This window comes from Exiguobacterium sp. s16, assembly GCF_018618115.1.
Taxonomy (GTDB): domain Bacteria; phylum Bacillota; class Bacilli; order Exiguobacteriales; family Exiguobacteriaceae; genus Exiguobacterium; species Exiguobacterium mexicanum_A.
This window is the reverse complement of the sequence record NZ_JACSLM010000008.1, coordinates 1-57,671: the sequence shown is the minus strand read 5'-3', so window position 1 is coordinate 57,671 and position 57,671 is coordinate 1. Positions and strand designations below refer to the sequence as shown.

At 46.7% G+C, this 57,671-nt stretch carries 55 protein-coding genes (1 of these 55 running past the window's edge); 18 read left to right on the top strand and 37 right to left on the bottom strand.

Going from position 1 to position 57,671, the window contains the following annotated elements; translation table 11 throughout:
• From manA to KNP86_RS12910, 8 genes are all read right to left on the bottom strand, one after another.
• Positions 1-209, bottom strand: the beginning of a protein-coding gene (gene manA / locus KNP86_RS12940) for a mannose-6-phosphate isomerase, class I (RefSeq protein ID WP_214754793.1). 733 nt of this gene lie to the left of the window's left edge; only the first 209 of its 942 coding nucleotides appear in the window; it begins with the start codon at positions 207-209; the stop codon falls past the left edge of the window.
• 121 nt (positions 210-330) lie between these two features.
• A complete protein-coding gene (locus KNP86_RS15735) occupies positions 331-789 on the bottom strand; it encodes a PTS sugar transporter subunit IIA (protein WP_029594822.1) in 459 nt (152 codons plus the stop codon).
• Between the two features lie 12 nt (positions 790-801).
• Positions 802-2,220: a PTS fructose transporter subunit IIC gene (locus tag KNP86_RS12935; protein WP_285800909.1), complete on the bottom strand. Its 1,419-nt coding sequence runs from the start codon at positions 2,218-2,220 to the stop codon at positions 802-804.
• A 98-nt stretch (positions 2,221-2,318) separates the two neighbouring features.
• Positions 2,319-4,109, bottom strand: coding sequence for a BglG family transcription antiterminator (locus KNP86_RS12930; RefSeq protein WP_214754791.1), 1,791 nt, complete (start codon positions 4,107-4,109; stop codon positions 2,319-2,321).
• Positions 4,110-4,217: 108 nt separating this feature from the next.
• Positions 4,218-5,309, bottom strand: a complete 1,092-nt coding sequence (locus KNP86_RS12925; RefSeq protein ID WP_214754789.1) for a glycerate kinase — start codon at positions 5,307-5,309, stop codon at positions 4,218-4,220.
• 1 nt (position 5,310) lies between these two features.
• On the bottom strand, positions 5,311-6,954 hold the full coding sequence (locus KNP86_RS12920; protein ID WP_214754787.1) for an alpha-amylase family glycosyl hydrolase: 1,644 nt from the start codon (positions 6,952-6,954) through the stop codon (positions 5,311-5,313).
• On the bottom strand, positions 6,951-9,536 hold the full coding sequence (locus KNP86_RS12915; protein WP_214754785.1) for a glycoside hydrolase family 38 N-terminal domain-containing protein: 2,586 nt from the start codon (positions 9,534-9,536) through the stop codon (positions 6,951-6,953). The genes KNP86_RS12920 and KNP86_RS12915 overlap by 4 nt, the downstream gene beginning before the upstream one ends.
• 57 nt (positions 9,537-9,593) lie before the next feature.
• Positions 9,594-11,573, bottom strand: a complete 1,980-nt coding sequence (locus tag KNP86_RS12910) for a fructose-specific PTS transporter subunit EIIC (RefSeq protein ID WP_214754783.1) — start codon at positions 11,571-11,573, stop codon at positions 9,594-9,596.
• Positions 11,574-11,696: 123 nt separating this feature from the next.
• On the opposite strand from KNP86_RS12910, the gene KNP86_RS12905 reads away from it, so the two are divergent.
• The gene (locus KNP86_RS12905; protein WP_214754781.1) at positions 11,697-12,434 is read left to right on the top strand and encodes a MurR/RpiR family transcriptional regulator; all 738 of its coding nucleotides are present in this window, start codon (positions 11,697-11,699) and stop codon (positions 12,432-12,434) included.
• Positions 12,435-12,479: 45 nt separating this feature from the next.
• Here KNP86_RS12905 and KNP86_RS12900 read toward each other — a convergent pair whose 3' ends face one another.
• A complete protein-coding gene (locus tag KNP86_RS12900) occupies positions 12,480-13,451 on the bottom strand; it encodes an aldose epimerase family protein (protein ID WP_353048183.1) in 972 nt (323 codons plus the stop codon).
• Between the two features lie 333 nt (positions 13,452-13,784).
• Here KNP86_RS12900 and KNP86_RS12895 point away from each other — a divergent pair, with 333 nt between their 5' ends.
• Together KNP86_RS12895 and KNP86_RS12890 are read left to right on the top strand one after the other, a co-directional pair.
• Positions 13,785-14,237, top strand: coding sequence for a sigma factor (locus tag KNP86_RS12895; RefSeq protein ID WP_214754777.1), 453 nt, complete (start codon positions 13,785-13,787; stop codon positions 14,235-14,237).
• 5 nt (positions 14,238-14,242) lie between these two features.
• Positions 14,243-15,112: a tyrosine-type recombinase/integrase gene (locus tag KNP86_RS12890; RefSeq protein WP_214754775.1), complete on the top strand. Its 870-nt coding sequence runs from the start codon at positions 14,243-14,245 to the stop codon at positions 15,110-15,112.
• A 90-nt stretch (positions 15,113-15,202) separates the two neighbouring features.
• Here the strand turns inward: KNP86_RS12890 and KNP86_RS12885 are convergent, their stop codons facing one another.
• From KNP86_RS12885 to KNP86_RS12800, 18 genes are all read right to left on the bottom strand, one after another.
• Positions 15,203-16,369 (bottom strand): nucleotide sugar dehydrogenase, encoded by a 1,167-nt coding sequence (locus KNP86_RS12885; RefSeq protein ID WP_214754773.1) that lies wholly within the window; start codon positions 16,367-16,369, stop codon positions 15,203-15,205.
• A 21-nt stretch (positions 16,370-16,390) separates the two neighbouring features.
• Complete coding sequence (locus tag KNP86_RS12880; protein ID WP_214754771.1) at positions 16,391-18,115, bottom strand: phospho-sugar mutase; 1,725 nt, start codon at positions 18,113-18,115, stop codon at positions 16,391-16,393.
• A gap of 15 nt (positions 18,116-18,130) precedes the next feature.
• Positions 18,131-19,207, bottom strand: a complete 1,077-nt coding sequence (locus KNP86_RS12875) for a hypothetical protein (protein WP_214754769.1) — start codon at positions 19,205-19,207, stop codon at positions 18,131-18,133.
• Positions 19,208-19,262: 55 nt separating this feature from the next.
• Positions 19,263-20,654: a sugar phosphate nucleotidyltransferase gene (locus KNP86_RS12870; RefSeq protein WP_214754767.1), complete on the bottom strand. Its 1,392-nt coding sequence runs from the start codon at positions 20,652-20,654 to the stop codon at positions 19,263-19,265.
• Positions 20,655-20,680: 26 nt separating this feature from the next.
• The gene (locus KNP86_RS12865) at positions 20,681-21,955 is read right to left on the bottom strand and encodes a glycosyltransferase (protein ID WP_214754765.1); all 1,275 of its coding nucleotides are present in this window, start codon (positions 21,953-21,955) and stop codon (positions 20,681-20,683) included.
• Entirely contained in the window at positions 21,892-22,617 is a 726-nt protein-coding gene (locus KNP86_RS12860) for a WecB/TagA/CpsF family glycosyltransferase (RefSeq protein ID WP_214754763.1), read from the bottom strand. Before KNP86_RS12860 ends, KNP86_RS12865 begins: the two co-directional genes overlap by 64 nt.
• Positions 22,618-22,627: 10 nt before the next feature.
• Positions 22,628-23,533 (bottom strand): glycosyltransferase family 2 protein, encoded by a 906-nt coding sequence (locus KNP86_RS12855; RefSeq protein WP_214754761.1) that lies wholly within the window; start codon positions 23,531-23,533, stop codon positions 22,628-22,630.
• A complete protein-coding gene (locus KNP86_RS12850) occupies positions 23,526-24,410 on the bottom strand; it encodes an alpha-1,2-fucosyltransferase (RefSeq protein WP_214754759.1) in 885 nt (294 codons plus the stop codon). Before KNP86_RS12850 ends, KNP86_RS12855 begins: the two co-directional genes overlap by 8 nt.
• The gene (locus KNP86_RS12845; RefSeq protein WP_214754757.1) at positions 24,404-25,855 is read right to left on the bottom strand and encodes a flippase; all 1,452 of its coding nucleotides are present in this window, start codon (positions 25,853-25,855) and stop codon (positions 24,404-24,406) included. The genes KNP86_RS12850 and KNP86_RS12845 overlap by 7 nt, the downstream gene beginning before the upstream one ends.
• Positions 25,856-25,863: 8 nt before the next feature.
• On the bottom strand, positions 25,864-26,823 hold the full coding sequence (locus KNP86_RS12840) for a glycosyltransferase family 2 protein (protein ID WP_214754755.1): 960 nt from the start codon (positions 26,821-26,823) through the stop codon (positions 25,864-25,866).
• A complete protein-coding gene (locus KNP86_RS12835) occupies positions 26,813-28,015 on the bottom strand; it encodes an O-antigen ligase family protein (RefSeq protein WP_214754753.1) in 1,203 nt (400 codons plus the stop codon). The genes KNP86_RS12840 and KNP86_RS12835 overlap by 11 nt, the downstream gene beginning before the upstream one ends.
• A 72-nt stretch (positions 28,016-28,087) precedes the next feature.
• The gene (gene gmd, locus KNP86_RS12830) at positions 28,088-29,167 is read right to left on the bottom strand and encodes a GDP-mannose 4,6-dehydratase (RefSeq protein WP_214754751.1); all 1,080 of its coding nucleotides are present in this window, start codon (positions 29,165-29,167) and stop codon (positions 28,088-28,090) included.
• 17 nt (positions 29,168-29,184) lie between these two features.
• Positions 29,185-30,129 carry a GDP-L-fucose synthase gene (gene fcl, locus KNP86_RS12825; protein WP_214754749.1) on the bottom strand — a complete coding sequence of 315 codons (945 nt, stop codon included), beginning with the start codon at positions 30,127-30,129 and terminating at the stop codon, positions 29,185-29,187.
• A 19-nt stretch (positions 30,130-30,148) separates the two neighbouring features.
• Positions 30,149-30,850 (bottom strand): sugar transferase, encoded by a 702-nt coding sequence (locus tag KNP86_RS12820; RefSeq protein WP_483298411.1) that lies wholly within the window; start codon positions 30,848-30,850, stop codon positions 30,149-30,151.
• Positions 30,851-30,903: 53 nt separating this feature from the next.
• Positions 30,904-31,800 (bottom strand): UTP--glucose-1-phosphate uridylyltransferase GalU, encoded by an 897-nt coding sequence (galU, locus tag KNP86_RS12815; RefSeq protein WP_214754745.1) that lies wholly within the window; start codon positions 31,798-31,800, stop codon positions 30,904-30,906.
• A 220-nt stretch (positions 31,801-32,020) separates the two neighbouring features.
• Positions 32,021-32,788, bottom strand: a complete 768-nt coding sequence (locus KNP86_RS12810) for a tyrosine-protein phosphatase (protein ID WP_214754743.1) — start codon at positions 32,786-32,788, stop codon at positions 32,021-32,023.
• 14 nt (positions 32,789-32,802) lie between these two features.
• Positions 32,803-33,519 (bottom strand): CpsD/CapB family tyrosine-protein kinase, encoded by a 717-nt coding sequence (locus tag KNP86_RS12805; RefSeq protein WP_214754741.1) that lies wholly within the window; start codon positions 33,517-33,519, stop codon positions 32,803-32,805.
• The gene (locus tag KNP86_RS12800) at positions 33,512-34,231 is read right to left on the bottom strand and encodes a YveK family protein (protein WP_214754739.1); all 720 of its coding nucleotides are present in this window, start codon (positions 34,229-34,231) and stop codon (positions 33,512-33,514) included. Before KNP86_RS12800 ends, KNP86_RS12805 begins: the two co-directional genes overlap by 8 nt.
• A gap of 195 nt (positions 34,232-34,426) precedes the next feature.
• On the opposite strand from KNP86_RS12800, the gene KNP86_RS12795 reads away from it, so the two are divergent.
• Entirely contained in the window at positions 34,427-35,659 is a 1,233-nt protein-coding gene (locus KNP86_RS12795) for a flagellar basal body-associated FliL family protein (protein WP_214754737.1), read from the top strand.
• Between the two features lie 33 nt (positions 35,660-35,692).
• Positions 35,693-36,709: a UDP-glucose 4-epimerase GalE gene (galE, locus tag KNP86_RS12790; RefSeq protein WP_214754735.1), complete on the top strand. Its 1,017-nt coding sequence runs from the start codon at positions 35,693-35,695 to the stop codon at positions 36,707-36,709.
• A gap of 23 nt (positions 36,710-36,732) precedes the next feature.
• On the opposite strand, the gene KNP86_RS12785 is transcribed toward galE, so the two are convergent.
• The 5 genes from KNP86_RS12785 to KNP86_RS12765 all read right to left on the bottom strand — a co-directional run bounded on the left by KNP86_RS12785 (position 36,733) and on the right by KNP86_RS12765 (position 41,386).
• Entirely contained in the window at positions 36,733-37,083 is a 351-nt protein-coding gene (locus KNP86_RS12785) for a hypothetical protein (RefSeq protein WP_214754733.1), read from the bottom strand.
• A 125-nt stretch (positions 37,084-37,208) separates the two neighbouring features.
• Complete coding sequence (locus KNP86_RS12780; protein WP_214754731.1) at positions 37,209-38,408, bottom strand: alpha-amylase family glycosyl hydrolase; 1,200 nt, start codon at positions 38,406-38,408, stop codon at positions 37,209-37,211.
• An 81-nt stretch (positions 38,409-38,489) separates the two neighbouring features.
• Positions 38,490-39,413, bottom strand: a complete 924-nt coding sequence (locus KNP86_RS12775; RefSeq protein WP_214754729.1) for an LCP family glycopolymer transferase — start codon at positions 39,411-39,413, stop codon at positions 38,490-38,492.
• Positions 39,414-39,516: 103 nt separating this feature from the next.
• Positions 39,517-40,371: a YihY/virulence factor BrkB family protein gene (locus KNP86_RS12770; protein ID WP_353048182.1), complete on the bottom strand. Its 855-nt coding sequence runs from the start codon at positions 40,369-40,371 to the stop codon at positions 39,517-39,519.
• Positions 40,372-40,432: 61 nt separating this feature from the next.
• Positions 40,433-41,386: an LCP family glycopolymer transferase gene (locus tag KNP86_RS12765; protein ID WP_214754727.1), complete on the bottom strand. Its 954-nt coding sequence runs from the start codon at positions 41,384-41,386 to the stop codon at positions 40,433-40,435.
• Positions 41,387-41,820: 434 nt separating this feature from the next.
• Here KNP86_RS12765 and KNP86_RS12760 point away from each other — a divergent pair, with 434 nt between their 5' ends.
• The 3 genes from KNP86_RS12760 (at position 41,821) to KNP86_RS12750 (ending at position 43,826) form a co-directional block, all read left to right on the top strand.
• Positions 41,821-42,033, top strand: a complete 213-nt coding sequence (locus tag KNP86_RS12760) for a hypothetical protein (RefSeq protein ID WP_214754726.1) — start codon at positions 41,821-41,823, stop codon at positions 42,031-42,033.
• A 61-nt stretch (positions 42,034-42,094) separates the two neighbouring features.
• The gene (gnd, locus tag KNP86_RS12755) at positions 42,095-42,976 is read left to right on the top strand and encodes a phosphogluconate dehydrogenase (NAD(+)-dependent, decarboxylating) (protein ID WP_214754724.1); all 882 of its coding nucleotides are present in this window, start codon (positions 42,095-42,097) and stop codon (positions 42,974-42,976) included.
• A gap of 316 nt (positions 42,977-43,292) precedes the next feature.
• A complete protein-coding gene (locus KNP86_RS12750; RefSeq protein WP_214754723.1) occupies positions 43,293-43,826 on the top strand; it encodes a hypothetical protein in 534 nt (177 codons plus the stop codon).
• Positions 43,827-43,856: 30 nt separating this feature from the next.
• Here KNP86_RS12750 and KNP86_RS12745 read toward each other — a convergent pair whose 3' ends face one another.
• Entirely contained in the window at positions 43,857-44,471 is a 615-nt protein-coding gene (locus KNP86_RS12745; RefSeq protein ID WP_214754720.1) for a flavodoxin family protein, read from the bottom strand.
• Between the two features lie 119 nt (positions 44,472-44,590).
• Between KNP86_RS12745 and KNP86_RS12740 the strand changes: the two genes are divergently transcribed.
• Together KNP86_RS12740 and KNP86_RS12735 are read left to right on the top strand one after the other, a co-directional pair.
• On the top strand, positions 44,591-45,577 hold the full coding sequence (locus KNP86_RS12740; RefSeq protein ID WP_214754718.1) for a metallophosphoesterase family protein: 987 nt from the start codon (positions 44,591-44,593) through the stop codon (positions 45,575-45,577).
• 186 nt (positions 45,578-45,763) lie between these two features.
• On the top strand, positions 45,764-46,963 hold the full coding sequence (locus KNP86_RS12735) for an MFS transporter (protein WP_214754716.1): 1,200 nt from the start codon (positions 45,764-45,766) through the stop codon (positions 46,961-46,963).
• Between the two features lie 6 nt (positions 46,964-46,969).
• On the opposite strand, the gene KNP86_RS12730 is transcribed toward KNP86_RS12735, so the two are convergent.
• The 3 genes from KNP86_RS12730 to KNP86_RS12720 form a co-directional block, all read right to left on the bottom strand.
• Positions 46,970-48,562 (bottom strand): FMN-binding glutamate synthase family protein, encoded by a 1,593-nt coding sequence (locus KNP86_RS12730; protein WP_214754714.1) that lies wholly within the window; start codon positions 48,560-48,562, stop codon positions 46,970-46,972.
• Between the two features lie 59 nt (positions 48,563-48,621).
• Positions 48,622-49,005 (bottom strand): hypothetical protein, encoded by a 384-nt coding sequence (locus KNP86_RS12725; protein WP_034779079.1) that lies wholly within the window; start codon positions 49,003-49,005, stop codon positions 48,622-48,624.
• A 262-nt stretch (positions 49,006-49,267) separates the two neighbouring features.
• Positions 49,268-50,116: a MurR/RpiR family transcriptional regulator gene (locus KNP86_RS12720; protein ID WP_214754712.1), complete on the bottom strand. Its 849-nt coding sequence runs from the start codon at positions 50,114-50,116 to the stop codon at positions 49,268-49,270.
• A gap of 159 nt (positions 50,117-50,275) precedes the next feature.
• On the opposite strand from KNP86_RS12720, the gene KNP86_RS12715 reads away from it, so the two are divergent.
• The 7 genes from KNP86_RS12715 (at position 50,276) to KNP86_RS12685 (ending at position 56,427) form a co-directional block, all read left to right on the top strand.
• Positions 50,276-51,052, top strand: a complete 777-nt coding sequence (locus KNP86_RS12715; RefSeq protein ID WP_214754710.1) for a hypothetical protein — start codon at positions 50,276-50,278, stop codon at positions 51,050-51,052.
• Positions 51,036-51,629, top strand: a complete 594-nt coding sequence (locus KNP86_RS12710; RefSeq protein WP_214754708.1) for a hypothetical protein — start codon at positions 51,036-51,038, stop codon at positions 51,627-51,629. The genes KNP86_RS12715 and KNP86_RS12710 overlap by 17 nt, the downstream gene beginning before the upstream one ends.
• Positions 51,630-51,787: 158 nt before the next feature.
• Positions 51,788-52,672 carry a phosphogluconate dehydrogenase (NAD(+)-dependent, decarboxylating) gene (gene gnd, locus KNP86_RS12705; protein WP_214754706.1) on the top strand — a complete coding sequence of 295 codons (885 nt, stop codon included), beginning with the start codon at positions 51,788-51,790 and terminating at the stop codon, positions 52,670-52,672.
• Between the two features lie 83 nt (positions 52,673-52,755).
• A complete protein-coding gene (locus KNP86_RS12700; protein WP_214754704.1) occupies positions 52,756-54,099 on the top strand; it encodes a GntT/GntP/DsdX family permease in 1,344 nt (447 codons plus the stop codon).
• A 17-nt stretch (positions 54,100-54,116) separates the two neighbouring features.
• Entirely contained in the window at positions 54,117-55,616 is a 1,500-nt protein-coding gene (gene gntK, locus KNP86_RS12695) for a gluconokinase (RefSeq protein ID WP_353048180.1), read from the top strand.
• A gap of 216 nt (positions 55,617-55,832) precedes the next feature.
• Complete coding sequence (locus KNP86_RS12690) at positions 55,833-56,114, top strand: hypothetical protein (RefSeq protein ID WP_214754700.1); 282 nt, start codon at positions 55,833-55,835, stop codon at positions 56,112-56,114.
• Between the two features lie 55 nt (positions 56,115-56,169).
• A complete protein-coding gene (locus tag KNP86_RS12685; protein ID WP_214754698.1) occupies positions 56,170-56,427 on the top strand; it encodes a hypothetical protein in 258 nt (85 codons plus the stop codon).
• Positions 56,428-56,485: 58 nt separating this feature from the next.
• Here KNP86_RS12685 and KNP86_RS12680 read toward each other — a convergent pair whose 3' ends face one another.
• Positions 56,486-57,007, bottom strand: coding sequence for a dihydrofolate reductase family protein (locus tag KNP86_RS12680; protein WP_214754696.1), 522 nt, complete (start codon positions 57,005-57,007; stop codon positions 56,486-56,488).
• A 75-nt stretch (positions 57,008-57,082) separates the two neighbouring features.
• Between KNP86_RS12680 and KNP86_RS12675 the strand changes: the two genes are divergently transcribed.
• The gene (locus KNP86_RS12675) at positions 57,083-57,580 is read left to right on the top strand and encodes a helix-turn-helix transcriptional regulator (protein WP_251130519.1); all 498 of its coding nucleotides are present in this window, start codon (positions 57,083-57,085) and stop codon (positions 57,578-57,580) included.
• Positions 57,581-57,671: the final 91 nt, after the last annotated feature.

Sequence of the window (57,671 nt, the reverse complement as noted above, 5' to 3'; positions counted from 1 at the left end):
AACAACTCTCGGCGTTCCTTCCATAACTCAGCGAGCGTCTGTCCTCCAAATTCTCCAGACTCGATCACGCTCATTCCATTTGGATGAGCTGAGATACCCCAACATTCTCCGATATTTCCCTCTGGAATATCATATCCGAACGAGGTTTCGAGCTTTCGGCCACCCCACAAGCGCTCCTGAAAGACTGGTTTACATTTTAAAATAGCCATGGTTTTCCTCCTAAAATCGGTACTTCATTTGATTTTATTAATATAACATATTTTTTTGGGATTTGATTCCAATTTAATAAACGACATGTCAATAGGACGCTCATCTTGAGCGCCCTAGATCTTATGCATATACGGTCTCTAGTTGAGCGACGACTTCCTCGACTGTCGTCGCCGCCTTCAATTGATTACGGAACTCATCATCAATGAGACGTCGGCTCAAGAGAGCGAGAATCCGGAGATGTTCATCTCCTTCTGCCGCTTCTGGTACACCAATCATAAAAATCAATTTCGCCGGTTCGCCGTCGAGACTATCCCATTCGATGCCGGCCGGCGCTTTCGCAAACGCAATGACCGGACGATTGACCGCATTTGTTTTTCCATGCGGAATCGCGACTTCAAATCCGATCCCGGTCGAACTGAGCGCTTCCCGTGCTTCGAGCGCTGCCACGTATGCCGCACGATCATTCAAGTATCCCGCTTCGTCTAATTTTTGCGTCAACACCTCGAACGCTTCTTCACGTGATGTCGCCGCCAAGTCCAATTCAATCAATGCTTCTTCCATGTAGTTCATGAGTTTCATCTGTATCTCTCCTTACCCGACTTGTTTGAGTGATTCCGACTGTTTGACTTTACGCTGTGCCCGTTCTTTTAAGAAAATCGTCGTGAACGCTGTGATGAGCGATCCGATGATGACGGAGACGAAGAACATGATGACGTTGTCGACAGCACCGAGTACAGCGACGACCGGTCCGCCATGAGGGACGTTATTCGTCACTCCGACCGTGATAGCGATTGCCGCCCCGACCATCGCACCAATCATGTTCGCTGGAATGACACGAAGCGGATCCCCGGCTGCGAATGGGATGGCCCCTTCTGTGATTCCGACTAGCCCCATCATGAAGGCTGCTTTACCAGCTTCTTGTTCTTCTTTGACGAACAGTTTTTTACGAATGAACGTGGCAATCCCCATACCAAGTGGTGGGATACAAATCGCGACTGCGATGGCACCCATGATGCCCGTCTGTCCTTCGGCAATCATTGAAGCCCCGAACAGGAAGGCAACTTTGTTGACTGGACCACCCATATCAAAGGCGATCATCGCTCCAAGTAAGAGACCTAGGACGATTTTACTCGACCCTTCCATGCCTTGAAGCAAAGTTGTGAGCCCTTCCATCAATCCGGCAATCGGTGCCCCGACAACGAAGATGAACAGCGCTGCGATAGCGACCATACTGATAATCGGGATGACGAGAATCGGCATAATCGGTTGAATCATCTGTGGCACTTTCCACGTCTTAATCCAACGAACGAGATATCCGGCTGCAAAACCTGCTAAAATCCCACCTAAGAAACCAGCGCCTGCCTCGGACCCATAAAAGCTACCGTTCGCAGCGATATAACCACCGACGACACCTGGCGCGAGGGCTGGACGATCCGCAATCGCGTAGGCGATATAACCGGCTAGGATTGGAACCATGAACATGAAGGCCGCTCCACCGACATCTAATACTTTTTGCCAAATCGAACCTTCCGGAATCGCAAGACCGTTCGCAGTCGGCTCACCACCGATAGCTAACGCAAGGGCAATCAACAGACCGCCGACGACGACGAATGGAATCATGTGACTGACACCGTTCATGAGGGCCCGATAGACGATGTTTCCGTCTTTCCCTTTTTTCGTCTCCGATGTTTTAGTTGATGCTTTTTGCACCGGTGCTGTTTTGACTCGTTCAATCAATTCGGCAGGCTGTTTGATGGCATCAGCGACCGGAACGACGACGATACGTTTTCCTGCAAAACGCTCGAGGTCGACCGTCTTATCGGCGGCGATGATGACACCATCCGCCTCCTTGATTTCTTGTTCAGTCAATCCATTTTCAATTCCGATTGACCCGTGTGTCTCGACTTTCACATCATGCCCAAGTTCCGCACCCGTCTTTGACAGCTTTTCAGCCGCCATGTACGTATGCGCAATTCCGACCGGACAAGCCGTAATCGCAACAATCTTCATATCCGTATTCCCCTTTCATGTAAGTGTTTGATTTGTACTGGCTACATCTACACTTTACTTGAATCTGAAAGGGGTTTCAGATGACGTTTTGCCGTTGCCTACGGCAACAACAATTTACGGAATGCCATCTTGTCTTTCGTCTCGATGAGTTTCCGGACGAGCGCCGGATTTTCCGTAAGCGCTGCAATCTCTTCAAACAAGTGACTCGAGAACGTCGCGTCCGAGTCGCGGAACTGAAGGAGAAACACGAGTTGGACCTTCTCTTGCCCCCACTCAATTGGCTCTTTTGACACGAGTACATCGATTCGGTTCGTCGTCGCATGCTCAGGATTTCCGTGTGGAATGGCAACGCTCTGTCCAATCGAAGTCGGTCCGGTTCGTTCCCTCGCATATACGGTTTCTGCATAAATCGGGTCGATATTGACTTGCTCCATCAATAAACTAAGCGCATGTCCACGTGAAAGTACACTGTCAACAAAGACAATATGTTCGATGACCGATGCAATCGTTGCATGCGAGACGCCACCTAGTCCGAACGTTTGTCTCAAATGGGCCACGTCTTGCTCCGTCAATACGGCCGAGACGACGTGCACTGGAACAAGGTCTTGCTTCAAGCTAACGGTCGACAAAATCAAATCAGGAGCGTGAATGGCAACTTGATGATTGACATCACGTGACGATGAAAAGCCGACAATTTCAATTGACTCGTGAAAATGATTCTTGAGTCGTGCCGCAATCAGCTTGCTCGTCCCCATACCGTACGTACAGACGAGCAAGATCCGTTTCTTCTCGACGCGACGTCGTTCTTCAAGCATCGTTTGAAAATGGAGCGTCAAAAAGCCGACTTCAGCCTCGGTCACGTATAAGTCTAGCTCTTCCTCTAAAATCGAAGCATGACGTAACACCGCTGCATACGTCGCTGTAAACCGACGTTTGATTTGATCCAAAAGCGGATTGTCGACATGCGCTTTAATCAGTTGCCGATATACCATCGGTCGAATGTGAGCGAGTAGCGATTGGAATAACTCACGTTGCAAGACCCCTCCATAAATCGTACCGATTACAGCGAGCGCAAATCGATTCGTTGTCCGTGCGAGTTCTGTCGTCACCCGATCTTCTGACGGGATGAACTCTTGGGCGCCGGCGAGGGCAAGCATCATGTAAGCACGTTCGACAGCTGGGATGGATAATCCAAGTGCTCGTTCGATGTCTTCCACAAGTTCACATAACAACGAATAACCATTCGTTGCTTCTGCCATCTCATAACCAATCGGTGACAGGTCAACGTAACTGCGTCGCCGCACACGTTTTAGTGTGACGAGCAACCGGGCCTGAAGTAATTCCGCCGCCGAATCGGCGTATTGCTTCCCGACGCGATGTTCCCATTGGAGCAGGAAGGCCTCAATGAGTTGGACATCTTGACTGTGGGCCCAATTGAATCGAGCGTGGACAAGTTGTTGTGTCAACAGCTCCCGTTTCACCAGCTCTTCGCCTTCTACGCGAAACGTTCGTCGATTGAATGTCAGGCCGTGCCCAGTGAGAAGTCGTTCTACTTCATCCATGTCCTGCTTAACGGTCGCCTCACTCACATAAAACGTTCGTTCTGCAGTTTGGATCGAGTCCAATTCATCAAATAATAGTTGAACGAGTTCATGTTTGATGCGAGAGTCACGATCTTCTGTTTCTGGTGTATCGACATGTCGATTCTCGATTAACCGGACACCTTTCCCACGGCTCGTCTCAATCATGACCCCTGGTAGCTGTTCGAGGAGCCGTAACTCGGTCCGTACCGTCCGTTCCGAACATTTGAGTGACCAGGCGATATCTTTCGTCGACATCCAGTCTTTATGCTTCAGCAAATCTAAAAGTTTACGTTGTCGTTCCGTCATGGTCCATTCCACCTTTGGCATTTTCCCACCAAAAGCATAGCATAATTTTTTCATAGGTTTTTGCGTTTCTTGTACAATAAGGAAAAATTCCGGTATCGCTACCGAAGTTCAAGCCTGTCTCAAACGAACGATCTGTTCTGCGCTTCGTTCGACTTCAGCCCGTGCCACATGAGGCCGCATCGCCTCTTCGAGTGGACGGCATGTGCTTTGAATCGAAAAGACACCGGCAAACTGATCCGCAAAGTCGCCGAGCTCCATCCCGACGCTGCCGGCCAGGGCGACGACGGGGACACCAAGTTCCTGGCCGAGTCTCGCGACACCGGCCGGCACTTTGCCTTTGGCGGACTGGCGGTCAATCCGCCCTTCTCCTGTGATAATCAAATCCGCTCCAAGGCACGCCTGTTCCAGACCGACAGTCTCGGCGACCCAATCGAACCCCGAGATGATGCGTCCGCCAAGCGTGAGCAGGCCGGCCCCAAGGCCTCCTGCCGCTCCACTTCCCGGGATATCGGCGACATCCCCAAGCATACGTCCGAGCAAGGCGAGTTGACGGTCCAAGCACTCAATCTGTTCGGCGGTCGCTCCTTTTTGAGCGGCGAAGACGTGGGCCGCTCCTGACGCCCCGGCGAGTGGGTTCGTGACATCGGTCGCGATGATGAGTGATGTCGACGTCAACCGCGGATCGAGTCCTGACAAGTCGACGTCATCAAACGTCCATAACGGGTTCGTATCATGCGGAATGACACTGCCGTCACACGTGAAGACGGCGCCGAGCGCTTGAAGCATCCCCGTCCCGCCGTCCGTCGTCCCGCTCCCACCGAGGGTGACGACGATTCGTGCGGCCGGCAAAGCGTCTTTGATTTGTTGGCCGACACCGTAACTGCTCACATACGGGACAAACTCAGGATTAGGGGTGAACTTGGTGATGCCGAGCGTCTCCGCACATTCGATGAGCGTGAAGTCGTCGAACCGGGCGTACGTCGATGCGAACGGTCGATGCATCAAGTCTTCCACTGTGATTTGGACTAGCTCATGGGACAACAAGCTCGTCAGCGCCTCGAGCGTCCCTTCGCCTCCATCGGCAATCGGGACGATGACCGCTTCCGCGCCGGCTCGTACCGCTCCGTTCCCAGCCGCTTCTCCGACCTCGCGGGAAGAGAGCGAGCCTTTGAATGAATCAATCGCACAGACCACCCGCATATCACACCTCGACCCAGGCAAAACCGTACGGCTCGAGCGTGATTGGACCCGTCGTGTCCGTGAAGACGTTCTTCCCGCTCAGCTTCAATTCGACCGTCTCAGGACTGACGTTGGCGACGGCGACAAGTGTCGACGTCGCGCCGGTCCGTTTCACCGCGAAGACGCGCACGTCAAGATCGAGGACGTCTTGGTCGGCATAAGGACTGAACGCATCGTATTGACCACGAAGTGAAATCATGCGCTTCAGACCGCTGAACACACCGCGACGGCGCGCATCGGTCTCAAGCTCCGCATGGAGCGTGTCTGCGTCGAGTTTCTCGCGGTTAATGCGGCGATTGATGCCGCTCGATTCGACGGCCGCCTCATCGTTTCGCGAGCCGAACAACGAATGGTAATAGATCGCCGGCACTCCGACGACGGACAGCAGGATACTGTGGGCGGACAACATCTTTTGAAGATGGAGCGGTGTGTCTTGCTCGCCAGCATTCGCGAGCGCATCCATGTAGTTGATGTTCAATTCATATACCGTCTGGCTGCCGTCCGGATTCGATTTATAGGACACGCGTCCATGGTTTCGGACGACTTTGTCGACGAGGAGTTGGCGGTCCGTCTCATCTAAGATTCCTTCGGTCGGGCGCATGCCGATGCCATCGTGTGACGCGAGGAAGTTGAAGTACGTCCCCGTCTCCGATACCGGTTTGATTTGTCGCGCCCAGTTGGAGAGCTTCGTCGCCTCGTTCGTCGTATAGCTGTAGAGTACGAGTGGCGGGAGCGAGAATTGGTACACTTGGTTCGCCTCGTCGTCCCCGTTGCCGAAGTAACTGATGTTCTCTTCGTGCGGCACGTTCGTCTCCGTGATGATTTGCGCTCCCGGCTTGAAATGATCGACGAGTTCACGCCACACTTGAATCAAGGCATGTGTCTCCGGCAAATGGATGCATGTCGTCCCTGATTCTTTCCACAGGAAACCGATGGCATCAAGGCGGATCGATGACGCACCTTTCGCCAAGTAGTCGAGGAGCACGTCCGTCAATTCAAGGAAGGCCGGGATGTGCGCCACGTTCACATCGACTTGGTCTTCACTGAACGTCGTCCATGCCGTCTTGTCGCCGTACGTATGAATCAGCGGTGACGTGCGGGGTCGCACGACACGGCTCGCATCAAACGACGGGTCTTCCGGGATAAAAAATTCTGCGTAGCGTTCGTCACCGGCGACATAGCCTTTGAACCAGTCACTCGATTTCGACAAGTGGTTGGCGACGAAGTCATACATGAGCCGGAAGTCACGAGAGAATGAGGCAATTTCTTGCCACGTCCCGTAGTCCGGGTTGATGGCACGGTAATCCGTGACCGAGAAACCATCATCGGATGTGTACGGGAACATCGGCAACAGATGCACGTCCGTGATGACCCCTTTTGCTTCTCGGTTCAAGAAGTGATGGAGCGTCTGCAGCGAAGCCTCACCTTTCCGTTGAATCGCGTCCCCATACGTGATCAAGTAGACGTTCTTCTCCGTGAGCGGTGCCGTCTCGTCAAACGAGACCTGTTCAAAGCGGTCGACGAGCGCGCGCATCCCTTCCATCGCCTCGTCGGCCCGTTCTTTATACACAAAGCGTAAATGTTGTTCGATCACAGTCCAGTTCATGACGTTTCCTCCTTGATGTGTAACGTGATATATCCGTGTGCCTTGATGACGTCTTGCCCGTCCACTTTAGTCTCGGCGAGCGAGACATGTTGGATCGTCCCTGCCGTCTCGATGTGGAGCGGGACGTCCTCGCTTGACGGGTTGAACAGTCGAACGATCCGTCCGCCGTCCTCACCTCGTTTGATGGCTGATACGAAATGACGCGTCGTCAAGAGGGAGTACGTCGCCGGTATGCGGTCGACGGGCTGCGGGATCTCGAAGCGCTCCAATCGTTCCTCGAACGTGTTGAGCGCTTGTTTATGGTAGCTGGCCCGGTTCGCTTTATACGTCTCGGTCCGTTCGGTCCAGTCCATCGCGTCGAAGCGATCCGCGACGCCGAGCGCGTAGTCGAAACTCATGCGGCCAAGCATTTGCGCGTCCGGTGTCTCGACGACTTTGTTGTTGATGCCGGAAGCGCGACCAGGGCGCCACGCGAGATCGTCTTTCCCGAGCAGGCCGACAGAGCGGAACAATGTGAGCGCGAGACCGTCATCGAGGTGTTCATACTCTTTTAGCCCTTGGGTGATGACGCCGAGTGCGCCATCGCCTTCCGCTACGACATAGTTCTCGAGCGGATAAATCGAGACAGGCTTCTCGGCGTACTTTTCTTCTTTCCAGACAGCGACACGCGGGTTTTGCTTTCGCTCGATTGCCGTGTACGCTTGGTCGGCAAAGGTGCGTTCGAGCTTCCATGGGAACAAGACACGGACTCGATGGTCTTTGACGTCGTTGTCGAGCTCGTGGTTCACGCGGACGAACGCTTCGCCTTGACGCACCTCGAGTTTCGTCACAATCGTCTGCTGCTTCAACTTGTCCGTTCCTCGTGCCTCCAAATCAATAGGGAGCGACCAGGTGTGCTTGACGGTCATCGTCGAAACGAGTTCGCTCTTGGAGACGTCGACCAGTTCAGCCTGCGCTGTCGTGATTGGTGTCTCACCGACGAGCGGTGAGTAATCATACGAGTCACCCGTGTCCGCCGTATCTTCAAACGTGAACAGGTCGACGTCGTGCGTCCCGGTCCCCATCTTCACACGTCCCTCTTCGAACGTGACGGCCAGTCGGTCGTTCGCGATCAGTGCCACGTCCGACTCGCCAAGTGTCGCCTTCGTCTCGTTCACGACCCGGTATGCCGCATACCCTAGGCTCGGTAGTGCGACTTCGGCTGCGAGCACCGTCCGGTAATAGCCTGGCACTTCGACTTCTTTCTCACCGTCTGCCGTGACGACGATCTTCTTGCCGCCGCTCACGTAACCTTGCTCGCGGATAACGGTGTGAACCGTGCCGCCGTCAAGCGTCACGATCCCGACGTTTGAATCCTTCGTAAAGACAACGACGTCTTCAATCAGGGTGCGCTGTTTCGGGACATAGTTGAAGAACAAGACGAGCTCTTCTGTCGGCACATCGACGGCTCGGGCGATCTGCTTCTTCAGCAAGTTAATTAGTCCATCGACGATCCGTTCACATTTTTCGAGTCGTTTTTTGATGTCGTCGTTCGTCGCATCCGAGTTACAGCCACCGATCGAATCGTGGGAATGGACGTCGAACAATTCTTTCCAGACGTGATCGATCCACGCCTTCGGATACCGGAAGCCGAGTGACTCTGCGATGACACCGAGCGGCTCGAGCTGGTCAATCAGTTTCGTCTCCACCGCATAGTTCCCTTGCTTCAAGTCGACGCGCTGCGAGCGGATCGTGTGGTGCATCCGCGACTTCTGTGAGGCGATCAGCTCGCCTTCAATCGTGTTCGGCATCTCGCTCGCAAACGCCGCCTCCATGAACGTCTCGTAGTCAGACAGTTGATACGTCCGTTCTCGATCCATCTCGTTCAAACGACGGACGGTCTCCGGGAAATGCTCGCGGACGAGTACTTGGTCCCCACCCGACGGGAGCAACAGTTCATCCGTCGATTGGTTCATTGACGCGAGCGTCTCGAGGATAGGGTCGAGTCGTTCTGTTTTATATGCGCCCGTTGCCTCTAAGAACTTACCGGGCCCGTAGCCGAAGAAGATGTAATTCGTCTTGACACGGGCACCGTCAGGAGATTGCCAATGAAAGTTTAAATCTCCCTTGATCTCGTCGTGATAAATCCCGCGTTGCAAGACGCTGTAATCAATTCCAAAGTCTTTGAAGAATGAAGGGAGGTACGCGTTTTGTCCGAAGATATCAGGAAGATACCCGATGTTCATCGAGTGCCCCATCGCTTTGGCGATCCGTGTCCCATACAACAAATTCCGGATGATCGACTCTCGATTGACGAGGAGCGTGTCGGTCTGGGTGTACCACGGTCCGACGAAGAGACGGCGCTCGGTGATGAAACGTTTCATGCGGTCCCGCTCTTCCGGACGAATTTTCAAGTACTCCTCGACGATTGATACTTGGCCATCAAATACGTATGAGACGTAGGTCGAATCTGCCTCGAGGACGTCCAACAGACGGTCTAGGTTCTCGACGAGTAAGACGTTCGAATCTTCGATTGTGAAATACCACTCCCGGTCCCAATGCGAGTGCGGGACAATATGGACGTTCGGTTTTCCTGTTTTCATGGTATACCCTCCTAGAAATAAGAAAGAGACTAGGTTTCCCCAGCCTCTATTCACTGTTTAAAAGATCTCTTCCCCACGGCGTTCACGACGTTTGATGAATGCATAGCGGACGAAGATATTGGCGAAAGCGATAAACAATACACCTGATGCTAGGCCGATAAAGTAAGCCCAAAAGTTCTCAACGAGCGGCCAACCCCAAACTGCCGGGAGTGGGTACCACTGGATGGCGCCGAGATAGACGGCCGTACATGCCCCGATGATCGCTCCGATAATGTTAATCGGAATCGTGATAAGCGGGTTACGTAGCATGAACGGGATCGCCCCTTCCGAGATGGCGAGGAAACCGAGCAAGAATGCAGTGTTCCCTGCGACGCGCAAGTTGGCATCAAATACACGACGCCCGACGACGAAACGGTCGATAATCGTGGCGAGGCCGAGTCCCATCGGTGGGATGACGATGGCGAGGACGCGCGGCGTGAGTGGGAAAATCTCATCCGCTGCCATACCAATCGCAATCGCACCGGCTGCTTTGTTTACAGGACCACCAAGGTCGAAGGCGGTCGCTGCAGCGATGATGGCCGAGAGCGTGAGTTCACCGGCACCGGTCATGCTCGTGATGAATGCTGCCATCGCAGCATTCAACTGGCCAAAGACTGGATCGACCACGTATTGGTTCAAAATGAAGACAGCGAGCACGGTGATCCCCGGGATGAGGAACATCGGCTTCATCGCCTGGAAATTTGGAGACAACTTGATCTTTTGGTTTAAGAAACGAGCCAAGTAACCGGCCGAGAGACCGAGGACGAGTGCCCCAAGGAATCCACTCGGAATCCCACCTTCAATGCCCCAGAACGTGTAGTGAAGTCCGTTGGCAAATAGTCCACCAAGAAAACCAGGTACCAGACCGACACGGTCAGCAATCGCATAAGCGACAAACATGGCGAAAATCGCATATAAGAACTTAAAGATCATACTGCCGAATAAATCTAAGAAGTAGAAGAACTGAATCGCACCACCAGCTGTCCCGTTGTCAGGATTTGCGAGATCAGCGATATCAAGCCCGAGTCCGTACATCCATGTCAGCTTGGCAATCCCAAGCATGAGACCTGCGGCGACAAGAAGTGGAATCATATACGAGATTCCCGTCATAACGGCTTGCGCCATCTCTCCAAAGAACCCTTTGACACCTTTTTTCTTCGGTGCCTCATCGGTGACGTCACTCGCGTCACCGGCTACTTTTTGAGTCGTTGATGTTGCTTCAAGGAGAAGTTCTTTCGCCCGACGGAGCGGGTCGGCCACACGCGTCTGGACGTATGGCAGTCCAGCGTAACGCTCTTGGTCTTTCACTTTTGTATCGACCGCAAACACGACAGCGTCCGCTTCTTGAATCACAGCTTTCGTATGCCGGTCCTCGATGCCATTCGCTCCTTGCTTCTCGACGAGGACACGAATCCCAAGTTCACGCCCTGCCTGTTCAAGTGCTTCTGCGGCCATATACGTGTGTGCGATACCGGCCGCACAGGCGGTAACAGCAAGGACGGTTTTCCCTGTCGCTTCTGGCGAAGACGAGGTCGTCTGCTCGACACGGTCTAAGTTTTGCAAGAACTCCTCATTTGTTTTTGCCGCATACAATCCGTCTCGATAAGTGGGTTTCATGAGCCGTGTCGACAATTCCGCGAGCAACGTCAAGTGCGTCGATCCCGCCTCAGCTTCAGGAATAGCGAGTAAGAAAATCAAATCGACTTCGTTGTTCGGATCGATTGATTCCCAATCTGTGAGTGGTGTCTGAAGTCGTGCAATCGCCACTTTCGCTTCCTTGACGAGCGAAGACTTACCATGCGGGATGGCGAGCCCAGCCTCGAGCCCCGTTGCCGAATGGGCCTCGCGCTCAAGGACGACTTGCTTGAATCCTTCTTTGGAGGAGACAATATTTTGTTCATATAGGGCACCGACGAGTCGGTCGATTGCCTCTTCCTTTGACGCGAACGTTGCGTCGAGGAACAAGAGGCGGTCATTGGTCATATGCCGTAATTCCATGTTAATACCCCCGATACCTATTGTTAGTTGAAGCGCTTTCATCTACACTCTATTTTTATCATGGTAACGCTTCCCGTTTTGTACGGATTGTGTATAATTGTACAAGGAATAAGGAGGGATCAGATGGGGAAAGTCATCGCTAAGTTTCATAGTGAAATGGAACAGTTAAGTGAATCAGAGAAACTCGTCTTATATTATTTGGATAACCACATCGATGGTATAGATGCCTTGACATTGGTCAAACTGGCTGAAGCGACGCGGGTTTCTACAACGACGGTCATTCGAATGACACACAAACTCGGACTAGAAGGCTTCTCTGATTTAAAATATAGATTGAAACAAATGAACCAACCGAAAACGATTACTTATTCATCACTTATTCAGGAGTATATCCCCTTTTTAACTGAAACATTCGATCAAATCGATTTGACTCGTTTAAAACGAATGGGCAACATCATCAAACAAGCCCCTTCCATTTTTATCGTATCTGTAGGTTTGACAAAAACGGTCGGAGAGTATGCTTCTCAACGACTGATTCAAGCAAATAAGCCTGCTATGCATGCTTACGAATCTCATTTAATTGACTTGTTGCCAAATCTACTGAAACCGAACGATGTTGTCATCTTCATCTCGATGAGTGGGGAGACACAAACCCTCATTCAATCAGTAAAAAAACTTCGTTTCACCGGGGCGCAACTATTTGCCTTCACTAATGCGGCTGATAGTACGCTATCTCAACTTGTCCATTTCAACTTGAGTACGGCTTTTCCAACAGAATCACGTTCAGGATATGATATTACGCCTCGTTCCCCACTGTTTGTCTTAATTGACGTATTAATCGAAGAATATTTGCGGACCTAATGAAAACGGACCTGACGACGCTACTGCGTCATCAGGTCCATTTCGTTATTCCACCCCAAACCGATAAACCGTCCTCGAGTGATACAACTCCTCGGGTTTCAGTTCGATCGATGTAGCGATGTCTGGATGGTTTGGTGCGTCCGGGAACGCTTGGGCTTCTAAACAAATCGCACTATGCTTCTGCCGTCCCTCGAGCGTGACCGGTGTCTCTTCACTGAGGAAGTTTGCCGTATAGACGACCATGACCGGTTGATTCGTCTCGACGTCCATGACGCGTCCGCTCACCGGGTCATGCAGCCGAGTCACCCCGTCCTTCAAGATGAACGGGTGATCTAGTCCTCCAGCCTTCACAATCGCTTCGTCCTCCGACGAAATCGTCTCACCGACTGGCTTCCCGTCACGGAAGTCGAACGGTGTCGCCTCTACTTCAAGCAATTCACCCGTCGGCAGTGACTCCTCATCAAGCTTCGCGACGTGATTGGCCGGCAACGTCAACACATGGTCATGAATCGTCGGCCGTCCGCCGAGATTGAAATAGTTGTGATGGTTCAAGTTGACCCACGTCCGTTTGTCCGTCTGGGCCGTCATCGTGACGACGAGTTCATTGTCGTCCGTCAACTCGTAGACGACCTTGAACGTGACGTTTCCAGAATACCCCTCTTCCCCATCTGGGCTTACATACGTAAAGTAAATCGCCTGTCCCTCGACGTCCATGTCCCAATGCCGGGACGTGATGCCGTCATCTCCGCCGTGGATATGATGCGGGGCCTCGCTTGGGGTCAAGGCCACACCATCAATCTCCGCGTTGCGAATCCGTCCGGCAATTCGTCCGACGACAGAACCGAGATAAACCGGGTTCTCGAGGTATTGCTCAGGACTGCCATATTTCAAAATGACGGAGTCCATATTCCCGTTACGGTCCGGTGCCGTCAACTCGGTCATGGCACATCCGTATGAAATGGCAGACAAACGCATGCCGTTCTTGTTTTCAATCGTTGCTTCTCTCAACTGGCTCACCTACTTCGATTCGTTTACCTGTTCATTCCCGTAGTCGTCGCTCCGTACTCCACTTTATCGACGTGACTCAAAAATGCGTTCATGAAGACGGTGAAACTCGTGAACCCCCTTATTCTCGACCGCATATTCTCACATTCACCGGATATTCATCGATATCCGAGATGGACTAGCGCCCTTATCACACGTAAGCTTAGGGCTTGATTGAAATATCGGCTTACAATAACAAATGGAGTCGGAAGGCGAACGTACAGCAACAACCAATCGTCGAATATCGATGACTATACTCGAATTAACCTAGGAAAATCAACAGAGCGCTCGGAAACGAATTGACACATGAATCAAATTGATGATCAAATCCACGAATGGGAACCGATGATTCACTATGTCATCCGCCACTTATCGATTCACCCGAACGAACAGGAAGACTGTGCCCAAATCGCAAGAATCGCTCTATGGGAAGCGTTGAATCGCGGCTGCACGTTGTCCAAAACGTATTGCTTCCAGCGAATCCGGGGCGCCATCCTGAATCACCAACAGAAGAACGCCAGACATTTAAAGCACGAGGTCGCGGCCGAACGAATCCCGGAACAATGCATGACGTCCGAGCGCAATCTCTTTGACTGGCTCGACGAACAGCGATTGTTGCTGTCACCCCGCCATTTCGAACTCCTCTGCCACTTGATCGATGGGACCGAACAGACGCTGTCTTATTCCCCGAGTCGTTTGCGGGCATATAAGGCCGATGTCCAACGAGAACTGAAAGAGGCAATCAACTTGAAGGAGTGAATGATATGAAACACGTATTACTGACTGATGCAATTGACATGTACTTGACCGACATGAGAGAACGAAAAGAAGCCCCTGAGACGACGCTAAAAAGCACGCGTAACTCGTTACTGCGTTTCGCCCGCTATGCAGCCGAGCACGGTGCAGTGTACATTCAAGACATCGACGAGACAAACCATGCGATTTCGTATAAGAAACGACTCAGCGGAATGGCCGACAATACGGTGAAATCTTATATCATGCGTATCCGTGGGCTGTTCACGTATGCCATCGAGCAGCAGTGGATGAATCATAATCCGTTCGGTCGAATAGTCACACGTGAGGGTGTCAGTGAACCACCAACGATCATTACACGCGATCAATTGAACACGGTGCTGTACCACGCCCGTAATTACACACTCTATACGATTTATCTCGTCGGGGGGGATGCCGGACTACGGATCAGTGAGATTTTGAATTTAGAGCTCGATCACATCAATTTCGAGGAGCGGTTGTTGACGGTTCGAAAAGGAAAAGGTGATAAAACACGTCATGTCCCGATGACACCACGACTCACCGACGAACTGAAGAAGTATATCGCCACGTACCGACCGAACGTCGGCAAATCGAATCGTATTTTCTTGATGCCGACCGGACGCGTCGTCCAACCTGGTTTTGTAAACTTTGATTTGAAGAACATCGCGCAAGAACAGTTCGGAGTGAAGTTAACTAGTCATATGTTACGTCATAGTTTTGCGACGACACTGTACAATAAGAGTCAAAATATTCTAGGTGTATCCGAACTCCTCGGACATAAATCAATCAATACGACTGAACGCTACCTTCACGTATCCAGAGAACAAAGTCGCAAGCTGATTGACAGTTTGAATGAATAAGTAAGAAGTTATTTAATTTGATAAACTAGTAGACTATACCATTAAGTTTTTAAAGATAGCATGAGGTCCTCGACCTCATGCTGTTATTATTTAATCACGGCTATACAAGTCGCGTGTATAGACCTTGTCCGCTACATCTTCAAGCTCTGGATGTAGGCGGTTTGTGACGATGACGTCAGCTGTCTCTTTGAACGTCTCAAAGTCATTGATGACAGGTGAGTTGTAGAACGATTCTTCTTTTAGAACTGGCTCATAGATGACGACCTCGACACCTTTCGCCTTGATACGCTTCATAATACCTTGAATCGACGATGCCCGGAAATTGTCCGAATCGGTTTTCATTGTTAAACGATAGACCCCGACACGTTTCGGATTTTGCTTCAAGATTGACTCTGCCACAAAATCTTTACGGGTACGGTTAGCTTCTACAATTGCTCCGATGATATTGTTCGGTACGTCCTCGTAGTTAGCGAGAAGCTGTTTCGTATCTTTAGGCAAGCAGTAACCACCGTAACCAAATGATGGATTATTGTAGTGTGAACCGATTCGTGGATCGAGTCCAACACCTTCAATGATTTGCTTCGAATCAAGACCACGAACTTCTGCGTACGTATCGAGTTCGTTGAAAAATGCAACACGCATCGCCAAATAGGTGTTTGAGAACAACTTGATAGCTTCTGCTTCAGTTGAATCAGTTAACAACATTGGAATATCGTCTTTGATGGCAGCGTCTTTTAACAAGTTTGCGAACACTTCAGCGCGCTTGGATTGCTCACCCACAACGATACGTGATGGATAAAGGTTATCATGTAAAGCTTGGCCCTCACGCAAGAATTCTGGCGAGAAGATGATATTTTCCGTATCGAATTTTGTTTTGACCTCGTCTGTATACCCTACTGGGACCGTAGACTTGATGACCATGACAGCGTCTGGATTCAACAACTTTACTTTTTGAATCACTTGTTCAACACTTTGAGTGTTGAAGTAATTACGAATCGGATCATAGTCTGTAGGCGTGGCGATAACAACGTAGTCGGCCTTTTCAATTGCTTCTTTTTCATCTAACGTAGCAACTAAGTTTAACTGTTTTGTGGCTAAAAAATGCTCAATTTCAGGATCTGAAATTGGTGAAAGTTTATAGTTAATTTTTTTTACTTTTTCAGGAATTATGTCTAAAGCATATACCTCATTATGTTGAGATAGAAGCACGGCCATCGACAGCCCTACGTATCCGGTACCAACTACAGCAATTTTCATATTTGTAACCTCCTTTAGATTTTATACAGTAACGGTGAATCGTATCATCATTTCATCTTTTAAGGCCGTCAAACGATTCTGACTCTCTTCAAAAGATGCTTCTTTGACACCAAAATAGAACTTAATTTTAGGCTCGGTACCAGACGGTCGTAGCGTTACCCACGCATCATTTTCTAGTAACAACTTAATGACGTTAGAGGATGGGAGGTCAAGAATTGTATCTTCCCCCGTATGAAGATTTGTCTTAATGCCTGTCAAATAGTCCTCTATCATGACTACTTGAAGACCCCCGAGTGATGTAATCGGTGTATGACGAACATTTTCAATCATATCATTTATTTTTAAAGCGCCCTCTTGTCCCTTTAGTGTCAATGAGATTAAGTCTTCCTGATAAAAGCCATATTGCTCCCAAATTAAATGTAGTCCATCGTACAGAGTCATACCTCGTCTATTGTAATCATCTGCCACTTCAGCAATAAATAATGCTGCTTGAACCGCATCTTTATCTCTAACAAAACCGCCAATCAAATAACCATAACTTTCTTCGTACCCAAAGAGAAACTCATGTGATGTCGTCTGTTCAAACTCATTAATTTTCTCGCCGATAAATTTAAAGCCTGTCAATGTATTAAAAGTTTTGATACTGTAGGAAGCCGCAATCGCACGACCGATTTCGGATGTGACAATTGTTTTAACAACAGCTCCGTTCGACGGTAACGAATTAGACTCACTTTTTTTGCGTAACAAATAATCTAACATTAAAGCACCAGTTTGATTGCCCGTTAAAACATTATATTGTCCCTTGTGATCTCGAACAGCGACGCCTAGGCGATCTGCATCTGGATCAGTTGCCATCAAAATATCTGCTCCATATTTTTCGCCATAGCGAATGGCATATTCAAACGCATCGTGGTCTTCCGGATTAGGCGAGACAACTGTTGAAAATTCAGGATCGGGATGCATTTGTTCTTTAACAACCGTTACGTGATGGTATCCTGCCCGTTTCAGTCCTTCTGGTATAAGATGATGTGCCGTACCGTGTAAGGGTGAAAACACGATTTTTAAATCAGAATCTTTTTCTTTACTCAGCTGGATTGATTTCACCTCAGCCAAGTAGGCTTCATCGACTGTTTCACCGATAAATTCCACAAGTCCTTGAGATAGCAATTCATTGAATTCACTGACCGGCAATGACAATTCGTTTTGAACTTCATCAATTTTTCTAGTAATTTGCTCTGCCATTTGAAGGGGCATTTGCCCCCCGTCGTCACCATAGATTTTAATACCGTTGTATTGTGGGGGATTATGACTCGCTGTTATGACGATTCCAGCGAATGCATCTAGATATCGAACGGCAAAAGATAATTCCGGAGTTGGTCGTAATGCATCAAATAAAAATGCCTTTATTCCGTGGTGACCCAAAACTTGGACGATTTCTTTTGCAAATTCTTCTGATTTATAGCGACAATCATATGCAATGACCACTCCACGGTCTTTTGCTCGATCACCCTGTTCATTTATGTAGTGAGCGAGACCAGTGATGGCGCGACGTACCGTATAGATGTTAAGACGATTTGTCCCAACTCCGATCTCCCCTCGCATGCCGCCTGTTCCAAATTCAAGATGTTTATAGAAATGATCATTTATTGCGTCGTTATCCTTTAACAACTCGTTCAATTCTTTTTTCAGATTCATAGGTAATTTCGGGAACTGACTCCATTTTTCTACTAAAGAATTTACGTTCATTTTATTACTCCTTTATCAATCACTTACTAAAAATTTGTCTAGCCTGTTCATTAGACAATCTAATCCGTTACTTTTTTCTCTAAATTGTATTTCTTTTTGGATGGAGGAAATGCTCTCATTATTTAAGATAAGACCCTTTAACTGAGAAAAAGATAGTGTTTGACATTCTTTCTGCTCCTTCAAGAGGCGAATGGTAGTCGCATCTTCTAAAAACGACTCTCGCTGTAGCAAAAGCAAGCGACTTTCCCCTTGAATTGCTTCGCTAACTGTACTCCACCCAGGTTTTGTAATAACCAAATCGGAGGCCGCTACAAAATGTTGTGTCTCTAGATAATCATTCGGGATTCGATACACATTCTCACTCTCATAGTTAACGTGAGATGACACAATAAAGGTACAATCCTCACTTTGAAATAACTTAAGTTGGTGTACCAACAAATCGTGATTAATTTTCATACCAAGCCCGTAAAATACGAGAATTTTGTCATCTTTTATTAGTTCAGTACGAATACGTTCAACTTCATTCCAGTCAATGTCACGAGAGAAAAACGGAATGTCTGGTTCACTCTGATGTGAGATTGTTTTTATGTTACCTTCGAGAGAAATATAGTACGACATTTTTTCATAGGCTTCGCTCAAATGTGTGTACGTCGATTCAGTCACCAGCGATTGATATACGTCTGTCCATAAGAAGTTTGAAATGCCAATACTATTTATACCTGTTTGTTTGGCAGCTTCGATACCCAGTGCACTTATATCAGATAAAACCAGCTCTACCATCTGATCTTGTAAAAATAAATTTTCTAGATGCGTCATCATTGGCCAGTTCATTTGTTGCGCCGCCAGTTCAGTTTTTAGTTGAACTCGGTCTATTTCTAGAGTATCAGCATCAATGATATAACCAATATCAGTTTTTACATTTCTAAATGAAACGCGTGGATCTTGAAGAGATTGTTTTAAAAAATCGAATGCGAAGCTATGACATACGGTGACTTTAATATGGTGGTAATCCTTCAATAGACGACGAATAATAGCAACACTTCTCGAAGCGTGACCGTACCCATAGTCTGAAATATAATAGGCGATATGCATACGTCCTCCAAAAAATAGGGAAGGAAGTAACCTTCCTCCCCCCTTCAAGTTGATATTAATAAATGATGCGAGAAGTTGTCCCTTGAAAGTGTGCGACGATTTCATCCCACATGTAGAAGATTCGATCAAAGTCATCTTCTGTAATTTCAGCCCCGGTTTGAACTTCGATAAACTCTAATTCACTTAATGCTCGAATTCCATGCTCTTTACCCGCAGGTAAATGGACAATGTCCCCAGCCTTTACTCGACTGATTCTGCCATCTAAAACGAGGTCGCCCTCACCTCGAACAATTGTCCATACTTCATCTCGTAAAGCATGTTTATGGTAAGAGGAGTTTCGTCCTTCATAAATACATATACGCTTTGTGACCATTTCTTTTTGCCCATCGTATTTTGCAAAATCGAGTGTGCGTGACCATCCCCATAATCGTTCTTCATACATAGGTGGTTGATCATAACCATGGATATAATCTTTAATTTTCGGACTTGATTCTTTATCAGATATTAATATTCCATCAGGACTAGCAGCGACGATTAAATTTTTCCCACCAATAATCGTAACAGGAAGATCTAATTCGTTAATCAAGTGCGTGTTAATACTATCTTCAGAAATAGTCCCTTTACCGAGCTGAGTGGTAGCCATTTCTTCCGTTAACGTGTTCCATGTACCAAGATCTTTCCAATATCCTTGATAAGGCACTGCAACAATACGAGCTGCTTTCTCGACAACCGCATAATCGAAACTAATTTTTGGTAAGGTTTCATAATTACTTAACAACTCATCGTAGTCAGTCGGTAACTCGTTCTCCACCAAAGTATCAAGCAAATAACCCAGTCTAAACGCAAATACCCCACAGTTCCATAATGCACCCGATTCAATCAACTTTTTCGCTGCATCTTCACTAGGCTTTTCAGTGAAGCAATCTACATTCACCCAAGCGTCTTCATGTTTATCAGTCTGTTCAGGTACAATATAACCGTATTTCGACGAGGGGTATGTCGGAGATACACCCATTAGCGCTAAGTCAGCGTTTGTCATATGTAAAACTTCTTCAAGCAACTTGACGCGCTCGAAGAATGCATTGTCTACATAAGGGTCTACTGGCAACACAACAACGACTTCATCCCGATCCACTTGATGAATAGAAGATAGATACGTAGTCGCTAGTGCAATAGCAGGGTAAGTATCACGCCGTTCCGGTTCAATAATTAAGGGGACTTCTTCGCCAATATGGGAGAAAATCATATCTCGTTGCATTTTTGAAGTCGCAACCATCGCATCTTCGGCCAATCCAGTTGCTTCAAGTTGTCCCCATACACGCTGCACCATTGACTCTTGCTGTAATTTTTGGCTTTCAAGCACTTTCAAAAATTGCTTCGAACGTGTGTCGTTCGACAGGGGCCAAAGACGTTTACCTGATCCCCCTGATAACAAAACTAGTTTCATTAATTTCCCTCCTAATACAATCTGCGTTATTTTTCCTCTAATTTAATTTTTATCTTTTTACTTATTTTCTTATACAAGCTTAAGTAAGTACTAATTGATAAAATAAATGGCAACGTTTTTTGTATATCAAACCCTGGATAATAAAACTCTAAAAGTCTTAATTCATTTTCCCTTCTAGATAAATTATTTATTACCACGTTTCTTTTATTTGTTTTATATAACTTAATTTCGTTACCTTTTAACTCCTTGTGGATGTTTAATTCCCAAGGCTTTAACTCCAAAGAATAAGATTTATATACTTCTAAATCTAGGGGAAGAGTAGTTAATACATATTCATACTCTGCATAAGTTTTTGTTTTGCAACCATAAAGATCTATACAAATTTCCTTGTCCAAATCGATGTTTTTCTCAAGTCTGACATTTTCACAAAATGCATCATACACCGCTTGCGAATTTTCAAAAGATACAAAACAGTAGTTTTTTTCGTAATCTAAAAGCTTAGATTGATATTTAGTGCTTTTACCCCAAAAATTAACCCCTGGATCTCCAAAATTAGTAGTTAAAGATTCAAAAGGATAAACAAAGTATTTATTTTGATGTACCATATAAGCGGTGAATAACTTTTTCCAAGAATTAGAAGGCCAATTCTCAATATTTGAAGGTATCCCACTTACTTTTCCGTCCTCATTTTTTTTAAGCCAATCCTTAAAGTCATTCCACTGACTTTTCGTCCATATTTGTCCCCAAGAAGAAGGCAACTGCATAAAATAAACGTCACTTCTACTATTTTTTAATGCATCAAAGGGTAACTTCTTTGTTTCATTGTACACATGATTATATAGTGAAATACCAGCTATTTTTTTATCACCGCTAAACTGTTCTATAGTTTTCAAACAATAGTCTACAAAGAAGCGAGATAAATACAAATCATCTTCTAGCAAAATAATATTATCGTGCTCATTTGTCATATCTCCACAGAAAAGAATATGGGCTTTTAAGCCTAAATTTTTTTCGTGTTTAATGATTTGTTTATTACCCTGCTTCCAATTAAAGCTTTCTGCAATTTCAAATACTCGGGTGTCTTCTGAATAATCAATACTAATGATTAAATTCACAATAACATCTTCTTTAAACTTAGCTTTTTTTAAAGAATCTAATAATCTTAATAATGAATCGGGTCTATTATACGCAGCAATTACAACTGTCAGATTGTTTAAAAACATTTGAATTTCACCTCTTACCTTTTTGAAAAAACCAAGTAGTATAGAAAAATCGTGTTGTAAATTACGTACCTTTTCCATAATCTTTTAGGCTCCTGTAAAAGCCTAAAAAGCCATTCCAAAGACAGATTTTGCATCCATATCGGAGCTCTCTTTAGCTTCCCTGCGTGATAATCAAACGCAGCACCAACTCCTACGAGCAAGGAATTAATTTTATTATGATTTTCAAACATCCATTGCTCTTGTTTAGGTGCACCTAAACCAACCCATACGTAAGTGGGGTTTAAGTTATTTATCATTTCTACATGCATATTTTTCTCTACAGTGGTAAGATTTTTAAATGGAGGTGAAAAACAGCCAGCTACTTTTAGATCCGGATATTTATGTTTTAAGTTTTCAATCAATTTTTGTAACGTATCTTCTGTACTTCCATAAAAAAAATGAGTTTTTTCAGTATGCTCAGTTGCTTTAATAAGTGCTTCCATAACTTCTGGTCCTGTAATCCTCTCACACTTTTTTTCAGAAATCTTAGCAAGAAGCTGTAGTGGCTTTCCGTCTGTTAAATTCATGTATGAAGAATTTTGAACTGTTAAATATCGTGAATCTCTATTGGCCATTACAGTAGTGTGAACATTAGATACACAAATATATTTGTAAGCTATTTTTTCATTTTTCAAATGATTTATAAGCGTTTTCAAATCTGTAGCAGTAAAAAAAACATTTAAAATTTTAACATTTTTCATATATTACTCCTTAATATCTATTAATATTTAAATTTAATAAACTAATAATTTTTCCACATTGAGAAATAATACGTAAAAAATATAATGGTATTTTTTTAGGTTTTAGTAACATTAGCAACCCATATAAAATGATTTTTATCGTTGAATCTATAACAATTGTAGCCGCAGTCAAAAACTTAATATCAGAATATTTCATTTTACATTGAGTATAAATAATGCCACCATTTAAAGCTCGTTTTAGTAAATATACAATCTTTGTTCTCTCTTCAATTAATTGCTCTGAAACAAGTGCTTCGTCGCACCAGATTACTTTCATATTCATCTTTTTTAATCTAAAAAAGAAATCAGTGTCTTCTCCACCAGTATTATTAAACTTATTGTCGAAAAACGGATACTTCAAAACAGAAAAAATATCTGTTTTTAAAAATAAGTTACCTGCACCTGCATATGAGATTTCAGAACCTGTTTTAAATCGCTTTCTATCATATATACCACTATTTAAAATCCAATTTTTCTTCACATTTGAATATGTCGTAATTACAGGACCTGCAACCACATCAGCATTATATAAGTTTATGCAGTTAAGATAATTTATTAACCACCTATTATCTACAATTTCTTCATCGTCATCTATAAATGCCAAATAATCACATTTTTCCTTAATGGACTCCAGAATGACTTTATTCCTAACATTAGATAATCCTTTTAAAGATTCATTGTAATACTGAACTTTAAATTTACTTTCCTCATAAATAATTGATGCTGCACTTTTAGCGATATCATTGTCTACAACTATAATCAAAATTTCGCCTTGAAAATCCTGAGGTATCTCAAGGCTATTAATGGAAGCGATTAAACGTTTAAGTGAACTCAATCTTTTAAAAGTAGGTATGCATATGCCAATTTTTTTATTCACATTTTTCCCTCTCTACTACAATCCACTCTTCAGGTATTAGATCCATACCTTGTATAGTGTTTTCTTTTATCCACTTTTCTGGAGCAACAACGTATTTTTCATGGTTCTGATTCAACCAACCGGCCCACCAACTAAAGGTACTGTTCGATATAATATTATGCTCACATATTGACATTAGGTAAAGTTCCTCGTAGTCATTTAATTCATTATCTTCAACAAAAATAATTTTAAAATTATTCGGAAGCAACCTAATAAAAATTTTTTTACACCATTCTATGTCATCAGAGAAAACAAATAACTCACCATTTTTATATTTGTTTAAATTTAATTTCTCTGACAAAATTTCCAATGCGTTCATATAATAGGTAACGTCCAAATCCCAACCCAATTTTACATAGTCGCCTCTCCTAACATGTAGTGAAATAGTATTCTGTTTCGAGTTGATTTCTTCTTCATATTGTCGTAATTTGTAAGATTTTATTTTTGGTTTTAGATCTTTAACTAGACTTTCTTTTATTAAATGAAAATATTTATAGGATTGAAAATAACCTGATAGAATATTAATTTTACCATTTACGTATTTAAGCTCACTATAGTTAAATTCTTGTATTTCAGTTTCAATAATATTATTAACGAATTTGTTTTTTATATAAGGTATTTTTTTTAATAAATTTGTTAATTTCCCTGTTTCTTTTATAGAAATACCTTCATCTAAATTCAAATCAAGAATTGACAATTTTCTATCCGTATACTTATTGACTTCAAAGGAACTAATATCAAGAACTAATGGGGAGTTATTTTGCTGTGCTAAAAATTTAGCTGTAGAATATTGAAAAAGCTGGTTACCCAAACCGCCTTTCATTTCAACGATTACCATTTATTTATTTCCTCGCTTTTTGTTATTTTTTTAAAAACTGAGTGTGCAAAAGAATCTCTTAAGAGCAAAATGAAAGAAATGTAGACTATTAAACCTAGAACCACATTTAATATAATATTTCCTATGAGGGAAAAGTTAAAATCCATACTGTTTAACCCCATAAAAAAAATTAAAGCTGAAAAAAAATAAATTGTTGAAGCTTTTAATATTTTTCTCACATCTATGAACTTCCTTCCAATAAATGTGAAATACATTGCTACAGTCAATTCAGTAATAACTTTGGATATGGTACTTCCTACCGCTCCGAAATCTGGAACTAACATAAAATTTAATAATATACTAACTGTAGCACCTACCAACAATCCAATATTGTAGTGCTGCATCTTTCCAATTTGCATTAACAATTGAGCGCCAAAAATCATGCCAAGAGACGTAAAAATCAGCATCGGACTATGAAATATAACTACATTTTCGATTCCTTTGAACTCTGATCCATAAAAGATGAGAGAAAAATCGTGACCTATTAATATAATTCCAAACATAGAAGGTATAGATATTAAAAGAGATGCTTGCAATGATATATTTAGATATTTTTTTAAAGATTCAAAATCATTGTTATTATAATAACTGGCCATTCTTGGACTTAATACAATTGAGATGGTACTTAAGAAACCAAGTATAATTAATATTAGTTTTTGACCTTGATCGTATAAACTAACTTCATAAATATTTGATAAATTACCCAAAAATACCCTGTCTAATTGCGCGAAAATTTGGATGATAATGTTTGAAAAGAAGAAAGGAAATGCAATTTTGAGGTATCTTTTCAGTATGTTAGATTTTATATAGTTAACATCAAAATATTTTCTTAAATCGTAAAGAAGATATACATTTGCTATAAATGATATAGTTAAATTAATAAAAATATACTTAATAAGATCATCAGAATCCTTCACTAAAAAAAATATTGCAACAGCAGGAAGCAACTTCATTGCCATATTTCTTAAAGCTACAGTTTTAAACTTCTCTTCCCCAATATAAAACCAGGTTACATCAACAAAAGTATTGACTATAAAGAGCGAATAAACCAATAAATATATCGTATTCTTTGTTTCGAAATTCAAAATATAAAAAACGTACAATAGTAATGAAACAAATGTAAATGCTAATTTCACCAATAATAAATTGCTAAAAATCTCCTTTTTGATTTCGTGATTCTCGTTTGCATATGCGATTTCTCTACTTCCGAACGCTTGGATCCCATAAATTGCAATAACTGAAAAAAAACTTGCTAATGCATAAGCATAACTGTTAATTCCTAATGAATTAGCTCCTAAAGTGCGTGCTAAATAAGGAATCATGATAAATGGAAGAAATAATGTAACAAATTGATTTAAAACAGTATACAATAAGTTCTTAAAAATTTTTTTGTTATTTGTTTGCATTAAGTCACTCATTCCTTAGATCTAAACAAATAGTAAATTATTTTGATAATATCATAAATTTTTAGCTCTTTTATATATTCCCGTATTGTTTTATCGTTGATTAACTGTTTCAAAATTTCTTTGCCACTAAACGTTTGGCGTAGATTTTTTATGTTATAAATTAAGTTATTTTTTATGGTTTGATAATAAAATAGTGTTTTAATATTTTGATCAATATTTTGCTCAGGACAACAAACTAAATTTAATAGTGTATGGATAGATTGTAGTTGTTTAAAGTTATAGTTAGTTGTCAATGAATTATCATGTACATTATAGTTCGAAAGCTTCTTAGGTATAACCCCCACGTAATCATTTATAAACAAAGATTTGTACATAACTTCCAAATCTTCTCCATAAGATTTATTTTCTGAAAACATGACTGAATTAGAGATGAAATTTTCTTTACTAAATACTGTTGACCCTAACCAAAAACTTACTTTAGATTCGTTTATTTTTTTTAAAAAATCGACGTTCTTTATTAATGTATTGCTTGATAACTTTACTTGCCGACTTTCTTGTTTCAAATCATATTTACTCATCGTTGCTTTTATTTTATTATAATCACCGCAAAAAAAATTCGCTTTAGGCATATCTTTTATAGCATCTAATATCCATGCAACCGCATTTTTATTCAAATAGTCATCAGAGTCTACAAAATATAAATAATTACCTTTTGACAATTCAATTCCCTTATTTCTTGCAGAGCTTACCCCCAAGTTCTCCTGATGATATATCTTGAAATCAACTTTTTTAGAACACTCAAGTAACAATTTTTTCACAAGCTTTATGCTATCGTCTGAAGATCCGTCATCAATAAGGATTAATTCAAAACTTCGGTTTGTTTGATCAATTATAGATTGAATACATTTTTCAATATATAATTCGCTATTGTAAACTGGAACTATAATAGAAATTTTATTATGCTTCATTTTTGTATCCTTCCTCCAAATACTCATTACTTGATTGAATTGTGTAATTATAAACCAACACTTGAATAACATATATAATGGACATTGGATAAATTAAATCCACTTCAAAAATGTTGTTATATACCACCAATAAAATCAATAAGGTCCCAAGTGTTGAATATTTATTGTTCTCTCGTTTTACAAAAAGTCGCCACCATAACTTTATGAGAATTAATAGATATAGAATTAAGCCCACTAAACCTATAGATAATACAGTGTCGATTATACCGTTATGAGCATGAGTAGGATTAAAACCAATAGAATTAAGAATTGAAGTGGAATTTAAATATTCGTAACTCCAAAATGCTTGATAACCATAACCAAAAATAAAATTGTTATTTATATAATATTCTAATACGTTCCATATATATATCCTTCCTGTATAAGTTAAATCTCGTTCGAAAATGTTAACTATTATATATTGTAGCCAAATAGGAGGGGATAATACTAAGTAAAATGGTAACATAACAGCAATAAGCGAAATAAAGCTTATTAACTTCGCCGATTTGATTTTATTGAAAATATGAAAAACTAAAATTAAAAGTAATAGAATCCCTAAAGATCCAGAGTTTTTTGAAAGCAAAATAAATGAAGTTGATCCTATAAAGCAAAATAGATATCCCATTCTATACGATATTTTATTTGAATAATACATCAACCAATAAGAAAACAACGCAAAAATTGTCATTGCTTTTCCTAATCCATTTTTATGTGCGAATAACCCATGAAATACTTCTCCGTACCGTACATCATAAGTAAAAGAATCAACTATAGGAATAATATAAATAAATAAATTAATAAAAATAACAATTAACATGAAGTGAAAAGCATATTTAATAAACTGTGTAGTTTCATTAAATAATAATGTGAAAGATATTGTAAATAATAAGACTGACATCAGCATTATTGCAGAATTAAGAGTGACAGATGTATTTGCACTCCAGATCGTTGATAACATAATCCATATAATTAAATAAAAGTGCGATGAATAGAGATGTCTTTTTATTATTTTTTTATAGTTAAATAATATTATTAATATTCCTACTAATAGCATCCCTAGGGATGTATTCATGCCATTAAAATATCTATCAAAAAGAATTATTAAAAAGAAAGGAGTATAAACTAAATATATAAGAAAAAAATTAATTGACATGATTCACCTCGATTACGCCTTTATATAATTCTAAATACCTGTGATGATAAAAACATCACAGGTATTTAGAATTCAATCAAACATTTTTACAGTTTCTTTTTCTTTGTTAGTTTTTTTCAAATCGTGTTCGACCATTAATTTGACTAGATTTTCAAAAGAAGTCTTAGTCGGATTCCAACCTAATACTCGTTTTGCTTTTTCTGGAGTACCAAGTAATTGTTCTACTTCTGCAGGTCTAAAGAATTTTGGATCCACAGAAATTAGTACATCACCAGTTTCTTTGTTGATTCCCTTTTCTTCAATTCCTTCTCCAGACCACTCAATATCAATTCCTACATGCTTAAACGAAAGCTCTACAAACTCGCGAACTGTGTGCATCTCCCCTGTAGCAATGACAAAATCTTCAGGTTGATCATGTTGTAACATTAACCACATACACTCTACGTAGTCTTTTGCATATCCCCAATCACGAAGTGAATCAAGGTTGCCAAGTTTTAATTCTTTTTGTTTTCCTTGAGCAATCCGAGCTGCTGCCAACGTGATTTTTCGAGTTACGAATGTTTCACCGCGGCGTTCTGATTCGTGATTGAACAAAATCCCGTTTACTGCAAACATATTATACGACTCCCGATAATTCTTCGTGATCCAAAATCCGTACATTTTCGCAACGCCATATGGAGAGCGAGGATAGAATGGTGTTGTCTCAGATTGAGGAACTTCTTGAACTTTACCGTATAATTCCGATGTCGACGCCTGATAAATGCGAGTTGTTTCTGTAAGACCTAAGATACGAACGGCTTCTAAAATTCGGAGTGTACCAACTGCATCGACATCTGCCGTGTATTCTGGCACATCAAACGATACGCGTACATGAGATTGTGCTGCCAAGTTATAAATCTCGTGTGGCTTAATTTCAGAAATCAAACGAATCATATTTGATGTATCCGTAATGTCACCATAATGCAAATAAAAATTCTCATTGTTATACATGCTGCTCGCTTCGTCTTCATTCATAACGTCTTCAAGACGTTCTTGATTGTATGAAGAACTACGACGAATCACGCCATGCACTTCATAACCTTTCTCTAATAAAAATTCTGCTAAATACGATCCATCTTGACCTGTTACACCTGTAATTAATGCTTTTTTCAACTGTCCCACTCCTATATTTAAGCTTTATTTGATACTTTCATATTTTCTAGATACCAATCATATGCGCGTTGCACACCGTCACGTAATTCTATGTTTGCAGACCAACCCAGTCCATTGATTTTAGATGTGTCCACAAGTTTACGTGGTGTTCCGTCCGGTTTGGAAGTATCAAATGTTAATTCTCCATCAAATCCAACTACATCTTTAATCGTCTCAGCTAATTCACGAATAGTTACATCCTTGCCAACCCCAATATTCACAATTTCATCATCGTTATAATGCTTCATTAAAAATAGACAGGCGTCAGCTAAGTCATCTGAATATAGGAATTCACGCTTCGGTGTCCCAGTTCCCCAAATTTCTACTGAGTCTCTGTCTTGTTCTTTTGCCTCATGAAATTTGCGCATCAGTGCAGGCAATACGTGAGATGACTGTAAATCAAAATTATCATTCTCTCCATAAAGATTCGTTGGCATCGCCGAAATATAAGTTGTACCGTATTGTTTATTGTACGATTGACACATTTTGATTCCTGAAATCTTAGCTAACGCGTATGCGTCGTTTGTAGGTTCTAAGGGCCCAGTAAGCAAATACTCTTCTTTTAATGGCTGAGGTGCTAACTTCGGATAAATGCATGTACTTCCTAAGAACAACAACTTTGTAACATCATTTCGATAAGAAGCATCAATGACGTTGGTTTGAATCATCAAATTATCACGGATAAAATCAGCAGGGAATTCATTATTCGCAACAATGCCGCCAACTTTTGCTGCCGCCAAAAAAACATACTCCGGTTTTTCATTTGCAAAAAAATAATCGACTGCAGTTTTATCTCTTAAATCAAGTTCTTGACTTGTACGATAAATAAGATTCGTATACCCGTCTTTCTGTAAGCGACGTAAAATCGCTGATCCCACTAGTCCACGATGACCAGCTACATAAATCTTTGAATTTAAATTCATATTGAATCACAATCTCCTATCAGTAAGCATCTTTAGATCCTAATAATACTGTAAATGTTTTTATAATAATCATCAAATCCATCCAAATGGTTCTTGAATTAATATATAACAAATCGAGCTCAACCATCTCTATAAAGCCAATATTACTACGTCCACTTATTTGCCAAAGCCCTGTACAACCTGGTACAACTGATAAACGTTGCAAATCATAGGATGTGTACTCTGCAACTTCTCTTGAAAGCGGAGGCCTTGGTCCCACAAGCGACATTTCGCCTTTCAAAACATTCCACAATTGCGGTAGTTCATCTAAACTTGTCTTCCGAATAAACTTACCTACTTTAGTAACACGAGGATCGTTTGCCATTTTAAACATAGCGCCTGTCGTTTCATTTTGACTCAATAATGTTTCTAATTGTTTTTCTGCGTCTGATACCATCGAACGAAATTTGTACATTCTGAACGGTTGACCGTTTAAGCCGATGCGTTCTTGCGAAAAGAAAATAGAAGATTCTTTATCTTCTATTTTAATAATAATAGCTAATAATAGTAACAGTGGGCTGAGCATTAATAAACCTATAATCGCTCCTACCATATCAAGCAAGCGTTTTTGAATAAGGTAGCTGGATGGCGCTTGTTTAACCTGTACTACTGTTGCAATACGAATTGAATCATTTACATTGCGTGATGAGATTTCCTCTAATTCAGTAGCAGGAGGCAACATCGCAACAGCAGTTTCTTTCTGCATTGGGGTTTTATCATTCATTAGTAGTCAACTCACTTTTCGATGAGACTTAATCGATTTTCAAGCAACTCCAACATAAGTTTATGAACATCATCACCTAAATCTTCACGTTTCAAGGCGAATTCTAAAGTAGTCCGGATAAACCCAAGTTTTTCTCCGACATCATATCTTATACCATCAAACTCATAAGCAAATACACGTTGCATTTCATTAAGACGTGTAATAGCGTCTGTCAATTGAATTTCATTTCCAGTTCCTGGTTCTTGAGTCTCTAAATACTTAAAAATCTCTGGAGTAAATAAATAACGTCCCAAAATTGCTAGGTTAGAGGGTGCTGTTCCGGGGAGTGGCTTCTCGACAAATGACTTCACTTTATGTAAAGTTTCCGACACACTCGAGCTTAGATCCACAATTCCATAACGCTGAGTTTCTTCGTCAGAGACAGGTTGAACTCCAATGATTGAACTGTTAGTAATTTCGTATTGATTAATTAGCTGGCGAGTGCATGGCGTCTTTGCTTGAACAATATCATCTCCAAGCATAACTACAAATGGTTCGTCTCCGACAAAAGCTTTAGCCTGGAGTACCGCATGCCCCAGCCCCATCGGTTTTGATTGGCGAATAAAGTGGATGTTGATATTAGTAGTCTCTTCGACCAATTTTAGAAACTCGGATTTGCCTTTTTCAATTAGTATCTGTTCTAATTCAGGAACTGAATCAAAATGGTCTTCAATTGCTCTTTTACCTTTTCCTGTAACAATTAAAATGTCTTCAATTCCTGATTCTACAGCTTCCTCGATGATGTATTGAATCGTTGGTTTATCAACAATCGGTAACATTTCTTTTGGCATAGCTTTAGTTGCTGGTAGAAACCGTGTCCCTAGACCCGCTGCTGGAATAACTGCCTTTTTAACTCTCTTGCTTTCCATGAAGCTCCTCCTAATTGGATAAATATATATTCTATACCTGATTTATAAAAAAAAGGATTTAACTTACATCGTTTCAAAATTATAAACTAAGGGTATCACTTTCGACCTAATATAAAAACATTTGAGGAGTAAAATAAACCTAAAATCGTTCGACAGTTGTCGACAAAAGAATCATATTTTAAGATAAATTGTCAATAATTAGTCTTTAATAATAAGCAAATTATTTTTTCCATTTCCCTCGCCAGTTTTTCGTCGGTAATGTCGGCGGATCGATGAATACAAACTCATCCTTCATAATTGCTTCCGCATTGACTACGCAAGTTTCCCACTTGTCTTGACCAAGCTCTTCACGAACTGCCTTCTCGACTTCCTTCCAATAAAAAGTTCGGCGACCCGTACTATGAGCATCAGATGCGATTAAATGGCTGAGCCCGTTACGAAGAAAAGCGAATGCAAGCTCCTTCACGTTCTGACCGAACTCTCCGGTCAAACTACTCGTCGTAATCTGCGAAAGCGCACCAGACGAGACGAAGTCCATCAACCGTTTTGGGTTGGTTGCGAACTCTTTATTACGCTCAGGATGAGCGATAACTGGCGTGTAGCCTTCCGTTTGAAGCCCGAAAAATAATTGTTCAGCATAGGCAGGGACTGAGTCACTAGGGAACTCAACAAGCACATAACGTGATCCAGCAAGCGGTAACGCTTTACCTTGCTCTAACGATTCAACAAGATCACCAAAAATACGAATCTCTTGTCCAGCGTACAAATCGAGGTCAATCCCCTCTTGTCGTAAAACATTTTGCAATCGCGCAACAGCACTCGCTACATCGAGTTGGCTTGTATCAAACTGCGGGTGAAACGCGTGGGGGGTGACCACGATTGCAGTCACCCCTTCACTTACGGCGCGCTTCGCCATTTCGACCGCTTGTTCGACTGTTTCCGGACCGTCATCGACAGCCGGCAATAAGTGACAGTGGATATCAATCATGGCACGATCTCCTTTTATTCGTATGCGTAATAGTAATAATAATCGTCGCTGCCTTGTGGCTCACGTTTGTTCAAGACGACTCCGAGGATATGTGCCTCTGCGAGTGTCAATTGTTCCTTCGCTTTGACGACCATCTGACGATCTGATTTGTCGCAACCAACGACAAGAACGACACCGTCCACCTTGCGAGCCAAGAGGCGTGTATCCGCTACTTGCATCATTGGAGGTGCATCTAAAATGATGATGTCATAGTTCGTTTTTAGTTCTTCCAAAACGCGATCCATCATCTTCGAAGACAATAGTTCTGACGGGTTCGGTGGTATCGGCCCTGCTGCAATCAAATCTAAGTTTTCGACCTGAGTAGAGTGTGTCGCTTTTTCGACGGTCGTCTTTTTAGCTAAGACTGTTGAGAGTCCAATACCGTTTGACAGGCGGAATGTAAAGTGAGCTGTCGGACGGCGCATGTCGCAGTCCACTAACAATACTTTCTTTCCTTGTTGGGCATAGACAACAGCGAGGTTCGATGACGTTGTCGATTTCCCTTCACCTGACGAAGCTGACGTAATGACCATCGTTTGCAAGTCATCATCGACTGCAGTGAACTCTAGGTTCGTTCGAATCGTACGATATTGTTCTGAAATCGGTGACTTGGGTTTGTGGACCGTAATTAATTCCCGTCCAGTCTTATCGTATTTGATATGTTTACTCTTCTTTTTCCCGAACTTAAACATGGACTTGTTCACCTTTCATGTTAGCTTGACGTTGTTGACGCATTTCGACTTTATCAATGACGGGAATTGATCCGAGAACCGGGAGTTCCAAAATATTTTCAACGTCTTGTTCCGTCTTAATCCGGCGATCCAATACAACTTTAAGGAAAGCACTGGCAACACCAATCATTAATCCAAGCACTGTCGCGATTGCTGTATTCAATAGGATGTTTGGTTTAACAGGTAACATTGGGACTGATGCATTCGAAAGAACTTTAACGTTATCGACACTCATCAAATCCGGCACTTCTTTCGAAAAGACATCGCTGATTTCATTAGCAATATCAGCGGCAATAACCGGATTTGTATGTTGAACTTTAATATTAATAACTTGTGAGTTTTGTTCACTGTTGACTGTGATTAAATTTGCAATTGTATCTGGAGCCCCAATTACATTTTCTTGAACCTGTTCAAGAATAGCTGGGCTTTGAATAATGACACGATATGTGTTGACCAAGTTAATTGAAGATTGCACTTGACCTAAATCAATCGATTGTTCAGATTGTTTCGGTGCAACGAGAACCTGCGTTGACGCTTCATACGTCGGACTAATCACGAATGAACTAACTAAAAAGGCGATAAGCGCCGCGATGATTGCTAAACTTGCGATGAGCCATTTGCTCCGTTTTATGATGGAGAATAATTCTCCAAGGGAAATCGTTTCTTCTTTCATGCTCGTGTTTTCTCTCCTCTGTTCTCTAAATTCACTACTGGAAAAATTCCGCAGATAATATTTAACAATGCCAATACCAAAACATTATAGCAAAAATCCTCACAGTTGATGACCCATTTTTTAAAATTTGGGTTTTTTGGTATGTAAATCTGATAAACTTTGTTAGGAAGAACTTAACAAAAGGAGGAGACAATAGTGCACGTTAGTGAGCGCCTACTCCAGTTGTACGCAGATACGAATGCGGCAACACGTATAAAACTGCAAGATACCATCAAACAAAATTTAGGGGACGGAAAATCCTTAAGTATGTCCTTTGAAGAGTTGACCGGTGCAACGAAAGAATCGCTACCTACAGAAGAAAAATCGGCGGCTGATTTTGCTGCTTGGATTAAAGACGGCAAGAAAGATGCCATGTTTCTTCCATACTATGTGTCTTTACTCGAGATGCATGAGAATGTATTGAACAAAGAAGCGACGAGTACGCAATCGAATCCTATTGACAAGACAACGGTCAACGAGACGTCATCTATTGAAAAAACAGTCGTAATCGTTCCTGAACCAACCGTAGTCGAAGCTCCAAAAGTGGAAGAAAAACCATCCGCTCCGAAGCAACGTTATATGCCAGAAGCACCAGTCCCGTCACGGGCGGAACGGGCCAAGTATCAACGGACGATCGAACCGGCAAAACCACGCCGAAAATCCGGTAAGTGGATCGGTGTCCTTTTCCTCCTCGCTTTACTCATAGGAGGCGGCTATATCGGGTATCCATATGTAATGGACTTGTTGGAACCAAAACAAAAAGCCAATGTCGTCGAAGAAACACCGAATCCGGATCCTGAACCGGTCGTTCAAGAGCCGGAAACGAACTACGTCTGGCTCGCCTCGAAAAACGTTAATCTCGTTTCAGAGCCAAACGGCACGACGGTCACCTATATAGGAGATATCGGCGACCGCTATGAGATTTTGAAGGAACAAGATGACCATGTCGAAGTGAACTTGGATGGGACAACAGCATGGGTTCCGCTCGATTCGGTCACGACCGACTGGCCACCACGCGATTTGACCGACAGTGCTTTGCTCGACTGGGTGAACACGAACTTGAACAACGAATGGCTCGGCGAATCGGTTCCTAACTTCTTCGCCATGAATGAGGCAGCGCTCACGGAGACAATCGGCGCGCCTTACGGCCGAGAGACGGATGCGTTGAACGCCTATGCGTTCTATAACGGTGGGTTCTTCGTCATTCAACAGGACAAGGTGCACGCCATCGACTGGACGAACACACAAACGACACGCGAGGTATTCAGCCCGCTCGGCGAACCGGTCCTCGAGACGGACGATGCAGTCGTTTACGAGAGTGAGACGTATTCACTCCGCTTATTTGAAGGCACAAACGGACAGACCCGGGTGCGCTTGACGGAGAAATAATCAATAGAGGTATTTACGGAAGGGGTCATTCATGTGAACACTATTTTAGTCACAGGTGGTGCCGGTTATATCGGTACCCATACTGTCTTACAATTGCTTGAAACAGGTCACGACGTCATCGTCGTCGATAATTTATCAAATAGCCGTCGTGAGGCGCTCGATCGCGTCGAAGCGTTGACAGGGAAATCGGTCACGTTTTATCTCGGCGATATTCTCGACCGCGAACTGCTCGAACAAATCTTTTTGACGCACACGATCGATGCCGTCATCCACTTCGCTGGGCTGAAAGCCGTCGGCGAGTCGGTATCAGAGCCGCTCCGCTACTACGAGAACAACGTCGTCGGTACGACCGTCCTTTTAGAAGTGATGAACGCATTCGACGTGAAACGAATCGTCTTCAGCTCATCGGCGACCGTGTATGGCATGCCGGAACGGACACCGATTGACGAGTCGTTCCCGCTCAGCGCGACGAACCCATACGGGCGGACGAAACTGATGATTGAAGATATCATGCGCGACCTCGCTATCGCCGACCCATCATGGAGCATCGCTCTATTGCGCTACTTCAACCCGATCGGCGCCCATGAGTCGGGTCAAATCGGTGAAGACCCGTTCGATATCCCGAACAACTTGATGCCGTACATCACGCAAGTCGCCGTAGGGCGTTTGAACGAACTGAGCGTGTTCGGTGACGATTATGACACACCGGACGGGACCGGCGTTCGCGACTATATCCATGTCGTCGACTTGGCCGAAGGTCACTTGAAGGCGCTCGACTACGTCATGGACCACACTGGTGCCGAGGCGTTCAACCTCGGGACCGGGACCGGCTATAGCGTCCTCGACCTCGTCCAAGCGTTCGAGGCCGAGAGTGGAAAAGCTGTTCCGTACCAAGTGACACCGCGACGCCCGGGCGATATCGCCATGTGCTTCGCCGATCCATCGAAGTCGAAACGTGTACTCGGTTGGGAAGCGAAACACGACGTCCACGCCATGTGCCGCGACGCTTGGAACTGGCAATCGAACAACCCGAACGGTTATCGGGCATAAGAAAAACGGCTGACACGAGAACCTTAAGGTTCTTCTGTCAGCCGTTTTGTCATATCCACTTCAATGATTTCTGGTTCTTTGCCCGGTGTGACGAGCACCCCGAAGTCGAGAACGGCAATCACGATGGCGATGCCGGCGAGCGCCCACGCTGCGTCGAACGTGAACTCGCCGACGATGAAGCCGAACAAGACGAACGCCGCGAACGTCAAATAGTAGCCTTTGCGCCAGAGCATCCGGTACTCGGCCGCCACTTCACGATTGACGATATACAGGACGACGTAGCCAGCAAGGGCGATAAACAATGTTGCAAACATCCAATACAAGAACGATTGTAGCGTCATGCTGAAGAGATAGATGAATAGTGATTGATCCATCGGAATTCGCTCCTTAGGTGTATGTAGGATTTTGTCATGGAAATTCCTTCTATATCCATTCTCCTACCAAATGAATCATGAGTCAATACACCTAATTCACATAATTCGTTTTTGAATCAAAAGACCTATTCAGATTTCAGCCAAACAAACCCATACGCATCGAGCTCGATCGTCTCGATCGGCTCACCTGTGAACAGATTCGTTCCGCTCGCTTGCACAGTTACTGGCTCATTGCTGACGTTCGTATACAGCATAAGCGTCTCACCTTCAATCTTCCGCTCGACCGTAAAGACACGTTTATCGGACGTATCGATCCGCTGCGCCGCGTACGGCGAGAACGCCGGGTGCGTCCGTTTGACGTTCAACTGGCTGATGATGCCGGAGAACACTTGCAGGCGATACGGGTCCGTCTTCAGCTCTTGGATCAGCGCGTCATGGTCGACCGGTGTCTGCACACCGAGCAGGGTCCGGTAATCAACGGCCGGGATGCCTTGGAGCGAGAACAAGATGCTATGGGCGGCGAGAATCATGTCGACGCTCGGTTCGATTAAGTTCTTCTCGAACGGGTCACGTTCATGAATCGACAAGAAGTTGAAGTACGTCTTCCCTTCCTCGGGCGCCTCGATCCGGTTCGCCCAGTCGGACAGCTTCTTGGCGTCGCCTTGCGCGAAGGCGAGCATCGTGTGCGACGCGAGGTCGAAGTGACAAATCGCATCGGCGACGCTGATGTACGAGCCGAGTGCTTGGACGTCCCCTTCATAGGCGAGAATCAATTGGCCGTGCGGTTTATAGTGATGGAGTACCGCGTGCCACAGTTCGATGACGCGTTGGATGCTTTCTTCCGGCATCCCCCGGAACGACTGCACGTGGACACGCAGTTTCGTCGCGCCTTGGGCGAGCCGCTCGATGAAAGCGTCCGTCTCCTCGAGCAGATTGAACTGCAGCTCGTTATAGACATCGGGCTCGGTGTCATACATGAGCTCGAACTCATGCTTGAAGCGTCCGAGGTCCTCATATAATCGGATACGCGGATTGATGGCCGTATCGGTCGGTTTAGCCGGATATGGAAACAGCGAGACAAGATATAAGTCGCTAATCGACGCCTGGACGTGTTCCTTCAACAGGTCATGGAGCGCGTCCAAGTCCGGACTCCCATCCGTCGTGACGGCATTCGCGTCCATCATGAGCACGCTCGTCTTCTCGCTCACACCTTCCCCGTCATGCCAATGATGACCGTCCCACTTCGCAAACAGTTCTTGCCAGTCCTCTGATGTATGGTCGTCCTCTAATCGATTGATGATCGGTTCAACAGTTTCCCAAAGCATGTGATCCCTCCTCAGTGTCTCTTTATCAGTCCCACCGATACGCGATTTTCAAACGCAAAAAAAGCCGTCCCTAAGGACGACTCAGTTCATCAAGCGCTGTAACTCCGCTTGGACATCGGCGAGTGAGGTTTCATTCGGATGCCAGTAATAGATGCCGTCCGACTCCAGACCACCCGCTCCTTCGATGCGGAGCGTGCTGGCATTACGGAACGCCTTCATATAGTCCGTCGACAACGCCACGAGCTCGTTGAACTCGATGTTCGTCTTGGCCCGGTTGCCGGCGACGTCTAACAGCTTCGTCACTTTGTCGACCGAGAAGTCAGAACGTCCCTTCTCGACGATGGCCGCGACGACGGCGCGTTGCCGCTCTTGGCGACCGAAGTCCCCGTTCGGGTCATCGTAACGCATGCGGGCGTACGACAATGCCGAGGCACCGTTCAAATCGACCTGGCCAATCGGATAGTTGTAGCCGTCCGACGAGAACGCGAAGTTGTTCGTCACCGTGATGCCGCCGAGCGCGTCAACGACCTCGGTGAACGCCTCCATGTCCGCCTCGACAACGTAGTCGATCGGAATATCCAAGAGCGCTTCCACCGAATCCATCGCCATCTCGGCCCCACCGAACGCGTAGGCGTGGTTGATTTTATCGTTCATACCCTTCCCGACGATTTCCGTCTTCGTATCGCGTGGGATGCTGAGCATTGCCCCTTCGTCCGTCGTCGGGTTGAGTGTCATGACGATGATTGAGTCACTCCGTCCCTGCTCCCCGTCGCGGCGGTCGATCCCGAGCAGTAACACCGATACCGATTCTTTCTGTTCAATCGTCTCGACTTGTTTCCGTTCCTCGCTGATTTCCAAGTTGTCGTTCACTTTCGTCACCGTCTCATTGACGTCCCGGTACATCGACCAGACGAACAAGCCCCCAGCGACGAGGAAGACCGTCAAGACGCCGAGCGTGATCGCCAACACTTTTTTCCAGCGTGATTTCTTCTTATGTCTCGCCATGCGTGCACCTGCTTTCAAAATCGTTAGATATGGATATAATTCCCGCTTCCCGTGTTGTATTATAGCACGTTGTCAAAAAATGCTAACCATATCTTTTCAATTTTCATGGGAAATGCGTCTTATAACGGTTGCGCCGCATATGATCGGGCCAAGCCGCGTTGATTTCAGCACCGAGCAACATCGTCGCAGCCGTCAAGTAGAGCCAGATTTGCAGCAAGATGACGATGCCAATCGTCCCATACGCGTCCCCAAACATCGAGAACTGGTCGACATAGACGCTGTAACCTGTCGACAGTAGCTGCCAGGAGATGACGGCGAAAACGGCACCGGGGAGCGTCTCCGTGAATTTGACGTGTTGTTGCGGGGCGATCTTATAGAACATCGAGAACGCGAAGATAAGGATGACGGTCGACAACGTATAGCGCGCTAAAGTCGCCAACCGGTCGAAGTCCTCGAGCTGTGGGAACCACGTGTACACGAGCTCGACGAACTCACGGCCAAAAATATGGAACACGATCAAGATGACGGCACCGACGCTGAAGGCGATGAGCGTGAGCAAACCAATCAAACGACGGACGACATAGCTCCGAGCTTCCGTCTCCCCGTAAGCGAACACGGTCAGCTTGACGAGGCGGGCCGTCCCGTTCGATGCCGACCAGACCGCGATGATGGCACCGATTGAGACGAGACCGGCGTTGATGTTGCCGCTGACGTCATAGACAATCGACAGCATGTCGCGCACGCTCGAACCCGGGATGAGGATCTCGATTTGCTCAATCAACAAGGCGTCGTCGATCCCGAGCCACGCCATGACGGTGAACAAGAGGACGAACGTCGGGAAGATGGCGAGAAACCAAAAGAATGCAAGCGTCGCGCTATAGTCGTTGATATGGTGGTCCTTGAACCGATGGCGGACGTCGATGACGAGGCGAATCAGGCGGTCGAGCACGCGGGTCACCCCTTTTCTTCTTATTATCGCACAAATCAAAACGCCTCATCCGATTGGATGAGGCGAACCGTCACTGTTCCATCAATTGTCCGAGATACGACTTCACGTCTTCAAGTGAAGCAGCGTCCGGGTTCCAGTAATAGATGCCGTCGCTTTCTTTCCCGCCCGTTCCTTCGAGGCGAAGGACGTCCTGGTTTTTGAAAGCAGCCATATAGTCGCTCGAGAGCGTCCGGATGTCTTTAAACGTCATGTTCGTCTTGGCGTTGTTGCCGAGCACATCGAGCATGTTATTGAACTTCGAGATCGAGAAGTCGTCTTTGCCTTTATTGACGAGCGCCGTGATGACGTCACGTTGGCGCTCCTGGCGACCGAAATCCCCGCTTGGGTCGTCATAGCGCATGCGCGTATACGCGAGCGCCTCTGAACCGTTGAGCGTGAGAGCACCCGGTTCGAACGTGTGCTCACCTGAAGTGAACGCCAAGTTGTTCGTCACGTTGACGCCACCGAGCAGGTCGACCGTGTCTTGGAAGCCCTTCATGTCAACTTCAGCCACGTAATCGATCGGGATGTCGAGCAAGTTCTCGACCGTGTCGAGCGCCATCTCGGCCCCACCGAACGCGTAGGCGTGGTTGATCTTATCAGATGTGTCTTTGCCGACGATCTCCGTCTTCGTGTCACGCGGGATGCTGAGCATCGCGCTTTGATCCGTGTTCGGGTTGAGCGTCATGACGATAATTGAGTCACTGCGACCTTGCTCGTCGGCACGACGGTCGACACCGAGGAGAAGGACCGAGATCGGCTTCTTGTTTTCAATCGTTTCCGGTTGCATACGCTCCGGGCTAAGGCCCGTCGACTCGTTCAACCGTCCGACGGTTGAATCGACTTGATTATATAAATATGTCGCCACCCCGACTCCAATGAGCAGGAACAGCCCTACTACGATTCCCGCGATGATCGCGATGCGTTTTACGGGTGAACTCTTTCTCCGGCGTTTCTTGACTCTCTTTTTCTTTTGCTCTTCCATGACATAGCACCTTTCTCGAACCTTTTAATGAATAAGACCAGGTTTTATTTTATCATGCAAATAATTTCGACTTTTTAAGAAATTTGTAAAAAAGGTAAATGTTTGTCGGCAAGTGTCGAAATATTCGTTCGTTTTTTAATATCGGGTTTCCCTCATAAATAGTTTAGTCTTCTGCCAACATTCCTTTGTAAGAGTACCACGCCTTGGTATAGCTGAAACCGTTCTCACTTTTGACTCATATGTATAAGGTCCCATTTTTCTGTTAGAACTTTACTGGATTTATGTCGAATATACGTCGAATGTGTATTTTTTTAGGTCTGTTTCCTTATATTTAAAAACCTTTATGGGACAAATGGATGATTTTTTGTAATAATTGACTCATTCGTAATGTAAATGTAAATAAAAACCCATTAACTGGTCGGAGGAATCGGCAGATGCGTTATGTCGTCACGTGTTTTTTAGAGAAAGATGAGCTTTGTTCGTTTATCGTGTATGGAGGTTCGATTCATGAGGCATCGTCCACGTTCGAGAAGACGTTAAAGGTCGCGAGTCCTTTGAATGACTTCGTCAACTTGAGTGACGGGAAGCAAGTGAAGGTCGGGTCAATCCTCGCCTACCGCATCGATGAAGTGAAGCCCCTCTTTTGAAGTCCCTCCATTTCGGGTAATCCTCATAAGGAAACCAATACAACGAACGGGGTGAACCGATATGGAATTAGGGATGATCGGACTTGGGAAGATGGGGTTGAACTTGGCGCTCAACTTGACGGACAGTGGACACCATGTGATCGGCTACGACCCGGGCAACGTGTCGACGAGCCAATTCGAAACTAAAAGTTCGCTCGAAGAAGTCGTCGAAGGGCTGAAGGCACCGCGCGTCATCTGGGTGATGGTGCCGGCCGGCGACGTGACCGAGCACGTCTTGAACGACCTGCATGCGCTCTTGTCTCCGGGCGATATCGTCATCGACGGCGGGAACTCGAACTATAAAGAGTCGATGCGACGGGCCGAGCAGTTCAAGGACAAGCTCATCTACTTCTTTGACGTCGGGACGAGTGGCGGCATGGAAGGGGCTCGGCACGGCGCCTGTACGATGATCGGTGGAGATTTGGAGGCGTTCGGCAAAATCGAGGAGTTGTTCCACGACGTGTCGACGGACAACGGTTACTTGTACGCTGGACCGAGTGGCAGTGGTCACTTCTTGAAGATGATCCATAACGGGATCGAGTATGGGATGATGCAGGCGATTGCCGAAGGGTTCGAAATTCTTGAGAAGAGCCCGTTCGAGTATGACCACGAACAAGTCGCCCGCGTCTGGAACCACGGTTCGGTCGTCCGCTCGTGGCTGATGGAGCTGACCGAGAGCGCGTTCCATAAGGACGCGAAGCTCGACGAGATCAAAGGGGTCATGCATGCATCAGGAGAAGGCAAGTGGACGGTCGAGACGGCGCTCGAGTACGGCGTGCCGGCTCCGGTCATCGCCATGTCGCTCATGATGCGGCAACGTTCGCTCGAAGAAGACACGTTCTCCGGGAAAGTCGTCGCTGCCCTGCGGAATGAATTTGGCGGGCATGCGGTGGAGAAAAAATAGTGAGATCAAACTAGTACTCGCTCTGATCGTGAGCAAATCTTTTAAAGGCGCCTTCGAGCGTCTTTTTTATGTTTGAATTGTTGATTGTAAAAAAAGATCTCAGTCAACGATTCGACTGAAATCTTTTTGTTTTTTGTGCAATATTTTCTACTGTGACAAATGTCTCTTTTATAATTTTCAAGGAAAATGTTACTACGAATGGAAAGTACAGCGATTAACCTCTTAAATATACTATAATCTGTAAAATTCTAACCTTTAAAATTAGCTTATGATGAAAGGAGCACTATATCTTGTGTTGAACAAGGAGTGGAAAAACATGTTGAAACTTCATGAATATCCGTTAAACGTCTCGAAAAATCTACACAAAGCCACAAGGGAAATCCTTTTTCGCCAACAGACGAACGATTGGCGAGATGTCGATTACACCTTCAATCGAATCGCCGACCAAGCGCTTCGCATCAGTGAACAAAATCATCGTTTCCAATTCGAAGGAGAGACGATGCTGTATGGACCGATGACCATACTCAAATTAACACGCACGTTCCCCGATGGTGGGGAGATATCGTTCCAAATGATGTATCAACAGGAAGTAGACGAGGCTTATTTCGTCATTCGCGTATTGGATTACATAAGTCGTTTGAAAACAGCCTGGTTGCCGCCTGGCTTTTTGTGCGCCGGACCGCATACTTATCAACACGTCCTCCAGTTCGAGCCTTGCTTAGTCGACGAGCATTTCATTGAACACATCATCGATTATATGATGAAGCAGAAAACGTTGATCGAGAAACGCATCAAACGCTACGGAAAACCTGTGCATCCAAGCGACACTCGTCCATTCTTCGGTGAATAAGCATCAAAAAGGCGGCCTCGGCCGCCTTTCTCATTCCATTGTATTGCCTTCGGCCGGGATTGGCGTCTGCTTCAACATGTTCGCGAAATGGTACAAGTTGTACGCCATGACGCGTCCATTCTTTTTCGTGAAGGCGTTGTCGCGCCCGGCATCGATGTACGAGTCACCCGGTCCGGCCTCGCCGACCCAGTACGCGTCGACGTTCGGTGGGACGGTGAAGCCGATATGTGACAGGCCATACAGGATCGAAGCACAGGCATGTTTCGCCCCGTCCTCATTCCCCGTCACGACGACACCGCCGACCTTGTTGTAGTAGATGGCCTGGCCTTTGTCGTTCGTCAAGGCGCTGCCCCCATACAACCGCTCGATGACTTGCGTCGCGACGCTGCTCTTCTCGCCGAGCCAAAGCGGTGTCCCGATGATAAGGATGTCGGCGGCTTTGACTTTCTCAAAAATCTGGGGCCATGCATCCCCGTCCCCTTCATCCTCGGTCACGCCGAACGCGACGTTGTAGTCGACGACGCGGACGATCTCCGAGTCGACCCCGAGCTTATCGAAGTGCGGGATGATATCCTTCATCAATCCTTCCGTATGCGAGGTCGTGTCCCCGCCCTTCAAGGAACAGTTCAAGAATAAGGCTTTCATCGAATCCCTCCTTATAGTAGACAGTTAGGTGTTCCCCGCCCGTAGAAAGATTAATCTCGTCGACACGCTTGCCTTCACATGGGAAAATTAGGATAGACCAGATTCGGGAGGACTTGCCAATGACATGTTTCATTCATATTGCTGATTTACACCATGCGAGACATACCGGGAATGCCATCACGGCTGAACGGACCAGTTTTGCCATCCAAGCCGAGAAGCTCGCCCAGCTCGCGGAAGTCATTCGACATGAAAACATCAAGGCAGTGCTCATCGCTGGAGACATCGAAGTGAGCGACCCGGAAGATTTCGTCCCGTATTTGAAGACGTGGACCGCCCTCGGTGCATCCGTCTATTTGGTATACGGGGACCATGATATCCATCGGCTCGCTTACGACGACTGTTGGCGTCAGATTGAGCACGTGCATAGTTTCCTTCGACCCGGGTATGTCTTCGATGAAGCGCTCGGCGCCGCGATTTATGGGCTCAGCTGTGAGACGAACCAGACCGGGTTGAAAAAGGATGTCGCAAGGACGCCGATGCGAGACGACCCGTATCCGAACATCTTCCTCGGTCACGGGGACCGACAACGGTTCCCCACATCCGTCGTCGCCCGGCTCGGGTTCAGCTATTACGCCCTCGGTCATCATCATCGCTATGAGGTCACTCGACGTGGCGATGCCGACCTCGTCTATCCTGGTCATGTCTTCTCGGTGTGGGACGGATGCGGCAAGGCGTGGCCGACCGGCTATGTCATCGGTGAGGTCACTCCTTCAGGGATCACACACGAGTTTCGACCATTCACAGGTCCAGAGACGCGACGGCTCAGTTTCAATCCGTTCATCCGGGACGGGTCATGCATCTTGCTCACGCGCGACAATCTCGAGGGCTCGTCGGAACAATGGATTGAAGAGGACGAAACGGTATTACGCGAGCTCGTCCGCTCCACGTTGACCGCCTATCCTAATGATTATTTCGTCACACCGAGCCAATCGACAGGTTTTCCGACACGCCGGCTGTCGATGACCGGGCGAACATTGCTGAAAGACGATGAACGATTCGAGGAATTTTTCGCCCGTAGTTTCAAGGCGACGAAGACGACGCAATAAAAATGACCCCCGATGGTTACATCGGGGGTCATTTCACAAACGTATGTTCGTTTCATGGGACAGCGCAAACAGGCGCCTTCTTATTCGTTTCTTCTATTATTAGCGTAGCAAATCCCGCAACATAAGTCTATTCTTTCTCGTCTGGAATCCGTACAGTGAAGACAGACCCACTGAAGGAGGACATTCATGGAAACATACCGCTGGGACCTCAACTTGAAGGTCCGCCTGTTCGGCGAAGGGCTGTTCAATCTGTTGTTTTGGATGTACTTCCCGTTCATCACCGTCTATTTCGCCCAGACGCTCGGCGTCGAGCTGGCCGGTCTGCTCATGGCCGTGCCGCCGCTGTTCCTCCTCGCCGGGAGTTTATTAGGCGGATTGCTTGCCGACCAGGTCGGGCGCCGTCCCGTCATGCTCGTCGGGACGTTCGCGCAAAGTATCCTGTTTCTCGGTTTCGCCTTCTCGACGAACGCGATCGTCGACTATGTCACGTATATCGGTATCGGCTTCATGGGCGCCGTCTACAAGCCTGCCAGTTCGGCCATGGTCGCCGATCTCGTACCGCCTGAGCACCTACGTGACGTGTTCGCGACGTTCATGGCGTCGAACAATATCGGCGCCGTGCTCGGTCCCATCCTCGGGGCGGTCCTTTTTTTCGAGCATCGTCAAGCGCTGCTCCTCGGCTGTGCGCTCGTCCTATTCGGATACGGGGTGCTGCTCGCGGCGCTCACCCGTGAAACACGGCCGGGCTCGACCGGGAAGACGGTATCGATGACGTTCGGTACGCAGTTGCGGTCGTACGGGATCATCTTGCGGGACCCGTTGTTCCGCCTCTATTTGATTGCCGGCGTATTCGCCTTGATTCCAATCATGCAGCTCGACGTGTATTTACCGGTCTATTTGATCGAACAGGCCCCGGCCACGTTCGATGTCTCGAACACGATCCTGTTCGGCTGGCTCGTCGCCTATAACGGCCTCTTGTTCGTCGTCTTCATCATTCCCGTCACACGCGTGTTCCGGGCATGGGACGAACGACGCGTCTTCCTGTTGTCGACGTTTCTCGCCGGCTTCGGGACGTTCCTCATCGCTTTCTCGTCGAACGTCTGGTATTTGCTCGTCGTCACGACCGTGTTCACATTCGGCGAGTTGATTCGCTCTCCGGTCAGCCAGAGCTTCGTCAGCCGCTACGCCCCGGCCGAGTCACGCGGACAATACCTCGCAGCCGATACGCTCCAAAACACGATCGGCAAATTCCTCGCACCAGTCACAGTACTCATCTCAGGTTTCGTCTCCCCGCTCGCCGTGTTCACGCTCATCTTGCTGTCGGCGCTCGTCGGGATGGCGCTGTATGCTAAACTGTTCCACCAGCTCACACAACAAGACGGATGACCGCGGTCATCCGTCTTTCGCTTGTCCATCGAATAATTCTTCGCCCCGCTTCACCCGGCCGTCCGGGTACTTGTAGGCGACATGTTCGAGCGACAGTTTCGTCGGCGTGTCGAGCCCGACCGCGGCCGCCATGTTGTAGAGCCCTTCTCGGAGCGAGATGATGTAGTTCGTCACGCGGAAACTCTTCTCGTCGACGACGAGGGCGTGCTGCAGTTTCGGGTCGGTCGTCGCGACGCCGACCGGGCATCGGTTCGTGTGGCACACTTGCGCCTGGATGCAACCGACGTTGAACATAAGTCCGCGGGCGATATTGACGCAGTCGGCCCCGAGCGCGAGGGCGACGGCAATCTTATCGGCCGTGACGAGCTTGCCGGAGGCGAACAAGGTGACGCGGTCACGGAGCCCATGTTCGACTAGTAAGCGATGCACGTACGGGAGCGCGGCCTTCAACGGCAACCCGACCGTATCGGCGAGTTCCTGGTACGTCGCCCCGGTCCCTCCTTCCCCACCATCGACCGTGATGAAGTCAGGATGTTTCCCGGACGACGCCATCTCTTGAATGAGCGCCTCGAGGTCCGCGAGGCGGCCGACAACGAGCTTGATGCCGACGGGCTTGCCACCGATATCGCGCAGACGCTCGATAAAGCCGAGCAGTTCCCGGTCCGTCTTGAACTCGGAGAAGCGGTTCGGGCTATCGATTGTCACGCCGACTTTGACGCTCCGGATGCGGGCAATCTCTTCCGTCACTTTCGAGCCCTCGATATGGCCACCCCTCGTCTTCGCACCTTGGGCGAGCTTCAACTCGAAGGCGCGAACTTGCGGGATGTCGCTCTTCACCTTGAACGCTACTTCCGAGAACGCCCCGTCCTCGGTTCGGACGCCGAACAGCGCCGGCCCGATTTGACAGATGAGGTCGACCTCGCCTTTCAAGTGATGGTCCGATAGGCCGCCCTCGCCGGTGTTCATCCATGTCCCTTTGGCCCGGCTGAGCCCGATCGACAGCGCCGTGATGGCGTTCTCACCGAGCGAACCGAAACTCATCGCGGATTGCCCGACGAGGCCGCGGACACGGAACGGTTCCCGGCACGTCTGTTTTCCGATGACGATACTGTCTTCTTCCATCAACAAGGACGGACCGACGTCGCGTTCGACGATCCGTTCTTTCCGCGTGAACAGGTTGTCCTCCTCGACTTGGTACAGCCGCGTCGAGACGGTGTCCCGATTGTCGATGCGGAGTTCCTCCCGGTTCGTCGGGTAGAGCACGTTCTGGAGATAGAAGCCGCCGCCTTCGAAGTCCCGTTCCGAGCCGAATCCGATGATGCGCGACTTATATTTTCCCGAAATCACGGCCGCCTCATAGTCGTTCCGCGAGAACGGTTTTGACTCGTTGTCGTTCAAGAACAAGTATTGGCGCATCTCAGGTCCGACCTTCTCCAAGATGTAGCGCACCTTGCCGAGAATCGGGAAGTTCCGGAGGACGGAATGCTCGCGCTGGTGGCGGTCCTTCCGCCAAAGGTACAAGATGAACAGGAACGGGGCGGCAATCGTCGACACCATCAAGACGAGCACGATGGCGAGCATCATCGTATTCACGGACATGGCGTGGCCTCCTTCAACTAGACAAATAACCCGTCCCGACCGATTCGGGACAGGCCAACTTATTTTGGTATGGTGACGTCGTCAAATTGCTCGTCGCGACAAAGTGTGATCGCCTGCATCGCGAGTTGATAGTCGTCTTGCGGCAGACTGATCAACTCGGTCGGGAGCACCCATTCTTTATTGTTGTACAAGTGAATGACGAGTTTCACGAGGATGAAGTCTTGTTTCTCGAACGTGTTGTCGTCGATGATGGTGGCCGTGCTGATTTTGCCTTGCTCAAGGTCCATGTACGGCAAGAGAAGGTTTCGCACCCGTTCGTTCCCGGCGATGACATAAAGGGCGGAGAAATACTCTTTCTTGACGTCTCCGGGACTCTTGAGGCGCTGGGCCAACTGTTTGAACACGTCGTAGTGCTCGGTCGTCAAGAAGTTAAGGTTATTCATAGCGGTCGTTCCTCTCTGTGTAAGCGAAAATCAATCTGTTTATACTAATTCCACCCTTTTACAAATTGTAATCCTCAGGTGATACCCATACCCCTACTTGTATCTGTAAATCTTTTTCAAAAATCAGGTTTTTATACATATTGATTGTGCATATACAAGACAACAGGCTCCGTCATAATTTAGATGCTCCGAGCCGTGTCGAGAAACTCGTTCATCAAACGACACGCAAATAAGAAAAAGACTGGCCCGAAGGTCAGTCTTTTCACATGCGTCGAAGCGAGATGGCTTCGCGCATCTTCTGGAGCGATTCTCTCCCCTCTTCCCCGCGTCGCATCATGACGACGGTGAACAAGGCGTCGATCAGACTGAGCTCGGCGATTCGCGAGGCGAGCGCCTCGGAGCGGAACTCCGTCTCTTGCGACACGGTATAGAGGGCGACGTCACACAGCTTCGAGAGCGGTGACTTCGCATAGTTCGTGATGGCAATCGTTGGCACGCCGCGCTCGTTCAATACTTTCGCCACGTCGAGCGTATCTTTCGAGGCACCCGAGTGTGAGATGAGGACGGCGACGTCATCTTTCGTCAGCTGGGACGCCGACATGAGCTGCATGTGCGACTCGAGGTTCGCCGTGACGAACAACCCGCTCCGGACGAATTTATGATAGGCGTCGAGCGCGATGACGGCCGAGCCCCCGCTCCCGAAGAACTCGATGCGCTTCGCCGACAACAACAGGGCGACCGACTTGTCGAGCGAAACCGCGTCCAAGATTTGCCGTGTCGCCTCGAGCGTCTTCACGTTCGAGGTGAAAATCTTCTCGGCGATTTCATGTGGCGTGTCTTCGTTCGAGATGTCTTCATGGATGTCTTGGAGCGGCGCGACGACGTCGGTAGCGAGCGCGATCTTCAGCGCCTGATAGCCTTTGAAGCCGACGCGCTGACAGAAACGGAACACGGTCGACTCGGCGACGTCGAGGTCGTCGGCGACTTGGTTGATCGTATGGTGGATGATGCGTTCAGGCTGTTTCAAGATATAGTCGGCGATGCGTTGCTCTTTCTTGCTCAGTGTCGTATAGGCGCCACGGATGCGGGCCAGGCCGTTCATCGATTCCATGTGTCTCACCCTTTTTTCTTTTAACGATACCTTTTCGAAAAAAATTCCGCAATCGATGACCAGCATAATTCGTATAAATGAGAACCCTAAAAAGGAAAATACTTACTTTCAACGAATTATGAAAGTGTATTCTCATTTATTATTCTTAGGGGTGAATTCGTGTTAGCAGAAATTAAAGGCAAAGTTAGCCGTACTGGTTCAAACTTATCAGAACGGTTGGAGGACAATCTAACCGGTAACGTATTCGGAACTTTGCGTTACATCCCTTTTATAGACGGCCTCGGAAAGGTATTAGCAAACACAGTTCAAGAACTGCCAGATACGGTTAATTTACCAGATATTAATTCATGTATCGACCACATCAAAGCTCAGTATTGGGCAGACGTGATTGAATTCTGGCCGTACGATAAAGAAGGTGAACTAGACGCCCTACTGACCTTCGAAGATACAATGATTGGAATCGAAGTGAAATACTTGAGCGGACTCTCCTCAGTAGATGAAACAGGCTCCATTCCAACAGAACTGAGTAAGCATCAATTAGTGCGAGAATCTCGCATTATTTCACGAAAGGGCACTCAGAAAAATAAAATTCTACTTTTTATCGCGGACAGACAAATGTGTAACGATGTGATGAAACGTATAGAGAAATCGTCTATAGCGGCGGGCGTGACACTCGGCTTCGTATCGTGGCAAGACTTCTTACATGAATTGAAACAATTAAATGGATTAGATCAGTTCCAACAGATTCTCATCCAAGATTTAATCGAGTTGTTGACGAGAAAAGGGTTTGAGAATTTTATTGATATGAAAGTAAGCAACGCATCTTTCGTCAACTCCGATGAGTATTTCAATTTTGTTATATCCAATCAAGTTGAAATCAGTTTTACGACGAACCCATTAATCAATGAGGAGCTATATTATGAATTCAACAGATAACGTTAGAAGCGCTTTTCATGTCGTTTATAAAACATATGAGAATATACATAAACTAATGGACTATACAAAAACCATTGCATCGGCAGAAAGCAACTACATCAATGTGGTCGACAAGTTTCTACGCTATAAGTCAGACAATGAGTTTTCTGGATGGCTTATTCGGGACTTTATTCTGATCTTTCAGAAACAAAAACATCAACAACTAGAGAACGAATGGCGGGATGGACCGTTATATGTCATGGAAATCGAACTGTATGACAGGGAAACGGAGATGGATAGCACTCATTTACCGTGTATCCATCTTTCTAAATTTATCTATAAAAACGGGGATATCCAAGATTGGGATAAAGGGTGTTCTCCAACAAATCACTGGGTATTCTTCGACCCTCTCCATAACAAACAAACTATGCGAATCACAATCGAAAATAATTGCTCTATCCTTACCCCGATTAATCAAGACTACAGTGTCCGGAACTATTGGGGTGTAGAAAAAATAGTCAGCAAACAAATTCCTCTGATGGATGTGACTGCCGACAACGTCGTTGAAAAGATATTTGCTACGTTTGATTCACTCTAACCCATCCCACTTATACATAACCAATCGTCCCGCCTTGTTTATAGGTGGGACGTTTTCGTGTGAAAAAAGAATAAAATTCCGCAATCTCTATTGAAAATCGAATTTAATTTGATATTATAGTGGAGAGATGGAAAAAAATTCGATTTAGAGGTGACGATATGCACATCGGTTTGATTGGATTAGGCAAGATGGGATACAACTTGGCGCTCAACTTGAGCGACCATGGCCACACGGTCGTCGGGACGGACGCCGGGAACGTCGAGACGACATCGAAGTTTGAGATCGTACCAACGCTCGAAGACGTCATCAACTCGCTCGAGACGCCACGCGTCGTCTGGGCGATGGTGCCGGCCGGTGACATCACCGAGACCGTGCTAGCAGAACTCCTTGAGAAGCTCGAGCCGGGTGACATCGTCATCGACGGGGGGAACTCGAACTACAAGCTGTCGGTCGCACGCGCCGAACAGTTCAGCGCCAAAGGCATCGCCTTCTTCGACTGCGGCACGAGCGGTGGCACGGAAGGTGCCCGTAACGGCGCCTGCACGATGGTCGGCGGAGACGCCGACGCCTGGCCGACGATTGAGCCGATTTTCAAAGACCTCTCGGTCGAGAACGGCTACTTGTACACGGGACCGGCTGGCAGCGGCCACTTCTTGAAGATGATCCACAACGGCATCGAGTACGGCATGATGCAGGCGATCGCCGAAGGGTTCGACATCTTGGAGAAGAGCCCGTTCGATTACGATTATGAGCAAGTCGCCCGCGTCTGGAACCACGGCTCGGTCGTCCGCTCATGGTTGATGGAGTTGACGGAGAATGCGTTCTCGAAAGACGCGAAGCTCGACGACATCCGCGGCGTCATGCATTCCTCAGGGGAAGGAAAATGGACGGTCGAGACGGCGCTCGAGTTACAGGCGGCGGCTCCGGTCATCGCCATGTCGCTCATGATGCGCTATCGCTCACTCGAGGACGACACGTTCTCCGGCAAAGTCGTCGCGGCGCTCCGTAACGAGTTCGGGGGCCACGCGGTCGTCAAGAAATAACCGCAAGGAAAAGGTCAGGGGTGGCCTTTTCCTTTGGTAATATTTGTAAACGGTTACACGTAAAATAAAGGGGGAACTACATAATGTCTGGCTCTACGCTTATACTTATCGCAGTCGCAGGGATTTTCTTGCTCTTATTCTTGGTCATGCGGACGAAGCTTCACGCGTTCGTCTCACTTCTTCTCGTCAGTCTACTCGTCGGGATCGCGGCCGGCATGCCGCTCGGGGACGTCATCGCCTCGATTCAGAACGGGATGGGCGGCACGCTCGGTTTTGTCGCCGTCGTCGTCGGTCTCGGAGCCATGTTCGGGAAGATGTTAGAAGTATCGGGTGGCGCGGAACGCCTCGCCCAGACGCTCGTCAATAAGTTTGGCGAAGACAAGGCGCAATGGGCGCTCGCCATCACCGGATTCATCGTCGCCGTGCCGGTCTTCTTCGACGTCGGTTTCATCATTCTCGTGCCGATTGTCTACGGTCTCGCCAAAAAGACGGGCCGCTCGCTCCTCTACTACGGGATCCCGTTGCTTGCAGGTCTCGCTGTCACGCACAGCTTCATCCCGCCGACACCAGGTCCGATTGCCGTCGCCAACTTGATTGGGGCCGAGCTCGGCTGGGTCATCTTGTTTGGGGTCATCGCCGGGATTCCGGCCGCGATTTTAGCCGGTCCGGTTTTCGGAAAATATATCGCGAACAAGATTCACGTCAACATTCCAGACTATATGGAATTTGAAGAGATCGACACGTCGAAAGAGTTGCCGAGCTTCAAGATGATCGTCTCGCTCATCTCGATCCCGCTCGTCTTGATCCTCGCGAACACGTTGTCTGCCGTCTTATTAGAAGAAGGTAACAGCGTCCGCACGTTCTTCACGTTCATGGGTCACCCGTTCGTCGCCTTGACGCTCGCGACGTTGCTCACGTTCATCTTCCTCGGCACACGCCGCGGCTACTCGCGTGACGAAGTGCAAGAGATTGCGACGAAAGCGCTCGAACCGGCCGGGATTATCATCCTCGTCACCGGTGCCGGTGGTGTGTTCAAACAAGTATTGATTGACTCAGGTGTCGGTGACGTGCTCGGGGAAATGATGGCCGGGTCACCGCTGCCGGCGATCGTGCTCGCCTTCTTGATTGCGACCGTCGTCCGTGTCGCCCAAGGTTCGGCGACCGTCTCGATGGTCACGGCGGCAGGACTCATCACGCCACTTCTCGAAATCCAGAATATCACCGGTGCCGCGCTCGGCCTCATCGTCATCGCGATCGCTTCAGGGGCGACGGTGTTGTCTCACGTCAACGACTCAGGCTTCTGGCTCGTCAACCGCTACTTCGGGCTTGACGTGAAAGACACGCTCAAGTCGTGGACCGTCATGGAAACGATTATTGGATTGACCGGCTTCGCGGTCGTCTTCTTGATCAGCTTGTTCATTATTTAAGTTAGGAAGTGATGTGTGTGTACACGATTGGCGTCGATATCGGGACGACGAGCACGAAAGCCGTCCTGTTCCATAACCAGCAACAACTCGCGGTACATAACGTGCTGTACCCGCTCCTCACCCCGGACACGGAGACGGCCGAGCAAGACCCGGTCGTCATCTACGGGGCCGTGCTCGAGGCAATCTCGGCCGTCCGTGCCAGAGCCGACGGGCCGATCCGCTTCGCTTCGTTCAGTTCGGCGATGCATAGCTTGATCGCGCTCGATGCGTCGGGCCGCCCGCTCACCCACAGCATCACCTGGGCCGATAGCCGGGCCAACCCGTATACGCAAGAAATCAAACGGGACTTCGACGCGAGCGCACTCCATATGCGCACCGGCACACCGGTCCATCCGATGGCGCCGCTGTCGAAACTGCGTTGGCTGAAAGCCGAGCATCCGAACGTGTTCGACCAGGCAGCCAAGTTCGTCTCGATTAAAGAGTACGTCTTCTATCGCTTGACCGGTCGCTTCGTCATTGACCATTCCATCGCCTCGGCGACAGGGCTGTTCAATTTGAAAAACTGCAACTGGGATGCGGAGGCGCTCGACGTCGCCGGCGTCACACCCGAGCAACTGTCCGAGCTCGTGCCGACGACCGAGATTTTAACGCTTAAATCGGATGTTGTTGAGACGCTCGGCTGGGACTTCCCGCTCGTCATCGGGGCGAGCGACGGGGTGTTGTCGAACCTCGGGGTCGGGGCTTTCGAGCAAGGTGTCGTCGCCGTCACGATTGGGACGAGCGGTGCCATCCGCACGGTAGTCCGGGAACCGGTCGAGGACCCGAAAGGACGCATCTTCTGTTACGCCTTGACCGACAAGCATTGGGTCATCGGCGGGCCGGTCAATAACGGCGGCATCATCCTGCGCTGGCTCCGCGACGAGTTCGCGGCGAGCGAGGTCGAGACAGCGAAACGGCTCGGCATGGACGCCTATGATGTGTTGACGCGTATCGCCGAGACGGTCAAACCGGGTTCGGACGGTCTCCTGTTCCACCCTTACTTGATGGGTGAACGAGCGCCGCTCTGGGACTCGAACGCACGCGGTTCGTTCTTCGGCTTGAGTATCCACCACAAGCGCGAGCACTTCATCCGCTCCGTGTTAGAAGGCGTCATCTTCAACTTGTATACGGTCATGCTGGCGCTCGACGAGTTGACGGGCGCACCGAACCGGATTCACGCGACGGGCGGGTTCGCCCAGTCGAGCCTGTGGCGCCAGATGATGGCCGACATCTTCGATACACCGGTCGTCGTGCCGGAGAGCCATGAGAGCTCGTGTCTCGGTGCCGTCATGCTCGGGGAGTATGCGTTCGGGGACATTGACGACTTTACGGTCGTGCCGCAAGTGACGCACGAACATGCCCCAAATCATGAAGCGACCACGATTTATCGGGAGTTGCTGCCGATTTATATCCGGCTCTCCCGTCATCTCGCGGAAGAGTATGAAGCGATTGCCGCGTTTCAGCGGAAGCATGTATGAGACAAGCCGAGTCCTTTAAGGGCTCGGCTTTTTGATGAAATCAGTTGAAGATGCTCAAGTCTATTCGTCATCAAAGTACGATCACTCGAACGAATAATTAGATTATGAAAGGATATTTAATTACATATATAGAAAATATTGATTGGGCTAAGATTGTCGACACTTACCTAAGAAAAGTTTTATTTCCATTATCATTAAAGAGGAGGGCGTAATCAGATGGCCATCGCAATCGGATATATCATTGCAGGTATAGGTGCGTTTGTGGCTTATTGGTTTAGTACGGGAGAATCGAGAAAGACAAAACTTAAAATATGGGGCAGCGCTCTGATGCTTCCCATTTCACCCGCTTTAGCATTTTCAATCGGACTCTCCTATGCCATCAGTGTCGAAAATGGTTGGGGCGGATTAATCATGTGGCTTATCTTTCCCTTTATCTTCTTCATCGGACTCACGTTGTTGTTAGTCGGCATTTTCAAAACGGAAAAGGAAATCGTTTGAGGGATGCAACCAAAGCATCTTACAAGACATAGATCAAATTGAAGGGGGAAAGCAATTGAATAAAACGTTTTTAATAATAATGAACATTATAACGGGATTGGCTGTTACCGCTCTCACTATTTTGGCTCTTGGAATAAGTGGCATGGCAGAAGGGCCTCAACCTGCGGCTAGCTACTATTGGTTACTGTTATTCGGGGTATGGTTTATTGGTCTCGTCATGCAGTTGAAAAAATCAACTAGAGTCATCGGCTTAGTCATTACCTTTCTTCCGATTCTTTACTTTGTATCTCTTTTTGCAATTGAATTTTTATAACTTTTGGTCTGTCACCATAACGTGGAGTTAGTCGAACGTTACGGTAATGGATTATTTTTTATGCCTTCTCGTACGTCACCATGACGAACTGTCCGGACGCGCGTTGGCTCGTCAGTTTCAACTTCGTCTCTTTCGTGCCTTCCGGGAAGAGCGGAATCCCCTCACCTAATACGACCGGAGCGATGGCAATCTCATAACTGTCGATCAAGTCGTGCGCCATCGCCGCCTTGATGATTTCGCCTCCCCCGACAATCCAAATGTCCCCGTCGATGTCTTGCTTTAATCGTTCAATGAGCTGTTCGATCGGCTCATCGGTGAACGTGACGTGCTCAGCTTCCCGGTCCGGGCTCCGCGTCAAAATATAGTTCGGAATCTTGTCGTACGGGTAACCGTCCGGCTCAAGCACGAGCACTTCCTCATACGTCTTCCGTCCCATGATGACTGCCCCGACCGTTTGGAAGAAGTCGGCGTAGCCGTTGTCCCCTTCCCCAACGACTTCGAACAACCAGTCGAGCTGGTCGTTCGTGCGCGCAATCTTTCCATCCAAACTTGTCGCGATATATAAGACGACGTTTGCCATGATGAATTCCTCCTTGATTCGTGATACATTCAGCTTACTTGATAAACACGACAAAACATGACGGGAATGGATAAGATGAAAAAACGACATCTGTACTTAATTCGATTGTTGAACCGGGGACGACGCTTCACGGCGGATGAACTCGCTCTTGAGACGGGTGCCTCGGTCCGGACGATTCAGCGCGATATGCTGACACTCGAAGAACTCGGCTATCCGATTTGGAGCGTCCCCGGCGCGGGTGGCGGTTATGAGATGTTGCCGAATCGGCTCTTGCCACCGCTCCAGCTCCGGGAACAAGAAGCGGTCGCGCTCTACCTCACCCTCAAATGGATGGAACAGATTCCAGACGTGCCGTTCGGGGACATGCGGGATACGCTGTCAGACTGGTACGTGAATGAATTGCCGCACGACCTCGAGACGAAAATCGCACGGCTCGAAAAGAATATCCTCTGGCTCGGGAATAAGACCGTCCCACCGGCGCCGTTCACGAAAGACGTATTTCAGGCGGTCGAGCAACGACGCAACATTGAGGTGACGTACGCGACGACGAAAGGCATGTGTAATGCAAAATAGGAGTGGTTCTTACGCAATGTTGGTGAAAGATGACGTGCGATTGCCTGAGGGTGGTCGCTCATTTTTTTGCAATATCATTTAACACAGCTTG

What these genes read in the sequence shown, in the direction of transcription:
- KNP86_RS12720 (WP_214754712.1), bottom strand. Translation starts at nt 50,116, where the DNA reads ATGGAATCGATGAACGGCCTGGCCCGCATCCGTGGCGCCTATACGACA.
- KNP86_RS12885 (WP_214754773.1), bottom strand. Translation starts at nt 16,369, where the DNA reads ATGAAAATTGCTGTAGTTGGTACCGGATACGTAGGGCTGTCGATGGCC.
- KNP86_RS12890 (WP_214754775.1), top strand. Translation starts at nt 14,243, where the DNA reads ATGAAACACGTATTACTGACTGATGCAATTGACATGTACTTGACCGAC.
- KNP86_RS12760 (WP_214754726.1), top strand. Translation starts at nt 41,821, where the DNA reads ATGCGTTATGTCGTCACGTGTTTTTTAGAGAAAGATGAGCTTTGTTCG.
- KNP86_RS12805 (WP_214754741.1), bottom strand. Translation starts at nt 33,519, where the DNA reads ATGTTTAAGTTCGGGAAAAAGAAGAGTAAACATATCAAATACGATAAG.
- KNP86_RS12925 (WP_214754789.1), bottom strand. Translation starts at nt 5,309, where the DNA reads ATGCGGGTGGTCTGTGCGATTGATTCATTCAAAGGCTCGCTCTCTTCC.
- KNP86_RS12765 (WP_214754727.1), bottom strand. Translation starts at nt 41,386, where the DNA reads ATGGAAGAGCAAAAGAAAAAGAGAGTCAAGAAACGCCGGAGAAAGAGT.
- KNP86_RS12920 (WP_214754787.1), bottom strand. Translation starts at nt 6,954, where the DNA reads ATGAACTGGACTGTGATCGAACAACATTTACGCTTTGTGTATAAAGAA.
- KNP86_RS12810 (WP_214754743.1), bottom strand. Translation starts at nt 32,788, where the DNA reads ATGATTGATATCCACTGTCACTTATTGCCGGCTGTCGATGACGGTCCG.
- KNP86_RS12680 (WP_214754696.1), bottom strand. Translation starts at nt 57,007, where the DNA reads ATGGCAAACGTCGTCTTATATATCGCGACAAGTTTGGATGGAAAGATT.
- KNP86_RS15735 (WP_029594822.1), bottom strand. Translation starts at nt 789, where the DNA reads ATGAAACTCATGAACTACATGGAAGAAGCATTGATTGAATTGGACTTG.
- KNP86_RS12710 (WP_214754708.1), top strand. Translation starts at nt 51,036, where the DNA reads ATGAATTCAACAGATAACGTTAGAAGCGCTTTTCATGTCGTTTATAAA.
- KNP86_RS12785 (WP_214754733.1), bottom strand. Translation starts at nt 37,083, where the DNA reads ATGGATCAATCACTATTCATCTATCTCTTCAGCATGACGCTACAATCG.
- KNP86_RS12750 (WP_214754723.1), top strand. Translation starts at nt 43,293, where the DNA reads ATGTTGAAACTTCATGAATATCCGTTAAACGTCTCGAAAAATCTACAC.
- KNP86_RS12690 (WP_214754700.1), top strand. Translation starts at nt 55,833, where the DNA reads ATGGCCATCGCAATCGGATATATCATTGCAGGTATAGGTGCGTTTGTG.
- KNP86_RS12740 (WP_214754718.1), top strand. Translation starts at nt 44,591, where the DNA reads ATGACATGTTTCATTCATATTGCTGATTTACACCATGCGAGACATACC.
- KNP86_RS12700 (WP_214754704.1), top strand. Translation starts at nt 52,756, where the DNA reads ATGTCTGGCTCTACGCTTATACTTATCGCAGTCGCAGGGATTTTCTTG.
- KNP86_RS12915 (WP_214754785.1), bottom strand. Translation starts at nt 9,536, where the DNA reads ATGAAAACAGGAAAACCGAACGTCCATATTGTCCCGCACTCGCATTGG.
- KNP86_RS12845 (WP_214754757.1), bottom strand. Translation starts at nt 25,855, where the DNA reads ATGCAAACAAATAACAAAAAAATTTTTAAGAACTTATTGTATACTGTT.
- KNP86_RS12875 (WP_214754769.1), bottom strand. Translation starts at nt 19,207, where the DNA reads ATGCATATCGCCTATTATATTTCAGACTATGGGTACGGTCACGCTTCG.
- KNP86_RS12835 (WP_214754753.1), bottom strand. Translation starts at nt 28,015, where the DNA reads ATGTCAATTAATTTTTTTCTTATATATTTAGTTTATACTCCTTTCTTT.
- KNP86_RS12675 (WP_251130519.1), top strand. Translation starts at nt 57,083, where the DNA reads ATGAAAAAACGACATCTGTACTTAATTCGATTGTTGAACCGGGGACGA.
- KNP86_RS12800 (WP_214754739.1), bottom strand. Translation starts at nt 34,231, where the DNA reads ATGAAAGAAGAAACGATTTCCCTTGGAGAATTATTCTCCATCATAAAA.
- KNP86_RS12850 (WP_214754759.1), bottom strand. Translation starts at nt 24,410, where the DNA reads ATGGTAATCGTTGAAATGAAAGGCGGTTTGGGTAACCAGCTTTTTCAA.
- KNP86_RS12735 (WP_214754716.1), top strand. Translation starts at nt 45,764, where the DNA reads ATGGAAACATACCGCTGGGACCTCAACTTGAAGGTCCGCCTGTTCGGC.
- KNP86_RS12870 (WP_214754767.1), bottom strand. Translation starts at nt 20,654, where the DNA reads ATGAAACTAGTTTTGTTATCAGGGGGATCAGGTAAACGTCTTTGGCCC.
- galU (WP_214754745.1), bottom strand. Translation starts at nt 31,800, where the DNA reads ATGGAAAGCAAGAGAGTTAAAAAGGCAGTTATTCCAGCAGCGGGTCTA.
- KNP86_RS12820 (WP_483298411.1), bottom strand. Translation starts at nt 30,850, where the DNA reads ATGTTGCCTCCTGCTACTGAATTAGAGGAAATCTCATCACGCAATGTA.
- KNP86_RS12725 (WP_034779079.1), bottom strand. Translation starts at nt 49,005, where the DNA reads ATGAATAACCTTAACTTCTTGACGACCGAGCACTACGACGTGTTCAAA.
- KNP86_RS12865 (WP_214754765.1), bottom strand. Translation starts at nt 21,955, where the DNA reads ATGGAAAAGGTACGTAATTTACAACACGATTTTTCTATACTACTTGGT.
- KNP86_RS12895 (WP_214754777.1), top strand. Translation starts at nt 13,785, where the DNA reads ATGAATCAAATTGATGATCAAATCCACGAATGGGAACCGATGATTCAC.
- KNP86_RS12780 (WP_214754731.1), bottom strand. Translation starts at nt 38,408, where the DNA reads ATGCTTTGGGAAACTGTTGAACCGATCATCAATCGATTAGAGGACGAC.
- KNP86_RS12840 (WP_214754755.1), bottom strand. Translation starts at nt 26,823, where the DNA reads ATGAAGCATAATAAAATTTCTATTATAGTTCCAGTTTACAATAGCGAA.
- KNP86_RS12745 (WP_214754720.1), bottom strand. Translation starts at nt 44,471, where the DNA reads ATGAAAGCCTTATTCTTGAACTGTTCCTTGAAGGGCGGGGACACGACC.
- KNP86_RS12935 (WP_285800909.1), bottom strand. Translation starts at nt 2,220, where the DNA reads ATGAAGATTGTTGCGATTACGGCTTGTCCGGTCGGAATTGCGCATACG.
- KNP86_RS12730 (WP_214754714.1), bottom strand. Translation starts at nt 48,562, where the DNA reads ATGTCCGTGAATACGATGATGCTCGCCATCGTGCTCGTCTTGATGGTG.
- KNP86_RS12775 (WP_214754729.1), bottom strand. Translation starts at nt 39,413, where the DNA reads ATGGCGAGACATAAGAAGAAATCACGCTGGAAAAAAGTGTTGGCGATC.
- fcl (WP_214754749.1), bottom strand. Translation starts at nt 30,129, where the DNA reads ATGAATTTAAATTCAAAGATTTATGTAGCTGGTCATCGTGGACTAGTG.
- gnd (WP_214754706.1), top strand. Translation starts at nt 51,788, where the DNA reads ATGCACATCGGTTTGATTGGATTAGGCAAGATGGGATACAACTTGGCG.
- KNP86_RS12910 (WP_214754783.1), bottom strand. Translation starts at nt 11,573, where the DNA reads ATGGAATTACGGCATATGACCAATGACCGCCTCTTGTTCCTCGACGCA.
- gnd (WP_214754724.1), top strand. Translation starts at nt 42,095, where the DNA reads ATGGAATTAGGGATGATCGGACTTGGGAAGATGGGGTTGAACTTGGCG.
- KNP86_RS12880 (WP_214754771.1), bottom strand. Translation starts at nt 18,115, where the DNA reads ATGAACGTAAATTCTTTAGTAGAAAAATGGAGTCAGTTCCCGAAATTA.
- KNP86_RS12905 (WP_214754781.1), top strand. Translation starts at nt 11,697, where the DNA reads ATGGGGAAAGTCATCGCTAAGTTTCATAGTGAAATGGAACAGTTAAGT.
- KNP86_RS12930 (WP_214754791.1), bottom strand. Translation starts at nt 4,109, where the DNA reads ATGACGGAACGACAACGTAAACTTTTAGATTTGCTGAAGCATAAAGAC.
- KNP86_RS12860 (WP_214754763.1), bottom strand. Translation starts at nt 22,617, where the DNA reads ATGAAAAATGTTAAAATTTTAAATGTTTTTTTTACTGCTACAGATTTG.